The sequence below is a fragment of the Brachyspira innocens ATCC 29796 genome, from assembly GCF_000384655.1.
Lineage (GTDB): Bacteria > Spirochaetota > Brachyspiria > Brachyspirales > Brachyspiraceae > Brachyspira > Brachyspira innocens.
The window spans coordinates 1-47,137 of record NZ_ARQI01000108.1; the positions used below are offsets into that span (position 1 = coordinate 1).

Below are 47,137 nucleotides of genomic sequence, written 5' to 3' on the forward strand. Positions count from 1 at the left end.
ATGCGTGATATAAGCGAAACAGCAATAGAGCAGCAGTCTGGAGTAGATCAGGTAAATATAGCAGTATCTCAAATGGATACAGTAACACAGCAGAATGCCGCTTTAGTAGAAGAGTCATCTGCAGCAGCTGAATCATTATTAAATGAAGCTAGAGAGCTTGAAGATGCTATGAGTTTCTTTAAATTAAAATAAAAGATTTAATTAATATAATTACATAAAAATAAAACGTCTGATAATAAAAGTTACCAGACGTTTTATTTTTTTAAACACTAAAAAATACTAAAGGGTAATATCATCAATAATTCTTATCTCTTCATCAGTCAAATTCATTTTATTAATTATTTTTAAATTTTCTATTATTTGGATAGGTTTTGATGCTCCTATCAGCACACTTGTAATTTCTTCATCTTTCAAAACCCATCTTAAAGCCATTTGTGCTAATGATTCACCTCTTTTTAATGCCAAATCATTAAGAGATTTTATTTGTTCTAATTTTTTTCTTGTTATAGCATCACGTTTTAAATATCTTCCGTCTGCTGCTATTCTGCTGTCATTAGGTATGCCGTTTAAATATTTATCGGTTAATAAACCTTGTGCCAATGGGCTGTATGCTATTATGCCTTTGCCTAATTTTTTGGATTTTAATTTAAGACCATTATTTTCTATAGTTCGGTCAAATATAGAGTATCTGTTTTGATTGATAATAAAAGGCACATTTGCTAAATATAATAATTTTGAAGCCTTTTCCAAATTAGCTCCGTCATAATTAGAAAGCCCAGCATACAATGCTTTTCCGCTTTTTACTATTCTTGTTAATGCCTCTATAGTTTCTTCCAGAGGAGTTTCTGGGTCCATTCTATGATGATAAAATATATCAACATATTCTAAATTGAGCCTTTTTAAACTTTGATTAATGCTTGCTATGAGATATTTTTTACTTCCCCAGTTGCCGTAAGGACCTTCCCACATGTCATATCCTGCTTTTGTGCTTATGATAAGTTCATCTCTGTATTTAGATAATCCGTCATTTAATATTTTACCCATACTAATTTCCGCAGAACCATAAGGAGGTCCGTAATTATTTGCCAAATCAAAATGAGTAATACCGTTATCAAATGCTGTTTTAATCATTTCTTTCATATTGCTGTAATCACATTCTGCACCGAAATTGTGCCAGAGACCTAATGATATTATAGGAAGTTTTAATCCGCTTTTTCCGCATCTGTTGTATATCATATTATCATATCTGCTTTCAGAAATTTGCATTTTGAATCCTTTATAAAAAACATTTTATGATTTTTAATAATATTTGTTTATACATATTAAGTATAGATTTATTATGATATTATTCAAGTATAAAATGTAAAAATTATTTTAATTTTAATAAAATAATTTCCGATACTTAATACGAGTTCATAATTTTATAATAAAAAGCAGTATGCGGAGGCGTCATGTTTAAGAGAGTTTTAATTGCTATTGGTTTGATGATTATAATTATCGGATGTGAAACTATTAAGCCAAAAGATGATAATAATAATACAGTAAAGGAAGATGATAAAAAAGAAGAGCCAGTTACTAGAGAAGAAACTCCAAAAATGAAAGTTACAGTTTATGGAGCAGACAGAGAAATACAGGCTGTAGAGCTTAATGATAAAGTTTATTATGTTTTAGGCGGAAAAGATGTTGAAAACATGACAGAGCAGGAGATAAAAAGTTCATCTATATCGGCACCTTTAAAAGTAACAGAAGAAACTGTAAACGGTACTAAAGGTATAATTGTAACATATTATGACGTTAAAGTATTTTTAGGAAAAAGAACAGGAACAGGCACCACAGTAGGAATATTTGAGCCGCAAAAAAATGCTTGGACCACAGGTGATGATATAGACAGAAGTCAGGCTATACAGATAAAATTATCAAGAGGCATAGCAGGTCCTATAGATATAAAAAGAGGAAGCATATCTTTAGCATTTAATTAATTTTTAAGAATAATATTTGAAATTTCAACACTGCTTTTATTTTTTATAAAAAGCAGTGTTTTTTTATATTATTTATAATAATAAAATTATTTATTTGTGTATAATTCGTATAATTTGCTTGCTACTAAATCTATTTGGTATGGAGTACTGTTTATTTCAAATGCATATAAGTCCCATCTGTAAGGATCTATTATTTGAAATTGTATTATATACTCGTTTGTATTGTATCTTCCTATAATATCTATATAACGCATATAATCATCTTCAGCTATGAAGTCATGCCATTCTACAGTATTAAACGGAGATATAAGTTCTTCTATTTTTATGTTAGGATATGATGTAAATGAGCTGGATTTTATTAAATCAATAGCATTAAATTCTCTGCTTTTAATATCTATTATATTATTTGCATCTTCTTTAATATTTAATCTATACTGTCTGCTCTCTTTTTTTGTATTGCAGGAAAGAACAAATAATAAGGTTATTATTGATATAATATAAACTTTATTCATTTTAAAAATCCGATACTTATAATTGAATATATTATCGGACTTAATAATATTTTTTTTATACATTATAAAAGTCATTTAATTGTAAGCTATCATTATACTTTTGCAGATTTATAAAACTTTTTATACTATATATAATCAATTTATTTAATATTTCCCTCAAAATCTATAGTGATTTTTTTTCTATTTTTAAATTGTATCTTATAGTCTTTGCTTCTTTTTTGAATTTGTATAACTTTTTCATTAGGGAATTGCTTTTTTACTGTATTTTTAACTTTATCTTCAACATATTCTATAGATATTTCATCGCCTCCCCCGCTTATAGTTTTCCATTCTCCGCTTCCATTAACATATATTTTTAAGCCGCCTTTAAATATAAGTGTATAGCTTCCTCCGGTTTCAGTAGCTCTAAATAAGTAATAATCAGCAAAATAAGTATCAGCAAATGTTATAGCAGCTCTAGGAACTTCACTCATAGCAACTGATGCTACAAAAATATATGATGATATTATAAGCAATATTAATACAGTATATACAGTTCTTTTCATTTTTATATCCCCCTTAATATAAAAAATTATTTTCAGTATATTATACACTATAAAAAATATAGTTACAAGTTTTTATAATTTTGCACTTCCTGCTATATAATATCTTCCGTCAGTAGAGCCTTGGAAACCAAGATTAAATTCAGCAGGACCTGCTTTGAACTTACCGAATACAGCATATTCTAAATAAACCTTAGCTTCTCTGTCTTTTATATGCACCATTTCTCTCAAAGCAATGTTTAACATATACCATTCAAAACCCTGTTCCAAACGTATATAATGAGCATCATTTTCTCTCCAAGTGTATTCAGCAATAGCATTAAGCCAAATAGTTTCATTCATAAGCGGAAATCTGAATGTAGCAGAAGCCTGAACAAGAGAATCAAATAAAGATATATGATAATTTTCAGGTTCTCTTCTGTTTTCATGTTCATAAAGAAATCTGAACTCAATATTCGGTATATTAAATCTAAATAAAAATGCTTTAGGAATACTATGTCTGAAATCTCCCTGAGAATATGCAAGTTCATAATGATTGCCGATAAATCCAACTCTTATACCGGGTCCGTTTAATACTTGAGGTATATAATAGTCTGGAGTATCAATATTAGCAGGATTTAAAGTGGGGTCATAATAGTGAGGCATTAACATAAAAGTAGTAGTATTTATATCAAAAGCAGCTCTTCCTCTAGCAGAAACTAATATTCTATCAACAAATATAGCCTGTACTCCACCGTCATAAAGCCCTGCATTTCCTTTTATATATCCGTATTTTGTGTCTGGGTTATGAGTATCAAAATATCCGAATGCTGTTATAAAACCAGTAAATTGTATATAATCATTATGGAATGTTTGACCAATAGTAGCAAATGTATCTCTCATATTAAAAGTATTTGTAAGTATGGCATATGAAAAAGTTGTAGTTAAATGAAATTCTAATGGGTATTTTTGAAAGAAACTTAAATTAGTATCATTAGGATTTGGCAAAGTTCTTTTATAATCATCTCTAAAATAATCCGGCTTTATATATTGCGGAAGTTCATTGTTACCTTCTCTTCCTATAAACATATCAAATGCATTTGGAAGCGGCGGCATTATAGCATTTGTATATTTTGATTGAGCATTTAAGATGTACGAAGATAATAAAAATATTATAGCTGCTGTTATTATTTTGATATTGTTTTTCATAAATAATCCTAAAAATAAAGATTTTTTGAAAGATAAATATAAAAATTATTAATATGTATAAAAAGTTGTTTTTTATATAATATTTACAATTTTTATTAGCAATAATAATTTAAAACGTGCAAAAAGTAAAGATTTTATTAACTATAAAATGACTATAGTCAATAAAATCTTTTACATAAAATATTAAAAAATGATTATTTAGTCCATTTTAAAGAAAGTCATAATCTGTTTTAGATTTTGAGCCTGTTCTAATAGTTCTTTAGCAGATGTACTTGTTTCATCAACTAAAGAAGCATTCTGCTGAGTTATACCGTCTATCTTTGATACAGCTATATTTACCTGATCTACTCCAGTCTGCTGTTCTACTGCTGTAGTGCTTATTTCCTGCATTATTTTTGCGGTGCTTTCTATTTTTGACTGTATATCATCAAATATTTTTTGTGATTCTCTGGCTGTTTCTGCAGATTTGTTAATCTTGTCATATATATTTTCTATAAGCAAAGTTATATCTTTAGCAGAAGCCTGAGAGTTTTGAGCCAAGTTTCTTACCTCAGAAGCTACTACAGCAAAACCTCTTCCCTGATCTCCAGCACGTGCTGCCTCTACTGAAGCATTAAGTGCAAGTATATTAGTCTGAAATGCAATGTCTTCTATAGTTTTTGTAATATTTTTTATTTTCTCGCTTGCTTCATAAACTTCTTCTATATTCTTTGTAGTTTCGGCAATTACATTAGCACCATTTTCAACTGCATCTCTAGAAGCCATCATCATATCATTTCCTTCAACAGAATGCGAAGCAGATGATTTTATAGTAGAAGCCATTTCTTCTATTGCAGATGAAGTTTCTTCAAGACTAGCAGCCTGAGCTTCTGTTCTTGCGGATAAGTCATCACTTCCATTAGTAAGATTTGAAGCTGCATTATTTATTTTTTCTGAAGTATCATTCACTTCATTAATTATTTTTGATAAAGCATCTCTCATATGTTTGAATGAGTATGCTATATCACCTATTTCATTTCTCTTAAATTTAAATTTTCTAAGTATAAACTGACCTTTAGACATCTCTTCAGCTTCTTCAACAAGTATCTTCAAAGGACTCATTAAGCTGCTTATATATAAGAATCCTATTATAGAGCTTAATATAAGTCCTATAACTCCTATTAAAATACCTACTTTTAATATTCTTGAGCTTTCCTGTTCTATAAAGCTAAGAGGCATAGAGAAAGCTACATGCCAAGGCTGATTTTTAATACTTGTATATAAACAAACTTTAGTCATACCGTCATTTTGGAATTCCAATTTTCCTTCTGTATTATTAACAATTGTTTTTACTTCAACAGGAGCAAGTTTTCCAACTTCGCTAGGTACATTATGCATTACAAGCAAAGTATCTTTATTAAATACCCATAATCTTATCCAATGAGTAAGTACCTCACCAGCAGTTGAAGATACTTCATCTATAACCTTCTGCCAGTCTAATACTACTAATAATGCCCCCAAATATGTATTATCATTTCTTGAATTTATTGGTGCAATAATAGCAGTAATCCATTTTCCATCTGGAGATTTGTATATAGAATCAGATAGAGTAGGTTTTTTTACAGCATCATATTTTCTCCAAAGGTCTGGATATAGCTGGCCTGCATTTTTTCCAACATCGGTATTATCTCCGTTTGAATTATTCAGTATAGTACCGTCTTTTTCTACCAATGCTAAACTTTTTACATACGGATTTTTAGCAGACATTAATCTTAATACAGTAAGCATATTAGCTTCGCCTTCGACATCTCTATTTTGCATATAGTTTATAACAAATGTAAAAGATGAATATGTGTCTGATAATATTAATTGATTTTCAACTAAGGAATCAAAAAATGTTGCATATCCCTTTATTGTAGTTGCAAATCCATTGTATGAAGCATCGTCTATTGCCTTGCTTGACATTTTTAATAATGTGAAAATGGATACAAAAAGAAGAAATGCTATAAAAATATTAACTACAATAGGAATTTGTATAGATAAACTATTAAATTTCTTTTTCATAAGATAATCCTTATTTCATATACGGACTTGTTACTTTGAATAGTATACCTATTAGTATATTATTTTAAATATGTAAAGTCAAATTATTTTCATATTTTTATACGTATATGTAGTATTTTTTGTTTTCAATAATATTTTTTTTGGAAAAATATACATTATATAGTAAAATAACTATAATGAATTTGACTTTTATCTTTTTTATAGTACAATATATAAACATTGACAGTATATTAATTTGAAAAATCAGTATACTCTTAATGTTTATTCCCAAAATCTCATTTTAATTTAAATAAAGGAGAAAAAATCGTGAAACTCCCAAAAGTCAATGATTTAGGATTTTTCGAGATACGTCTCGAAAGTATCGGTGGAATGGGTGCTAATAGTGCAGGTAAAATGCTTGCAGAAGTAGGCGTTTTATCACAAGGCTACTATGGTGCAGCATTCTCTAGTTATGGTTCAGAAAAAAAAGGTTCGCCTGTTAAATCTTTTGTAAGATTCTCAGAAGATGAAGTTAGAGTGAACTCTACTGTAGAAGAACCGCATGTTGTGGCAGTATTCCACATGAATCTTCTTAAAAACCCTATGACATTAGCTGGTGTTAAAGAAGACGCTATTGTTATCTTCAATACTAATAAAACTCCTGATGAGGCAAGAGACTTTGCTAAATTACATGGCGGTAAAGTAGTTTGTGTTGATGCTATCAAAATCGCTAATGATTTAAAACTTCCTTCTCAGGCAGCTAATACTATCATAATGGGTGCTATGGTTAATCAGCTTGATTTTATAGATTCTGCTAAATTTGAAGAACAAATCAGAAAACAATTCGGCGGAAGAAAAGCTGAATTAGTAGAGCCAAATATTGAAGCTTTCAGAAGAGGCGGAAGTGATTCTGTTGTGAAAGAATTCAAAGCTGACGGAAAATATCCTTATATACCTTATAAAAAACCAGAACCTGTTTATGGTAAAAACAACCAATTAACAGGCGGTTATATCAATGCTGCTGGTAACTCTACTCTAAAAGATTTACAAGTAACTCGTACAGGTCATATTCCAGTATTCAATCCTAAAAACTGTATTGACTGTGCTAACTGCGAAGTTGTTTGTCCAGATCTTTGTATAGTTTGGGAAAAAGGACCAGACAGAAAAGATGCTAGCAAAACAGCTATGAATATGATGGGTATTGATTATCAATATTGTAAAGGCTGTTTAAAATGTGTAAGAGCCTGCCCTAAAGGACCTTATGCTGCTAAACAATATCCTAAAGAAGAACAAGCTTTAAGAATTGAAATAGAAGCAGAATGTAATGTTCCAGAACTTACATACAGTCGTTATAAAAAATAATAAGGAGCGAATAAATGGCTAACAAATATAATCTTGCAGAACAAGAAAACATACTTGAAAGTGGTAATGAATTAGCAGCCATTGCAGCCGCTCAAATCAATTATCACGTTATGGGTTACTACCCAATTACGCCTTCTACTCAGATTGCTGAGTACTTAGACGAAATGAAAGCTAATGGAAGACATACAGTATGCATGATACCTGGTGACGGTGAACATGGTGCTGCTGGTATATGTTACGGTGCTACTACTGCAGGCGGCAGAGTATTTAATGCTACTTCTGCTAACGGTCTTCTTTTTGCTATGGAACAATTACCTGTTCAAGCTGGAACTAGATTCCCTATGGTATTAAATGTTGTAAACAGAACAGTTTCTGGTCCGCTAGACATTAAATGTGACCAATCTGACATAATGATGGCTCTTAACACTGGTTGGATTATCATTATGGCTCATACTACTCAAATGGTTTATGACTTCAATATCTTTGCTTTGAAAATCGCTGAAAGAGCTAAATTACCTATTATAGTTTCTTCTGACGGTTTCTTTACTTCTCACCAAAAGAAAAAAATTCACCTATTCAAAAATGATAAAGATGTTCAGGATTTCTTAGGTAAATATACTCCAGAAGTTACTTCTGTTGAACCAGGAAAAAATCCTGTTACAATCGGACCTTACATGAATGAAGATGAATTAACTGGAAGTAAATTACAGCTTTCTCAAGCTTTAGAAGATGCACGTGCTATAATTTTAGATGTATTTGAAGAATTTGCTTCTCTTTCTGGAAGAAAATATCATCCTATAGAAACTTACAAAATGGAAGATGCTGAAGTAGCTTTAATGCTTTGCGGTTCTGCTTATGAAACTGGTACTTTGGCTGTTGATGAAATGAGAAAAGCTAATCCTAACCTTAAAATTGGTGCTTTCGCTATTACTCAAATTCGTCCTTTCCCAGAAAAAGAATTACAAAAATTACTTGCTAATGTTAAAGTAGTTGTTGTAGGTGACAGACAAGATTCATACTCTGGTATGGGCGGTAATATGTCTACTGAAATCAGAGCTGCTCTTAAAAATGATCCTACTAACAAATCTTCTATCGTTAGCAGAGTTTATGGTCTTGGCGGTACTGAGTTTACTTTGGAAAAAGCTAAAGAATTATTTGATTTAGGTTTAAAAGAATTAGCTAATCCTGGTTCTGTAGAAAAACATTCTTACTTAGAACAATATATGGGTGATCCTAATGTTAAAATGAAACCTATACATGAACCTCTTACTTTGGAAAGCCAAAAATCAGGTATTACTGTTACTATGAATGAACAAACTCATAAACTTGAAGTTAAAACTCCTCCTCTTAGAGAATTAACTGGTAAAGCTTATCGTTATGCTCAAGGTCATGGTGCTTGTAATGGTTGTGGTATCTTCTCTGGTATCAATACTTTCATGAAAGGTATAGAAGGTGAAGTTGTTCTTTTAGTACATACTGGCTGTTCTATGGTTGTTACTACAGGTTATCCTTACAGCTCTTACAGAACTACTTATGTTCACAACTTGTTCCAAAATGGTGCTGCTACTCTTTCTGGTATAGTAGAAATGTATCATGAAAGAAAAAGAAGAGGTGAAATCGAAGGACCAGAAGATCCTACTTTCATAATGGTTACTGGAGACGGCGGTCATGATATAGGTATGGGACCTTCTATTGGTGCTGCTATCAGAAATCACAAAATGATTATATTAGAATATGATAATGAAGGATACATGAACACTGGTAACCAATTATCATTCTCTACTCCATTAGGACACAGAACTTCTACTTCTAACGTTGGTAAAGCTGAAGTTGGTAAACAATTCAACCACAAAGATGTAGCTCAAATATTTGCTGGATGTCATATCCCTTATGTTGCTACTGGCTGTGAAGCTTATCCATTAGATTTAGTTAAAAAAGCTGCTAAAGCTCAATGGTATGCTAATCATCATGGTACTGCTTTTGTTAAACTTCTTATCGCTTGTCCTTTAAACTGGAAATCTCCAGATGACATGGGTAAAGATGTTATCAAAGCTGCTGTTGACTGCTGTTTCTTCCCATTGTATGAAATAGAACATGGTATCACTACTATCACTAACATGGTAGCTGATGATAAAAAACAGCCTGTTACTGAATGGCTAAAAATGATGGGTAAAACTAAACACCTTCTTAAACATCAGGATATACTTGATGCCTTCCAAAAAGAAGTTGATAGAAGATGGTATCGCTTAAAAGCTATGCATGAAAGTCCTCTTCTATAATTAGTTAAAGCTAATAATTAGAATAAAAAGCGGCTGTTTACTTTTAGGGTAGGCAGCCGTTATTTTTTATAAACCATTTTGTTTAGACAAAAATAAGCGGAGACTTTTTAATAATCCCCGCTTAAATTAATAAAATAACAATGAAAAAATAAATTATTTAGTTATGAACTCTTTTATTTTCTTAGCAGCTTCTTTTAATAAAGGTATATCCTGAGTTAAAGCTATTCTAAAATAATTTTCACTTCCAAAAGCAATACCAGGTACTACAGCAACTCCTGTATTATCCAATAATCTCATAGAAAAATCGAGTGAAGGCTCATTTGAAAATTTAGAATAACCTACAAATAAATAAAATGCTCCTCTTGGCTCTATTACATCAAATCCTAAATCGTTTAATTCCTTAGCCAAGAAGAATGCTCGTTCTTTATAAATATCTCTGAAACTATCTATTACTGGATAATTTTCTAAAGCATATTCGGCTATAGCACATGAAAGAGAAACCATACTTCCTACATTGTTAAAGCTTGCATTAACTAAATATTTTCTCACTTCTTCAGGTGCTATACTGTATCCTATTCTCCAGCCAGTCATAGAATGCGATTTTGAAAAACCGTTTAATACTATAACTTTGTCTTTTATGGAAGGATAAGAAGCAAATGATGTAAAAGGATAAAATGATATAGCAGAATATATTTCATCAGCTATAACAAAAATATCTTTTTTCTCAAAGTATTTTACAAGCTCATCCATCTCTTCTTTTTTGAGCATATATCCAGAAGGATTGCCGGGATTGCTAAATAGTATAGCTTTAGTTTTATTAGTAATAACTTTTTCTATATTTTCTGGTTTTAATACCAAATGATCATCTCTAGTATCCAAAAATACTGGCTTACCATAAGAAAGTTTTACAGCCTGCTCATAAGGTGAGAAAAACGGAGTAGGTATTATAACTTCATCATCTATATTAAGTATAGTTCTAAATACTGATGATATACCTTCCATAGATCCTATATGCATAGTAACATTATTAGCATTAATATCAGAGCCGTAATATTTATTATAGTGTTTTGCTACTAAACTTCTTAAATGTTCGCTTCCGCCAGACTGAGTATAAGGCAAGGCATGAGTTTGAGCATACTGACAGCCGTAATCAATAAGTTCTTTAGGAGGCTGCAAGTCTGGTTCGCCTATTGTAAGCATTATAGCATTTTCTTTTTTCTGAGCTTTTTCTGTAAGTTCCCTTATAAGAGAGTAGGGTACTTGAAGTATATTTTTATTTAATTCCATGATAATCTCCATTATTGTATAGGGTATTATTATATATAATAATGTGTAATTTGTCAATTTTATCAATTTATATTTTAAAAAGTTTTAAATAAATATTAATTTGAGAATTACTTAATTTGAATATATTGTAAAGCCTCTATATAAGAGATAGAGGCTTTAATTATAAAAATAAATTATTTTCTTAAATCATCTACCAATTTAGTTTTATCAGCAGTTTTTTCATCTTTAGTCTTTATAACTTTAGCAGGGTTTCCAGCAACCACCTGATTTTCTTCAACATCTTCTATAACAACAGCCCCAGCACCAATAACCGCATTTTTACCTACATGTACGCCTTCAATAATAACCGCATTAGCTCCTATTACAACATTATCTTCTATAATAACAGGTTTAGCAGAAGGAGGTTCAATAACACCTGCAAGTACAGCTCCTGCACCAACATGGCAGTTTTTACCTACAATAGCACGTCCGCCTAAAACAGCTCCCATATCTATCATAGTACCTTCGCCAATTTCAGCACCTATATTGATAATAGCCCCCATCATTATAACAGCATTATCTCCGATTTTTACTTTATCTCTGATTACAGCACCGGGCTCAATTCTGGCATTAACAGTAGAATAATCTAAAGTAGGTACACCTGAATTTCTTCTGTCATTTTCCAAATAGCAGTCTTCTATAAATTTTTTATATTCTGTTAGTATATTCTGTATCTCTTCGTATTCTCCAACCATAAAGTGGAAATTACCAGATGAAAAGATTTTTACGCTTGTATTTGTTACTATATTATTAGGTAAATTTCCTCTTATATACACTTTTACTGGTGTTTTTTTCTTAGAATTTTTAATATATGCAATAATATCTTCTGACTTTTCTAACATATCCATTTCTCTATTCTCCTCAAATAAATTTTCTGCTTAGTAACGGTATTATTGAATTATTATTAGTTATTTTATGATAAAACTTCTTTCATTCTATAAAGACCTGGTTTTTTACCTACAAGGAATTTAGCAGCTTTTACAGCACCATTAGCAAATATTCTTCTTGAAGTAGAAGTATGTTTTATTTCTATAATTTCATCATCACCATAGAAAATAACCTTATGCTCTCCTACAACAGAGCCGCCTCTTACAGAATGTATTCCTATTTCTTTTTTATCTCTTACATGCAAACCATTTCTTCCAGTAACCAATGACATTTGATTATCCAAAGCATCATTAATAACATTATAAAGACTTTTAGCAGTACCGCTTGGAGAATCTACTTTTCTATTATGGTGAGTTTCTATGATTTCAATGTCAAAATCAGTTAATAGAGGGGCAATTTTTGCAACAATCTCATTCATCAAATTCATACCTATACAAGTATTAGAAGATAATACTATAGGTACATGAGAAGAAGCTTCAACTATTTTAGCAAGTACAGTTTCATCATAACCAGTAGTACAGATAACCATAGGTATATTATTTTTTACACCATAGTCTATCATAGCTGGAAGTCTTGAAAAATGAGAGAAGTCTATTATCATATCGCCTTTTTCATTAGTAAAGTCATCAACAAAAGCAGATATTTCTAATTCGCCCTCTTTTTCAATAACTTCTTTTAACATAGAGCTCATAACTCCTGTTCCATGTATCATTATTTTCATAATTTTTTACTCCGTTTTTTATATTTTTTTATTAATTATTTTATTAATCCGTATTTATTAAGTGTTTGTCTTACATGCTCTCTGTTTTTCTCACTTAAAGGACCCAATGGAGAGCGGCATTCTCCTACATCAAAACCCATCATATTCATAGCTTCTTTTATAGGTACTGGATTAACCTCTATAAACATAGCTCTTATCAAATCTATATATTTAATCTGTGCTTCTACAGCTTCTTTAATATTTCCGTTAATATAATTCATAACCATATCATGATTTTCTTTAGGTATAATGTTGCTTGTTACAGATATTACACCTTTAGCACCTAAAGCCATCATAGGAGTTACCATATCATCATTTCCAGAGTAAATATCCAATTTAGGGGCAATATTAGCAATATCAGCCACATAACTAATATCTCCGCTAGCCTCTTTTATGCCTTGAATATTAGAAACTTCGGATAAAGTTTTAATAACATTGAGTGATAATTTAACTCCAGTCCTTGAAGGCACATTATACATTATAACAGGGCATTTTACACTGTTTGCTATTTGTGTAAAATAATCAATAAGTCCGCTTTCATTACCTTTATTATAGTACGGAGTTACTGCCATCACTATATCAGCACCATATTCATAAGATTGTTTGCTAAACTCTACTGCAACGGAAGTGCTATTAGTTCCAGTTCCTGCTATTACTAAAGTTCTTTTTTTAGTACGTTCTATGCAGAATTTGATAACGTCCATTCTCTCTTCAAAGTTTAAAGCGGCACTTTCTGCTGTGGTACCTGCTGCAACAATAGCATCTGTTTTATTTGCTATCTGAAACTCAATAAGCTCTTCTAATTTCTCATAATTAATTTTGTTATCTTTTGTAAATGGTGTTATTAAAGCTACACCTGCTCCTTCAAATAATGACATATTAATCTCCTTTAATTATATATTGCATTTTATTTTTTTACCATAGTAAAATATTAAAAAATAATTATGTTAAGATATAAAAAAATTTTTATTTTTATATGTATTATAAACATTAAGTATTTGTATTTTTACCCCTATATTAATCGCATCTTCATCTATATCAAAAAGCCCGTTATGAATTGGAACATTTATTTTATCATTAGACACTCCCAAGCTAAAAAATGCTCCTTTTACTCTTTGAAGATAATAACTAAAATCTTCAGTTGTCATGTTGGCATTTTCTTCGAGGCAGTTTTCATTACCTAAAATACTTGAAGAAGATTCTCTAACAATATTAACCGCCTCATCATGATTAATCAAAGCTGGATAAGACGGTATATTAATAAACTCTCCCAAAGCCCCAAAACTTTCTGATGTATTTATAACAATATTTTCTATCATTTTCAATCTTTTATTTCTAGTTTCATCATCGCATAGCATTCTTATAATACCTTTCATTTTTACATTATCAGCTACTATATTGCCTGCAGTTCCTCCGTTTATGCTTCCTACATGAAGTCTTATAGTATGATCTGTAAAAGCAGAAATAAAACTATGAAGCTGAGTTATAATATGAGAAGATACGATGATAGGATCAACACCATTATATGATTTAGCTCCATGTGCTGATTTACCTTTTATATTTATTTCAAACATATTAGAACTGGCATACATTGCTCCATATGTAGTGCTAACTTGTCCTACTCTTATCTCTGGGCGTACATGAAGTCCGTAAATAGCATTAACATTTTCTAAAGCTCCTTCATTAATCATTGGTAAAGCTCCGCCTGTAGTCTCTTCTGCAGGCTGATATATTAATCTAATATTGCATGGAGGTTTTATTTCTGAAAAATATTTAGCCACCCCTGTTAATACTGTCATATGCACATCATGTCCGCAGGAATGACATACCCCTTTATTTTTTGAGGAGTAGGAACAGTTTTGTTTACTATCTTTCATAGGCAAAGCATCCATATCTGCTCTTAATGCTATAGTAAAGTTTTTATCCTCGCCTTCAATATCTGCTATTATACCTGTTTTTGCAGCTTTTGTTTTATGACTAATATTTAATGATTTTAATATAGAAGAGATTTTTTCTGATGTTCTAAACTCTTCAAAGCCTAGTTCAGGGTGAGAATGCAAATCTCTCCTTAAATCTATTAAAAAGTCTTTCATAGACAAAAGAATATTTTCTGATATTATAGGATTATTCATTATTATATACGCCTTAATATTTTTTAAATAATTATATCATATTGATACAAAATATTACTTAAAAAATTAAAAAATATATTAAAATTAGTTGTTTAGAATTATTAAAAAAGAATTACTTCTTAGATTTTGATAGATTACGTTTGAAAGATTTATAGAATTTAGAAAGCTGATAATAGATATTTGCATTATTAATGGTGTTTGAGGCGGTTAAAATACTGCACTGGGCTGTATTGGTTATGAACGAAGTATACATTCCAAACTCCTTATAAGTTATTTATTGATAGTATTATTATATGTAATAATATCGTAAAAGTCAAGAATAAGAATATTATTTTTTAAAAGAATTATTATTGAGTTTATAATGTTGTACAAAAAATAAATGATTAAAAAATAAGATGCTTATATATTTATTTGTGATTATTATTAATTAAAATCATGTTATATATACAAATACTTAATAATATTAAATAACTTTACTCTATTTTATAAATATTTATATCTTTATTATTATCAGTAAAAATATTCTCTCCCAAAGGATAAACAGTAAAAGAACATGATTTTTCGCCTTTATTAATAAATATTTCTAAAACAGATACATCAGCTATTATTCTAATATCAGATGATAAATCTATTTTTATTTCTATTTTTTGAGCTCCAGACATTCCATCAAATTTTACATCTTTTCTGTCTATGGTTAATATAGCATTATTCTTATCATAATTTAAATAAAGCCCTTTTTTACTTATGTCAGCAAATAATGTCATATTAAAATTATCTTTTATTTTAAACTCAATATCATAAAGATTTTTAGTATTTTTTAAATCTTTTAGTCTGCCTTTCCTTTTGTTATTAAATTCTTCTATAGGGTAAGTTTTAAATATTTCATTTTCTATAAGGCATTCTCTAGGTATAGTCATCATTCCGCAGAAATTGTTATTACTATCAAAAGGCTTTGACATTCTTATCCAGCCTATCATAATTCTTCTCTCTCTTTGTTTTTTATCATCATAATAATTAAAAGTCTGCGGAGCATACATTTCAAAAGATTCGTCTAGTAATCCTTTGCTTTCTATATTAAAGTTAAAATTAGTAAAATCCATTTTGCCTTTTAAATACATTGCAATATTAGGATATTCTTCACTTCCAGCACCCATAGGAGAGAATATTAAAACATCATCATTATTTAAGTCAAAAAAATCAGGACATTCCCAACCTAATCCGAATTTATCGCTAGTCCATTTACCTTCAAACTCCCATTTATTAAGATCATCGCTTTTATAAAATACAAGACTTCCTTTTTTATAATCTTCCGTATCGCCTAGTACAATTCTATAAAAACCTTCTTTAGTTTTGAATACTTTAGGATCTCTCATTAGAGTATTATCTGTAGGCATTATTGAAGGAGGAAGTATTTTTTTTAATGAATATCCTCCGTCTTCTGAAACAGCATGTATCTGCGAAGGAGTAAATCCGTTAGGGTCTTCCTGAATAGGTATATTATATTCATTGTATTTTATTTTATGGTATTTAACTCCTGTATAAAATATATGAAGTTTGCCGTCTTTCTCAATTGCACTTCCAGAAAAACATCCGTCCTTATCATATTCATTATCATATTTTAAGGCTATATTCTCATACTTCCAATTTAGCATATCCTTGCTTGTTGCATGTCCCCAATGCATACAGCCCCAGCAAGGAGCAAAAGGATTATACTGATAATATAAATGAAATGAGCTATCATAATAGCATAGTCCGTTAGGGTCATTAAGCCAGTTTGACTCTGGTGTGAAATGGTATTTTGGTCTTAAGCTTGCATCAAAATTTTTATTATTGAGTGTTTTATTATTATAAATTAAGATACCGATTACAGTTATTATAAAGACTATAAAGATAGCTGATATTATTTTTTTATTAATTAATTTCATGTTTTATCCTATTTATTTTTCAAGGCTTATTAATAATTTGTTATATATAAAATTAATTCTTAATATTATATTAAAAAGCATTTAGGGAATTATTAAAAAGAATTATTTTTTATTTTGATAGGTTATATTTAAGCTGAATGTAATATAAACTCCTAGAGAATCTTTTATAGTATTATTGTATATAATAATATAGTAAATGTCAAGAAGAAGTATTTTTTATTTAATAAAAAGAATGATATTTGAGTTTATAAGTTTTATAAAAAATATTTATACAAAAAATAAAGGAGGCAGAATGATTATGCCTCCTATTATATTATTATTAATTAAAATCTTAACCCTACTTCAGCTCCTAAATCAAAAGAAGAGAATTTTGTATGGAATGAAGGATTTGTAGTTTCTGCCAAAGGTATATCATAAGAAGCATATACCCCAAGAACTATATTGAGAGGCAATAGAAAATCTACAGAAGCCTTAACATAAGGTATATATGGATTTTTAAAATTTTCTCTTATCTTTTTTAAATCATATCCCTGAGAAGTATATCCTCCGTCGCTTTCTCTAAAATAGCTGCTTCCTCCCAAAGGTATTTTTATTCCAGCTCCTACTCCTATAGACACAAACCAAACATCTATTCTTGGAAGTATACCTATCATTAAGCTGTCAAAAACAAGACCTCCTCTTGAGTTTTCATCTATTGCTGATTTAAATGCAAATACATCTCTGTTATAGCCTAGATCCAAACCTAAACCGAATGATAAATATTCAAAACCAAAATAATAAGCAGGCTGAACATGAATATCAAATTCAAAACCAGCATCAGTTTTCAAACTCGATGAATCATTACCATTAAAACTGCTGAAACTTGCTCCAAGAGGAACAATCAAACCCAAACTAAATCCTGTTTTAGCCATTAATCCACTGCTAATACTCATAATTAATATACTTGTTATTATTATTAATTTTTTCATTTTTAATATCCTTTATTTATTATTCTATATACAAAAAAATGTAAGGTTATTCTAACTTTTTTGCAAGTAGTTTTTTGTATTTTTAAACTTTCGACTGAATTGTTAAAACATACAAAAGTTGTAAAATAAGATTGCAATAAATAATAAATAGTATATGTTTTATAAAGGCATTAAAATCTAATAGTTAGACAAAAAATCTAATAAGGACTTAAAAAATATGCAAGAAAAAATTAATGAACTTAGAAAAAGAAAAGAGAAAATAGAAAAGGCTGGCGGAGAAGACAAAATAGAAGAACGCCATAAAAAAGGAAAATTAACTGCAAGAGAACGTATTTTACAGTTATTAGATGAAAATACTTTCTGTGAGATAGATGCTTTTATAGAGCATAGATGCAGTGATTTTGGTATGGAAAAAAACAAAGTAGCTGGAGAAGGTGTAGTTACAGGATACGGTAAAATTAACGGAAGACAAGTATGTATATATGCTCAGGACTTTACTGTAATAGGCGGTTCATTAGGACAAATGCATGCTGCCAAAATTTGTAAAGTACAGGATATGGCAATAAAGTTGGGCTGTCCTTGCATAGGTATTAATGATTCTGGTGGGGCTAGAATACAGGAAGGTATTGACTCATTAAGAGGATATGGTGATATTTTCTATAGAAATGTTCAGGCTTCTGGAGTTATACCGCAAATATGTGTTATAATGGGACCTTGTGCGGGGGGAGCTGTTTATTCACCTGCTTTGATGGATTTTATATTTATGACTGATAAAAGCTCAAACATGTTTATTACTGGTCCTCAAGTAGTAAAAGCTGTAACAGGAGAACAGGTTTCTGCTGAAGAGCTTGGAGGAGCTTATGTTCACAGTAAAACTTCAGGTGTAGCTTCTTTGATGTTCCCAGATGAAGTTTCTACTTTGGAAGGAGTAAAAACATTACTTTCTTATATACCTCAAAATAACTTGGAAGATGTACCTTTAGAAAATACAGGTGATGACCCTAATAGAAACGACGAAGAATTATCTAATATACTTCCAGACAGTCCTAATAAACCATATGATATTAAAGAAGTTATAAAAAGAGTGGTTGATAATGGAGAGTTCTTTGAGCTTCAGCCTTTATTTGCCACTAATATAGTTATATGTTTTGCACGTCTTGACGGAAAATCAGTTGGTATAATAGCCAATCAGCCTAATTCTATGGCGGGCGTACTCGATATTAATGCAGCGGACAAAGCAGCGAGATTTATACGTTTCTGCGATAGTTTTAATATTCCTTTAATCACATTAGTTGATACTGCAGGATATTTGCCAGGTGTAGGTCAGGAGCATAATGGAGTTATAAGACATGGTGCTAAACTTTTATATGCTTATTCAGAGGCTACTGCTCCTAAAATTACTCTCATTATAAGAAAATCATACGGCGGAGCTTATATAGCTATGTGTTCTAAACATTTAGGGGCTGATATGGTTTATGCTTGGCCTTCTGCTGAGATTGCTGTTATGGGACCAGATGGAGCTGCCAATATAATATTTAAAAAAGAAATAGATAAAGCTGATGACCCTAAAAAAGTAAGAGCTGAAAAAATAGAAGAGTATAAAAAAGAGTTTGCTAATCCTTACAGAGCTGCTGTAAGAGGCTATGTTGATGATGTAATTGAGCCTGAATATACTAGAAGCTATCTTATTAATGCTTTGCAGCTTTTAAAAAGCAAAAGAGAAACAAGACTTCCTAGAAAACATGGTAATATACCTCTATAATATAAATTATATATCATTTTAAGGAGTGTTAAATGGATCATAATTTAGCTATTACAATATTTGGTATACTATCTGTTTTTATAGTCGCTTTAGTTTTTTATATATTATCTGTGGTTTTGGGTATTATATTCAAAAGCAGAAATATTAAAAAAGAAGAAGAAATTATCAAAGTTGTAGAAGAGAGTAAAACCAAAGAAGAAGACTTGCTTGATGATACTGAGCTTGTCGCTGTTATTACTGCGGCAATTTCAGCTTATACAGGTATGTCTAATAATAAATTTATAATTACTTCTATAGAGGAATCTAAAACTCCTATATGGGGTATGGCTGACAGAGTAAATATAAAATAAATAGTAAATAGAAAATAATTATTTTTAATAAGGTTTTAAACAATTATAAATAAATTAAGTTTTTATAAAAATAAATGTTAATAAATATTTTGGAGAAGATATCATTATGACTAAACAATACAAAATCACTGTTAATGGAAAAACTTATGATGTATCAGTAGAAGAAGTTAAACAAGAGAAAGTAAGAGTTTCTGCACCTGTTGTTCAGCAGGCACAGACTCAAGCACCTAAACCAGTACAGCAAGCAAAACCAGCGGTTCAGGCAGCTTCTCCTTCTGCTGCTATAGATGAAAATGCTGTATCAGTAAAAGCAACTATGCCTGGTACTATAGTATCATTTAGTGTTGCTGTTGGAGATAAAGTTACCGAAGGTCAGGTTGTAGCTATATTAGAGGCTATGAAAATGGAAAATGAACTTACTGCTCCTGCTTCTGGTGAGGTAAAATCTATACATGTTGAAAAAGGTTCATCTGTAGTTGAAGGTCAAGTTATATTGCAGATTAAGTAATATTTAAGGGGTAGATATGAATAATGCTTTAGGTTTGGATTTTAACAATTTACTTACTGGTTTTTATCCGCCGACTGTTGCCCAAATTATAATGATACTTTTAGGAGCTTATCTTATATATATGTCTATATATTATAAGAGGAAACCTTTGCTTCTCCTTCCTATGGGGGTTGCAATACTAGCTTCTAATATGCCTCTTCCTAAACTTACAGAAGATGTTGTAAGCCGATTTTTAGGTCTTCTTCATCAGGGAGCTGACAGCGGTATTTATCCAGTATTGGTATTTTTTGCAGTAGGTACTATGATAGATTTAGGGCTTGTACTTGCTGACCCTAAAAACTTTTTTATAGGTGCTAGTTCGCAGATAGGTATACTTGTAGTATTTTATATTATGAGTTCTCTAAATATATCAGAAGGCTTATCGGCTGCTACCGCTATTATTGGTGCTGCTGACGGAGCTTTGGCTATGTATATGTCTTCGCTTATTACAGAGCCTAGATATTTTGCTGCTATTGTTATGGCTGCTTATCTTTATATGGAGCTTCTTCCAGTATTACAGTCTGGGCTTACAAAAGTTTTAACTACTTCTAAAGAAAGAAAAATTCCTATGAATTATTTAAGACAGGTTTCAAGAGGGGAGAAAATTATATTTGCTGTTATTGCTATGGGGCTTTGCGGTATATTTTTAGCTAATTCTTTTCCTCTTATAGCGGCTCTTTTATTTGGAAGCATTTTAAGAGAATCTGACATTATTAAAAATTTCTCTGTTACTTTACAGAAATCCTTAACTGGTATACTTACTATGCTTATAGGAATGGCAATAGGCTCTTCTGCAACAGCTGATTATTTTATGACATTAGATACTGTTTTAATATTTGTATTTGGAATAGTGTCTTTAGTATTAAGTACAGCAATCGGTATACTTGCAGCAAAACTTATTAATGTATTATCAGGCGGAAAAGTTAATCCTATAATAGGTTCAGCAGGTTTAAGTGCTTTTCCAGTTCCTGCTTGGGGAGCACATGTTTATGGTCAGGAGAATAGTTCATCAAACTGTTTGCTTCTTCATGCTATGGCTGTTAATATATCTGGTATTATATCAGGTGCTGTTGTTATGGGTATACTTCTTACATTTTTTCATTGATATATAATAATATTTTTGAATAAATTAATTGTTTTTTGCTCTGCTGTTTTTTATAAAAATAGCAGAGTTTTTTATTTATTAGACTTGTTTCAAAACTATTTTTATTCAACTTTTGGCAAAGCCCGCTGCTCTGTGTACATCTGGTAATGTGCAGCCTAAATTCTAGATGAATAAAGCTTAAGTAATTGAGTTTTTAGAAAAGCGTATCCAAGTTTATTGAGAATATGAAAATTATTTTTTTATAATTCATCTTCAGATATTTCAGTTAATTTTAATAACTTTTTCAAAAGACCTATTTTTAAATCATCATTTTTATGTACTGGAATAGATATTCTTAAATCACTTCCAGATTTTATGTATATAAAATGACTCCCATTAATTCTAGCAAGTATCCAGCCATGCTCTTCTAGTAATTTGCAGAATTTTTTACCGCTTATTGTTTTCATAAAACTACATCAATAGTTTTTATCATATTTTCTTTAGAGTATTCTTCAATATCAACAGAAAGACAGCCTTCAATAGCCTCTTTAATGTTTAATTCTAGTTCTTCCATAGTATCAGCCTGAGTAAAGCAGCCTTTTATGGAAGGAACTTCAGCCCATAAACCGTCTTCATCTTCATGAACAATGACTTTAAAAACCATAAAAACACCTCAAAATTAATTATATTTTATATTAAATAAAAAACAATATATACATAAAAAAATATGGTTTGTCAAAAATATATTTTTAAATTTTAGTTATTTGTGGGGACTAGCCTCACATGTCATACTTCTTTTGTGATACTGTCCGCCTTCGGTGTGACACATACGAAGTACGCCTCACTCTGTGTGCCGTAGGCAGGCGAGAACCAAAAAGACTGCATTTTTAGCCTAAATTTCTAATATTACCATACATTTAATACATATCTTTAAAATATAAAGTTTTAGTAATTGCGTTTTTCGCTCTGCGTGCCTTTGGCAAAAACTTTTTTGTGCGTCAAAAAAGTTGATAATTCTATATAAAGTGCATCCGTTGACAAAATAAAATCGTTCCAGTATAAATTACCATCGATGCTGTATTTATCTCAATCCATATTGATTTTGAATATTTTTTATATTTTCTCTAGCTTCATCGTTGTTAGGGTCTAATTCCAAAGCCTTTTTATAGTCTTTTAAGGCATCTTTATACTGTCCTAAATCGCTTTTAGCATTTCCTCTGTTATTATAAGTTTCACCATAATATGGATAAAGATCTATAGCTATATCAAAATCTTTAATTGCTTCTTCATATAGTCCTAATTTCTTTTTAGCTAATGCTCTATTATTAAAGCTAGGCATATCATTAGGATTTAATTCTATAGCTTTATTATAATCTTTTATAGCTTCCTCATACTCTCCTAAAGCACTTTTAGCATTTCCTCTGTTGTTATAAGCAGCTAGATAATTAGGATTTAACTCTATAGCTATATTATAATCTTTTACTGCTTTTTCATACTGTTTTAAATTATATTTAGATACCCCTCTATTATTATAAATATAGTAGCTATTAGGATCTAGTTCTATAGCTATGCTAAAATCTTTTATTGCCTCCTCATATTGTTTTAAAATATTTTTAACATTGCCTCTATTATAGTAAGAATCAGGATCATCAGGATTTAACTCTATAGCCTTATTAAAATCTTTAATTGCTTCTTCATATTTTCCTAAAACCTTTTTAGTATATCCTCTTTCTAAATAAACATTGCTTTCATTATTGTTTAACTCTATAGATACATCATAGTCTTTGATGGATTCTTCATATAATTCTAAATTGCCTTTAGCCAAACCTCTATTATAATAATAATCGCTATGATTAGGGTTTAGCTCTATAGCCTTGTCAAAATCTTTAACTGCTTCTTCATATATCTCTAAACTATTTTTTAATATACCTCTAGCATTGTAATATTTTGATTGGCTATTATCAAATTTTATTGCTTTATCAAAATATTCTAAAGCTTCTTCGTATTTTCCATCTTTATAATAATTAATACCTTCTTCATAATATTTTTCTGATGATAACATATTAGCACTCACAATATTTTTTATTATAAAAATAATATATTTTATTTTTTAGTATTTTCAAGTTGTTATTATTTTAAAATACACTTTTTATTTTAATTTGCAATTATAATTTTTTATTAAAAAATAATTTATAAAATCATACCCAAGTTTTATTTGAATTTTAGTGTATTTACCGCACGCAGAGTAAAGCTAAAATTATGAATTTATTTTTAATTTATATTTTTGTTATATTAATTGGGCTATAAATATAATTAATACTAAAATTCAAAATAAAGCTGTGAATTTTAAAGGTCTAGTTTTTAAATTAAAGTTTAAAAGTTATTTTTTATCAACTTTTCCCGCAGCAAAAGTTGCAAAAGTGCTAATTTTTTATAATATGATTTTAGCAATCATTATTAAATAAATTCTTAAATTTACTCAATACTTGTATAAATACTATAATTTCTAATTAAGTTATAAAGATAATGAATATAAAAAATAAAAATGAAGCAGTAAATTTTAAAGGGAGGGGTATATAAATAAATTTTAAAACTTATTTTTCACTCCCCACCCTCTAGGATTATGACTTTAATTTGTAATTATTGTTTTTCATTTCTTTTTTATTTTACATGTTATTTTTGCTGCCCACCCAAGATTTTTTTAAATTTATAGCGTATTCTCACCGCACGCAGAATAAGACTAAAAATATAGATTTCTTTGTAATTCAAATTTTATTATATTATTAATTTGGTTTACCGTGCGTTAAATAATTTTTAAATCTAATCAACATTTTGGTGTATACTGAAATTTATAATTATGAGTTTTAAAGTGATAAAAGCTGATAACTGATGAAGGAAGTTTAGAGTGATTTCTTAGCGAGTTTATCACTAGCAACAATAATAAATTAAATATATTTGCTTGCTTCTTTTATGCTGAGATTAGCCATATTCTCTTTATGCCTTTCTATAAAATCTCTTACCCAATCAGGATTAGTTTTGCTGTAATCTCTTAATGCCCAGCCTATTGCTTTGTTTATAAAAAACTCTTTATTGTTTAAATTGTTTATTATAATTTTCTCTAATAATTCTGTATTTGTTTTATCTTTTCTTGAAAGCTGATGATCTATAGCTATTCTTCTAAGCCAAATATTATCAGATAAAGACCATTCTAAAAGTATGTCATTAACTGTTTCATCTTTTAAAGCAATATCTCCGATAATTCTATCCAAAAAATCTATAGTATCCCACCATGATTTTGTGAGGGCATATGTTTTTAATTTTTCTATATGAGTTTTATTTAAATATTTATTTTTTAAAATAAGATAATCTATTGCGGCATACTGAAATTCTCTGTATTTGTTTTTATAGCATTTATCTGTAAAGTTAAAATCGATATATTCTTTTTCATCTTTTGGAATTGTCTTAAATACTTTTTTCTGAGCTTCTTTTCTCTCTTTTGAATGAATACCCAAAAACTCAAAATTATTTTTCATATATTTACCCATTGAAGCCGCTTCTTTATTGTTTTGTAATATTTCAAATTCTTTTGAGAGATTATTATATAAATCATTCATTTGATAAAGCCTTAAAATTATTTGTCAAAAATATATTTATAAACATGCTCTGATAAAGGTATTCCTTCTTTTAGATAATTCTTTGAACAAGCCTCTTTTCTTTCGCCCGGTATTGATATAGTTTCACCCTCTTTTAAGGCTGGCTCTTTTCTTATATCATCGATGAATGACTGAACAGTGTTTAAATATGTGTCTAAATCATTATAAACAGCAGGATCAACGACAAGCATAAATGTAGAAAGATTTCTTTTTTTATCCATGTCTCCGTACATTTTTACAAGGTTATTGCAGTATGCCTGACCTATTAAAAGTCCAGTAAAAGCTTCAACCATAGTCATTATTAAATACCCTTTAACTCCTCCAAAAGGTACAACATATTTTATTTCATTAGGGTTGGAACTAGGATTGCCATTTTCATCAACGCCCCAATGCATGGGTACTGTTTCATTATTTTCTCTTGCTGTAAATATGCGTCCGAGTGATACCTCGCTTGTTGCCATGTCTCCTAGTATAAAATCTTTTTTAGCTGGAAATCCATAGCTTATAGGATTAGTACCAAAGAAAGATCTTTTTCCTCCAAAAGGTATAACGCAAGGATCCGTATTAACCATTATTAGAGAGACTTTATTTTGATCTATTGCCATTTTATTATAATACCCTAAAGCTCCTGCATGACTATTATTTTTTATTCCTATTAAAGCTATTCCCTGTTTTTCAACAGTTTCCAAAGCCCATTCCATAGCATACTGACTTGCCACATGTCCGAATCCTCCGTCAGCGTCCATCAATGCAAATGCTGGTTTTTTTAATTCTATATTAAATTTTGAATCTAAATTTATACCGCCTTGTTTTATTCTATTTATATAATGTTCTACTCTTAATACTCCATGAGAATGTATGCCTCTAATATCCGCATAAATAAGTACATCTGTTACAATGCCTGCCTGCTCATTTGATACTCCTGCAGATTTGAATTTATTATATACTGCATCCATTAATTCTTCTGCCTTGACTTTTATCATAATTGCAAAACCTTTTATTTTATATTTTTAGTAAACATAACAAAGTTTACATAATTATAAATATAATGTCAATAACTATTATTTTGTTTTTTATAATTATTATTAGTTTTTAGTGCATACTTAAACAATTATAATATATCAAAAATAAAATCATATTTTGTTTTTAATATCTGGGGCTTTGCTGCGAAGCATACAGTCATGCCAAACCCCACTTCTTTTGACGAAGCCAGCCACTCTGCGTGCCGTAGACAAGTGAAGGGGGAAAAGAACAATAAAAAATTGACAAACTTAAAAATTTTTAGTATATCTTTATTTATTTTAATATTATATTAATTCTTGCTAGGTATACCGAAAGGCATTCTTAATTTTACTATGGTACCTGCACCTTCTGAACTGTCTATATTAATAGTACCCTGCATAGTATCAAGCAAATCTTTTACAACGGAGAGTCCTATTCCCATTCCGCCGTATTCTCTTTCAAATCTTGAATCAGCCTGATAAAAAGGTATAAATATCTTTTTTAATTTACTAGGTTTAATTCCCTTTCCAGTATCTTTAACAGTTATTTCTATTTCATTAGGTATAATATTTTTCATAGTGTGATAATTAAATAAGTCTGGAGAAAAATCAAGCTCTTTTTTTTCTATAGTGTCTAATGTTCTTATATTTATAGATATAGTTCCAGATTTTGTGAATTTGAAAGCATTTGATATAATTCCTTCCATAATAAGCCTGAATCTTTCATGGTATCCTATTAATATACGGCAGTTTTTTTCTATATTCATCTCTATTTTTATATCTTTAGGATAAATAAATTTGTATCCGTCTATTATGATATTAAGTTCTTCTTCTACATCAAACTCAGATACATATTTAGAAGCCTCATCATCTTTTAAAGCTATTTGTATAAGGTTATTATTAGTATCATAAAGTTTTTTAATGCTTCTTGAAACTATATTAAAAAACTCTTCTCTTTTTTCTTCAGGCATATTATTTTTTTTAAGTAAATTAATATATCCCATAATTTCAGTAAAAGGGTGTCTTAATTCATGCGAAACAGTAGCTTTAAACTCTCTTATGAGCCTGTTGTAGTGTTCAGCACTTTTTTTAAGCGAACTAATTTCATTTAGAAGTGTATGAAGCCTTTTCTGAAGTATTAGATTATGATTTTTCTGATGTTCATACATTATTGAAAAATAAAGTCTGTGAAGTCCTATTTCAGTACCAGCATTTTTTATAATACCTTCCTTACACCATCTCATAGCTTTATCAAAAGGAACAAAAAAAGTTTCTATACTCTCTTCCATAACAGAGCCGTCAGTTTTTATTTCTTTTTTGGGAGTAATTCCAGTAATATCGCAGGTAGCAATATTTATTCTTTCTGTGATAATACCAGATGAGCTGTAATATCTATGCCCTAATACATTTATACTTTTTAACGGCACAGAATATCCAGTTTCTTCTTCAAGTTCTCTTTGTGCACATTTTTTTATTCCATTATTTGGATTTTTATCATTCATTTCATCTTCTTCAAGCATTCCAGCAGGAAACTCCAAAAAGTTCATTATATGTTCATCTATATCTTCTGGGTTTTTACCAGTCATCACTTTTTCTCTATAGTAAACAACAGGTCTGAAAGTACTTATCATAAGTACCTGTACTTGATTATCTATATAGCAATATGGTACTATAATAACAGCATCTCTTCCTTTCCTATTTATTATATCGCAGTTATATTCTTTGGAAAAAGAACCGTCATCATATTCATTGACAGCAATGAATCTCTCTAAATTAACAAATCCAGTATCTAATTGAATTGGCGGAGATTTTTTAAAGAATTTTGTATCTTTCACTTTTTTAACTTTTTTGTTATTATTATTCATAAGCAGAAACTCTTTTTTATTAAAATTATTTTTTATTGTTCTTTTTGAATAAATTTTATTAGAGTGATGGAATTGCCCTTTTTATTGAATTTTACTTCATCAAAATATGATTTAATCATCATCATTCCTCTTCCGCTTTCACGAGCAAATCCGTCATTATTGATTTTTTTTGCTTCTTGTTTAGGCTTAAATCCAAGTCCCTGATCTTTTACATTGATATTAATATTATCATCTTCTATTTTTAATAGTATTTCAACATGTGTATTTTTTGCTTTATCAGTTTTCAAAAGTTCTTTTAACTTTTTATTATAAATATTTTTTTTAAGCCATTCTTTTTTAGTTTCATAAAGTACATTTAAATTCCCATGTTCTATAGCATTCATAATTACTTCATATAATGCTGAGGCAAAGAGATCTAATTCATTATTTCCTATATATTTTTTTACCTCTAAGCATATTTCTTCTATTAACGGAGTAATATCTTCTAACTTGTTTTCGAGAATATACTTTTTCATTCTATTATTATATCACCATAACAATATTATATCAAATTTTAATTGCTATATAAAATTATGATTTTGTTATTTTTTTGATTATATATTATGTACTTGACAAAATATTTTTTATATAGTAGAATACTTCAGTACATTTGTATAATTTTTTTTGATAAAAATCTAATTTAAGAAATATAATCTTTTTTAAGGAGAAAATAAATGAAACGAACTTATCAGCCAAGTAAGCTGCGCCGTGCTAGAAAATTTGGCTTTTTTAAACGTATGGCAACAAAACATGGACGCGATGTTTTAAAACGCAGAAGAAGAAAAGGCAGATACCGCTTAACTGCAGCAGATGAATAATGCTATTAAGCAATTATTAAAAACAGTACTTATGGAAAACTGTGATAGGGAATATTAGTTGAAATTATATAGTAAAGAGCGGTTAAAACTTAGAAATGATATATCAGCTTTCTTTAATAAGAATAATAATATAAAAAGAATAAGCAATTCCAGTTATACTCTTCTTATTCTAAAGAATAATCGCTGGTATAGCAGGTTTGCTGTGGCTATCAAAAAAAATAAAACTAATTCTGTTGGCAGAAACAGGGTAAAAAGAATAGTAAGAGAAATATTTAGAAGCGAGAAAGCTAAAATCCCTAGAGGCTATGATTATTTTATTATTATTAATAAATTTGATAGTTATTATTCCCCTTCTTTTAATGATTGTAAAAGAGATTTGATAAAGTTATTTCAGAAGGTTCTATAAATTATGAAACATATTCTTTTACTTTTAATTTTTTTCTATCAAAAGGCTGTCTCCCCTTATCTGAGGCCTTCATGCAGATATATACCTTCATGCTCAGAGTATGCTAAACAAGCTGTTATTAAATATGGGGCTATAAAAGGCAGTTTCCTTGCAATTGCCAGAGTACTGAGATGTAATCCTCTAGCAAAAAAAATATATGATCCTGTACCATAATCTTTTTTGCAAAGACCATCTTCCTTTTTAATTGCTTAAATAAATCTTGTTTGTTGTAATAATTGATTTAAGGAGCTTTGATATTTTATGAGCAATAATAAAAGAATGGTTATAGCATTCGCCCTTACAGCTATAATATTATTCGTATATATGTTCTATCAGTCTAAAGTAATGAAGCCTGTATATAGTTCAAATACTAACACTAACTCAGCAGCGGCTTCAAATAATATAGAAAATAATAATAATAATACTGCAAATTATTTACTAGATACTGCTCAAATGCAAAATTTTGCAAAAATAGAAGATACTAATGCATTACCTTTAAATAATGAAAAAATATTGGAAAATGAGTATGTTATAGCCTCTTTTAAAAATGGTTCTTTATTTTCTTATAAGCTGAAAAATTATTATCCTCAAGATTTGGGCAGAGATGCTACTAATGAAATTATTGATATGGTAGAGCAGGTTTATGAAGGCATTTATCCTTTTACTGTGACTTTTCAGAATCTTTCTAACTCCATTGCAATGCCTGAAAATTTAAACTATCAGTTAATTTCAAATGAAAATAATGATTTGGTAAGCTATAGTGCATTAGCTCTTATAGATAATGTTCCAGTAAGAATTACAAAGACTTTCAGTTTCGGAGAAGATCCTTATCAGTTAAAAAACTCTGTAACTATAGAAAATATAGGAGAAAAAGATTTGTCTCTATTCTATTCTTATTTCTTGGCTACTGGAATAGGGCCTTACAGGACAGATAAAAATTCTGTGAGAGAAGATGCTACAAGAGCTCAGTACCTAATAAAGGGAAACGGTAAATCAAAAATATTATTAACAGGCGATATAGTAAAAGATAATATATTTTCAAGATTATTCGGTTCTTCTTCAAGAGGAATAAAAACTAATCAGATGAGATATAGTGTATATGAAGGTCAGGATAAATGGGCAGCTTTAAATAACAGATATTTTGCTATAATTTCTTCATCAGCTCAGCCTGATAATACGGTTTTTGAAACTATGACTTTCTCAAAACCTTCAACTAATGAATACAGAAATGATTTTCATTTAGCAAATTTGGTTTCTAAACACAGTATTAAAAGCGGTTCTTCTATAACTGATACTTATTCAGTATTTATGGGACCTAAAGTTAGAAGATTATTTTCTAAATATTATGTGGAAGAATCTTATGAATCAATATTTCAGGAATCTTTCTTGGGTATTAATTTAAGACCTTTGACATATATATTAGATATTATGCTTAACGGATTATATAATATAACCAAAAACTATGCTTGGGCTATACTTTTATTTACATTGTTATTTAAAATAGTTACTTTCCCATTAAATAATGCTTCTTATAAATCTATGAAGAGGATGCAGTTAGTAAATCCTAAAATAGAACGTATAAGAGAGCAGTATAAAGATAACCCAGATAAATTAAATGCTGAAATAATGGCAATATACAAAAAAGAGAAGATTAATCCTTTAGGAGGCTGTTTTCCTATGCTTCTTCCATTCCCTCTTTTGATAGCATTCTTCTATCTTATGCAGTCTATGGTAGAGCTTAGAAATACACCTTTTTTATGGATAACAGACCTTTCATCGCCAGACAGATTATTTGTGTTTCCAGCAGGTTTGCCTATATTAGGAGGATTTAACTTTAATTTATTCCCTATACTAATGGCAATAACCAGTTATTTAAGTATGAAACTGCAGCCTTCTTCTTCAGCAGGCGGCTCTTCTTCTGCAGCAGCTCAAATGAAGATGATGACTACTATTTTCCCGCTTATGATGCTTCTTATGTTCTATAACTTTGCAAGCGGACTTGCTTTATATTGGACAGCACAAAACGTATTCGGTGTAGCTCAGCAGTTTATAACTTCAAAATTAGATAAATCATCAAATAATATTATAGAAGAAGAGGAAACAAAAATAACTACAAAAAAGAAAAAAAGGAAAAAGAAGTAATAATTATTTATCAAATTAGGAGTAATAACAAAATATTACTTATCATATAGAAAGGAGGAGATACTATGTTAGTAAAAGAGTTTAGTGGTAAATCAGAAAAGGAAGCCGTTAGCAAGGCACTAGAAGAACTTAATCTTACAGAAGATCAGGTGAGAATAGAGGTAGTAGATAAAGGCAAACGTTCTTTATTAGGTTTTGGAGAGGAATCACCAACTATTATACGTGTTTATTATGAAGAAATTTCTACTAATTTAGGCGAGTTTCAATCTATAGTATCTAATATATTAAAGTATATGGGAGTTGAAGCTGAAGTTACCGCTAAAGAAGAAAGCGAAAAAAGAATTTATATTAACATTTCAACAGAGGATTCAGGAGTTTTAATAGGTAAAAAAGGTGCTACTTTAGAGGCTTTGCAGTTTGTTATTTCATTAATAGCTTCCAAAAAATTTAATGATGATACCGAAAGACATATTATATTAGATGTTGACGGCTATAGAGAAAGAAGAGAAGAAACACTAAAACATATAGCACGTCAGGCTGCTCAGCAGGCTAAAAAAACAAGAAGAGTAGTTGCTTTGGATCCTATGTCGCCTTATGAAAGAAGAATTATACATTTGGAACTTCAGAATGATAATGATGTTGAAACAAAAAGTGACGGAGAGCCGCCATACAGAAGTGTAAAAGTTTATTCAAAAAGAAAAGGCGGATACAACAATAATAAAAGATATAATGACAGAGGCGGATATAATAAATCATATTATAGAAACAGATAATAAAAAAGGTTTATTATAATTTTAAGGGAGGCTTTATAGCTTCCCTTTTTTGTTATTTTATTAAAAGTATTTGTCAATTTTTTTATTCAACTTTAGGCCAATCCCCCCAGTCTGTGTGCCGTAGACAAGCGAGTGCGGAAAAAAGTTGATAATTCTATATAAAGTGTATTATTTGACAAAATAAAATTGTTACAGTATATAATAATATAACTATATACAAATTTTCAACATGTATAATAAATAAAATCCTAATTGCATTTGGCTTTTTATCGATAATGAAAACGATACATATTATACTATGGAGTAATCAAGTGCCAAGATACGAGCAGCTTAAAGCTAAATCTAAAGGTATATCATATACAAGACAAATACGTAATGAAAGCAAAGAGATAAATTTAAAAAAGCCTTTGATTATATCAGTTCTTTTTATTGTTATTGCTGCTGTCATTTTTACCACTTTCAAAAAATATTCTCCTATGGTAGATATAGCAATAAAAGATTTTTTTTCTATCAATCATAGAGAGGCTTTGGCTTTAGAAAGTGATGGTGTGTCAGAAGATACTGATAAAATGAGCTTTTTAAACAATATACCCTTATTTAATTTCTTCATTAAGGCAAATACTAATGAAACTCTATCTGTAATGACCTATGAAACTAATTCAAAAATAGAGGCTGCTTTAGATACATTAACAAATGATCATAATTTTACAAACTCCAATATAATAACTAGAGAATCTCTTCTTCCTTTCTTTAATAACAGCGGAGCAAGTAATTCTATTATTTATGACAGCGGATATGTGGACTATGGTAATAATCATGCTTCCGTACTGTTTAGAGATGAAAATAATAATTCAAATAATAATATAATAGATGACAATACAGAAGAATATATCAATAGCGAAAATAATACAGGAACTGATAATAATAACTATAATTATTTAGAGCAGATGATTTTAGAAAATAGAAATAATAATAATTCATCATCAAAAAGAAATAATATCATAAGTAATAATAATATAAATAATAATTCAGCAAATGAAAATAGGGCTGTAAAAAATAATTCTTCTTTAAACAATTATTCTAGAGAAAACAAAAAAAATGAAACAAATACTAATACACCTAAAAGTATATTTGATGATATTCTAAAGCCTAAAGAAAATACAAAAAGAGAAACTACAACTATGAAGCCTGCATCTTCTACTACATTTTCAAGCAGACCGCCTCGCAGTTATAATAATACTCATCAATATAAAAATACAGATGAACACTTGAAAAATAATAATATTGTAGATAATGCAAATAAATCTATAGAACAAAATAATGAAACAGTTAATAATACAACATCATCAGGGAGAACAGTAAAAAGAGAAGAAAACAGAATAATAAAAGAAAATATTAAAGAAGAAAATAATTCTTCTTCTATGCCAGCACAGGATAGAGATGATAGAAAGGATATTATTCGTTCTTCTATTTATACAATGACTAATTCTTTGGATAAGGCTAATATTGATTATAACAGAGTGATAAATGATATGGTTAATCCGAATAATAATGTTATTAAAAGAGAAGATAATACTAAAAAAGAAGAGAATATAAAAAAAGAAAATATTATTAAAGATGAAAATATTATAAAAGATAGCATTAATAAAGAAAATAATAGTGTAAGCAGTATTAAAGAAAATATAATGAAAAAAGCTCAAAATGATATTAATAATTATAATATTAGAAAGGCAAATAATACTGTAGAGAGGGCTTCTTTAGAGAGAGCTTTAAAAGATAGTAATGATGAAGGTATATATTTGGTAGAATACAGCGAAAGTACTGGAGCTATAACATTAATATTTAGAAGCAGAAAATTTAATAATAATTCTTCTATAAAAGAGGCAATAGATGAACTTCTTATTGGTGCTACAGATGAAGAAAACAACAGAAACATTATAAGCTGTATACCTAAAGGCACAGAATTACTTGATATATTTGTAGAGGGAGATACTGTTTATTTAAACTTTAATGAAAACTTTGAGTTTAATCCTTTGGGCAGTGAAGGAACTATGGTACAGATTTATCAGTTTGTATATACAGCTACTCAGTTTGAAGGTATAGATAATGTTATATTCCTTATAAACGGAGAGCTTCATGAAACTATAGGTTCTGAGGGTGCTATAGAGAATATGCCTTTTAAAAGATTTGAATAAAAAATATATAATTAATATTTATTATACACTATAAAGCTAAATTCTTTTCTTATAGGAAGTATTAATTTGGAATGTGTTTTATTATTTTCATCGTATATTTGTAAATGATTATGCGGTTCTAAGTTTTGATTAAAAAGTCTTAAATCGCATAAAGCAAGACCAAATCCTGCACTTTCGCTATTGTCTAACTGCTCAGTAAAAAATTTTTCTATTAGATTTTTATTGTAGTATTCTTTGAAAGTTAATCTTTTAGAGTCTATTCTTGTTCTGCTTATCATAGTAAGCGGTGCATCATTTACTATTTCAAAATATATATCATTTTTATTTATTCTTGAAAGCAGTTTAATAGTCAGTTTATTTTTTATATCCTGATTGCATAAAATTAATTTTGAGTATTTCACTTCATCTATTGGTATATTATTATCAATATCTTTTATAAGTTTATTTTCTAATCTTATATATTCTTTAAATTCATTTTTAGTATCATCATCTTTTAATATATTAGAATATTCACTCATTATATCATAATCATCAAAATACTCTCTGCTTTCTATTTTTTTTGTAAATTGAGGAAATTTTTCTTCCAGTATCTTTATTGTTATGATATGGAGATATCTTGCTTTGATGGCATTAGATATAAGCTCCATTATAATATACACTGCATCATTAGCATATTTTTCTATTTTATATTTTCTTAATATTTCTTCTATTATAAATATTATTTTTTGTTTGGTGATATTATCAAGCCAAGTAATATAAAATTTAATAGGTTCTTTTTTATGATTTTTTATATATTCTTGTATTTCTTCTATACTAGTTGAAGCGTCTATCATGATTTTATAATCTCTTTTGCTATGCGTTCTAGCACATTTTTTTCGCCTAAAGTTTCTCTAACTCTAAGCAGATTGCTGCTTACTTTTTTATAGTATTCTTTATCAGTTAGATATTTTATAATATGACTTGTAATGGCATTAGGATTACAGTCGTTTTGAAGCAATTCTGGAGCAGCCTCTTCATTAAGCAGAACATTAGGCATTCCTACATACTTTATATTTGTAAGTAATTTTCCGAGAAAGAAAGTAATATATGATATTTTATAGCATATTACCATAGGCTTACCATAACATGCAGCCAAAAGACTTGCAGTACCGCTTGACATTATTAATGCATCCGAATATGAATACACATAATCTTTATCTTCGCCTGATAATAGTGAGTAGCTTACACCTTTTAATAAATCTTTATAATTATCAATAATCTTTTTTATAGGTTCTGTGTATTCTGGATATGCTATAGGTATTATAAATCTTATATTAGACGAAAGCATATCATTAAGCATTTTCATAGATTTAATAAATACTGGAGCAAGCTGTTTTATTTCCTGATGTCTGCTTCCAAAAAGCACACCCACTGTATATTCTTTTTTAGGCATATTGAGTTCTGGTATTTTTTTATCATAATCCAAATCAGCAAACGGATGTCCGCTGTACATTACATTACAGCCGTATTTTTTATATACTTCATAATCAAATAAAAAAGGTGTTATTATTTTTTTAGCAGAAAGAAGTTTCTTTGCATTCCAAGCACCCCATATACCTACATGAGGCGGAAAATAATATATATAGTCTATATTATTTGCCTTGCAGTATTTAGCTAAAAGTAAATTAACTCCCTGATTATCAACTAAAAGCATAATATCTACTTTATTTTTTTTAAGATAGTCCTGAAGTATATTGAAAGCCCCAAGTTTTTTAAAAGCATATACTGGATTAGCACCCTCAAATATTCCCATAGTGGATAAAGTAGACATATCGGATAATATATTAACATTTGCTTTTTGCATTTCAACACCGCCGAATCCGTCTAAAATTATACTAGGGTCTAATTCCTTTATCTTTTTTGCTAATAAAGCTCCCTGAATGTCGCCAGATACTTCTCCTGTAGCTATAAATATTCTCATATTGTTTGTAGTTTTATTTTGAACAAATTATACAGTTTTTTTAGGAGTAATTCCTCTTCTTGCTTTAGAAATAAACTCTACAATACTTCTAGCTATATCATTTAATGAATTGTCATTTAAATATGTATCTAAAAACTCTTGTTTTGTTTTATTCCAATTATACCACATATCATAAGCCGCTTCAGCCTGAGATATCTGCTCAGATGTAAAACCAGCTCTTCTCATACCAACCAAATTTAATTTATAAACAATAGCCTCTCCTGCATGAGCTGTCAAAGCAAAAGGAAGTATATCTCTTCCAACTGCAGACATACCGCTAATCATAGCATACTGACCTATAGCACAGAATTGATGTATTACACAGTTTCCAGATATGAAAGCACCTTTCTCTACTCTTACATGTCCAGCCACTAATGCTCCATTACATATGATAACATTATCCTGTACTTCGCAGTCATGAGCAACATGACCTGTAGCCATTATGTAACAGTTATTCCCTATTGTTGTTTTAGCATTTTCTTTAGAAGCTCTGTGTAAATTAGCAAACTCTCTAATTTCGTTTCCATCTCCTATTTCTAGGAAAGTTACTGTTTTTCTGTCGAAGTGTATATCCTGAGGTAAATTTCCTAAAACGGTATGATCATGAATTATATTATTTTTTCCTATAGTGGTGTATTCTTTTATAACTGAATGAGCACCAATAACAGTATTTTCACCAATATTTACTTCGCCTTCTATAATAGCATAAGGACCAATTACGGCACTATCAGCTATTTTGGCAGATTCTGATATAATTGCAGTTTTATGTATATTATTTGACATTTTTAATTTCCTATTATTTTTCTATTTTCATAGCCTCTTTATCTACTAAAAATAAGCCCAAATCTCCAGAGCATGCAAGTTTATCATTTACTTTAACTTCGCCATGAGTTTTGAGCAGATTGTTGCTGAATGCTTCAACGGTAACAAACATGTCCATAACATCGCCTGGTATTACAGGGTTTTTAAACTTTACATTATCTATTTTAGCAAAGAACATAAACTTTTTGCCGTATTCTTCAGGCTTTAAAATCTTTGTGTAGCAGTATATTCCAGAAGTCTGTGCCAATGCTTCGACCATTAAAACCCCCGGCATAATAGGGCTTTCAGGAAAATGTCCTGTGAACTGAGGTTCATTAAAAGTAACATTTTTTACTGCATGTATTTTTCCTTCTTCAATACTTTCTACTTTATCTACAAGCAGAAAAGGGTATCTATGAGGTAATAATTCCATTATTTTGTTTATATTAATTTTTTCCATTTGTCATATTTCCTTTAAAACAAATAAATATAAAAAAATTATAATAATATAAGTAAAATTATATCATATAACGCTAAACCTTACAAGTAAAAAATATATATGATTTGAAGATAGCTTCACATATTGCATTTAAATATACATTTTGTTTTTAATCTTACAAATAATTTCAGCTATTTTTTTCTGATTTGCATTATATTTTTGCTTAGACATTAATTTTTGTTTATTGTAATAAATTTAAAAAAATATGCAATACCTATGGATATTAAACAATTTTTTGTTTATATATTATTGACTTTTCAATTTTAGATTCTATACTATTTAGTATGAATATTGATAAATTAGAATATAAAGAGTTTTTATTAAAGTCTATTTTTTATGATATAGACAGCATTATTTCATTTTTGAGTGAAAATAGTGAAATTTGTCAGAAGTTTTTTTGTCATTTAAAAAATAAATTTGATAAATTAAGTGTTGATTATGATGAAGTATTAAACACTGTTTCTAAAGAACTGGAATCTATTATTTAAAAAAATGATAATATATCTGATAATAATAAAGCATTAAAATCTATATTTACTGTTTTTAAAGAAATTAACAATAAAAATTTATATTATCCGCTAAATATGATAGGAGATAATATAGTATATCCTGATGATTTTAATAAAATAAATAATTCCTATTTTTTAAATGATGAAAATAGAAAGTATATTGAAAGCTTAAATTTTGAAAAAATATTAAATGATGCTAATATTATATTAAATGTTCTTTCAAATATTCTTTCTTATGTACCTTATTATAAAAGCGAAAAAGAATATGGCATAGGCGATATATCTTTTTATGATAAATTAAAAATTAACACGGCATTATCTTCTTGTTTATATCTATTAAAAAATAATTCAGAAGAAAAAGAAAAACCTTTTGCTTTACTTGCAGCAGATATTTCAGGTATACAAAGCTTTATATATACTATTTCTTCTAAAGGGGCATTAAAATCATTAAGGGCAAGATCTTTTTATCTTGAAATAATGCTTGAGCATATCGCTGATGAAATATTGGAATATTTTAATCTAAAAAGATGCAATTTGCTTTACACAGGCGGCGGTCATTTTTATATTTTAATTCCTAATTTTAAAGATTTAAAAGAGAACATACTTTCTATTAAAAATAAAATAAATGATTGGTTTATAAAAGAGTTTTCTGTAGATTTGTATATAGCGATGGATTATGAAGAGTTTTCTTTTAATGACTTGAAAAATACAAAAAATATATTTAGAGGTCTTTCAAAAAAACTGTCTGTTAATAAGCAAAATAGATACAATAAAGAACAGTTAAATATCTTATTGTTTCCTAGAGAAAATGAAGCTGATTTTGAATGCAGTATATGTAATACTTCTTCTAAAAGCACAAAAGAAAGAAATGAAAATTTAGGTTATGTATGTGATACCTGCTATAATCTATATAAAGCAGGCAAATATATAATAAATGAAAATAATAGTATCACTATTACAAATACAAAAAATAATTTAGATAAAGAAAAAATTATTAATCTTCCTTCTATTTCTGAAAATAGATATTTATATTTTGGAAGTATAAATTCTGAAGATAGTTCTGTGATAAGAATATATTCTAAAAATAACAGTAATGATAAACATATTAATTTGTATTTAGGTGATTATAATTATAAAAAAGATGATAATGTAGATTTAAGCAGTTTTGAAGATCTTTTAGAAGGAACTTATGGTATAAGGAGAATAGGTGTATTAAGATGCGATGTAGATAATTTGGGTCAGGCTTTTATTAATGGATTTAAAGACCATTCTGATATTTTTAGAACTTCTGTTTTATCAAGACATTTAAGCTTATTTTTTAAGTATTATATCAATTCAATATGTAAGGGTGATGTTCAGTTTCCTAATAATAAATTGTTTGGTGATAAATATTATCATAAAGAAAAACATGTTGTTATAGTTTATTCAGGCGGAGATGATGTATTTTTGGTTGGGTATTGGCTTGATGTTATAGATTTTGCTTTTGATTTGAGAAAGGCTTTTAAAAGATATACTAATGATAAATTGACTTTCTCAGCAGGTATAGGCTTTTTTCATTCATCATATCCTATATCTAAAATGGCTTCTCAAACTGGAGAGCTTGAAGAGCTTGCTAAAAATCATATTTATAATAACAAAGAAAAAGATTCTATAGCTTTATTTGGAATACCTTTTAATAAAAAAGAATCTAATTTTGAATATTGTTTTAATTGGCAGGAGTTTGATAAAGTTCGTGAAAAAATAAACATTATATTTTCTACTTGCTATCTTGATGAGAAATATTTTTGTGAAGATAAAGTATTTTTCTCTGCTTCATCTATTTATAGATTAAAGCAATTAATAGAACTTGAAAGTTTGAAAGGGGATAAAATTAATATTGCAAGGCTTGCTTATTCTCTTGCAAGAATAAAATCTGCTGGAAGCGATGATTATATTAAGAATTATGAAAGTTTTAAAAATAATATTTATAATTGGTTTTTGGATAACGCAGATAGAAGATATTTAAATACTGCTTTAGATTTAATATTATATTTGAAAAGAGACGATTCTAATAAATAAAAATTAGTAATTTTTAGGAGGTATTATGCTTAATATCAGTGATGCAGAAAAATTTGTAAAAGATGAAAAGATTAATTATATTACAACATCTCAAATAAGAAAATTTCTTGCTGCTGTAAATAAAATTTCAAATATGGTAAAGTTATCTGATATATCTGAAGATAAATTAGATAATAATATTATTGAAGAAATAAAATATATGCAAATTCAGTTCGCTTATTTAGTTGGTAAAAGCAAAGGTACAAAAACAGAAAGGCAAATGAAAAGTTTATATGATTTACTTAAAGATGAAATGTCTAATTTGCATACAAAAAAAGATTTTATTAATTTTGCTAGATATATAGAGGCTATAGTAGCTTACCATAAATTTCATGGAGGAAGAGAACAATGAGCAGCAAAAATGTTTTTTATACAATTAAAGATAAATTAATAATAAGATCTAATATAAAACTATTAACTGGTATGCATATAGGAGCTTCTAATGACTTTTCTCCTATAGGTGCTGTTGATAGTATTGTCGTTAAAGATCCATTGACCAACAGACCTATTATACCTGGTTCTTCTATTAAAGGTAAATTAAGAACTATGATGGCTAAACTTATGTCTGATAATATGTTTTTGCCTAGTCATGAAAATGATAAAGAAGAGGTAAAAAGATTATTCGGTTCTTCTGTGAAAGATAATATAGTAGAAGCAAGACTTCAGTTTTATGATTTGTTTTTAAAGAATGCTGAAGAATTAGAAAAAAAGAATTTAGATTTAGGATATACAGAAATAAAGTTTGAAAATAGAATAGATAGAATAATAGCAAAAGCTACACCTAGACAATTAGAAAGGGTACCTGCAGGAGCCATATTTGGATTCAAACTTATATATAATGCTGATAATAGCGGAAATGAAAATATTATTAAAGATTTTAAGTTAATATCTAATGCAATAAAGGCTTTGCAGTTGGATTATATAGGAGGAAGCGGAACTAGAGGTTATGGTAAAATTAGCTTTGAAAATTTTACTATAGAAAAGGCTAATCTTAAATCTAATGATATAGATTTAGCTTCTTTGTTAAAATATTTACAAGAAAGTGAAGATTTTGTTAATAAATTAATAAAAAATAAATAGTTGTTATTATGGAATATAAATTATATAAATTAAAGTTTGATACTCCTGTCCATTTTGGAAGTGATAAATTGGCTGTGAGTTTGGAAGAGTCAGATTTTATATGTCATAGTGATACATTATTTTCTGCTTTATGTTTGGAATATATTAAATTAAATAGTGCTGAAAACTTATCTAAATTTGTGGAGCTGTTTAATAATGGAGAACTTTTAATATCTTCTTTGCTTCCATATAAAGATGAAGATTTGTACATTCCAAAACCTTCTATAGTAGTAGAAAGAGATAATAAAAAAGATGATAAAACAGATTCTTCTTCAGATAGAAAAAAAATGAAGAAACTTGGATTTATTAAAGTTTCAGACTTGGATAATTATTTAAAAAGTATTAAAGGCGAGCATGACTTTAATTTTAACAGTATGGAATACAACAAATTTTCTAATGAATATTTATTTCAAAAAGTATCTTTGTCAAGAACAGAAGAAAATAATTTGTATAGTATGGGTGTACATTATTTTTATGATAAATGCGGACTATATTTTATATTAGCTTATAATAATAAAACCAATTTAGATATATTTGAACAAATTTTCAAAAGTTTGTCATACTCTGGAATAGGCGGCAAAAGAACTTTAGGTTACGGCAGTTTTACATTAATAAATGATAGCAGCAGTATTTCTGATATTAATAAGTATTTATTTAAAGATTCTAAATATAAAATGATTTTATCTTTGTATTCTCCTTGTGAAAATGAGATTGAAAATATTGATTTTAACTCCTCATACTATTCTATTATAAAGAGAAACGGTTTTATATATTCTCAAACATACAGTAGTACTCTTTTAAAAAGAAAATCTTTGTGTATGTTTAAAGAAGGTTCATGCTTTATTGGTGATATTAAGGGTGATATAAAAGATGTATCTCATGCTTCAGGAAGTCATGAAGTTTATAGATATGGCAAGGCTTTATATATTGGTATTAATATTTGATGGTGATAATATGAATAATAATTTTAAAATAAATAATAGAAAAGTTTATAGAATGAGTCTCACTACATTATCTCCAATATTTATAAATAGCGGAGATATTTTTAGAAAAACGGATTATATATATAAAAATAGAATAGTTAGCGTTATAAATAAAAAAAAATTAATATCTGTTTTAGAAGAAAATAATAAATTAGATACATTTTTGGGAGAATGTGTTTCAGGAAATTTTAAACTTACTGCTTTTTTAGAAAAAAATATAAATAATTATTCATCTTTAGATATTTTTGACTATAGTATTAAAACATATAGTGATATGCAGGCAGAGAGTGCAGAAAATATAGAAATAGAATCTGATAACAAAGAATTAAATGATATACAGCCTTTTATAAAATCTTCAAATAGGTTGCCATATATTCCCGGTTCTAGTATTAAAGGAGCTATTAGAACAGCAATTATTTATGGTGAAGTAATGAATAATAAAGAGAAATATGTTTATTTATTTAGAGATATTCTTAAAACTGAAAAAAAATATAATTTTAGAGATATAGAAAGTGATATATTAAAAAAGAAACTTAACCTATTCAAGAATATGTCTATATCAGATACAAATGAGGCTGAACTTGATAATTTATATATTTCTCAAAGATATGATGTAGTAACATCTGAAAATACATATCATCCCTTGCCAATATTTCTGGAAGTATTAAAGCCTGGTGTCAAATTATACTTTACCCTTAGTATAGATAAACCATATAGTATATATTCTTTATTAAAGTATTTTAGCGGTATTTATAATAATAAAGAAGATAATACATTTTATAGTGATTATTTAACTTTGTCTGCTCTTATTCAGGAAAATATTCTAGATAAATATCCTTTATTTGATGATTCATTAAATATGACTCCTAATATTTTTATAGGAGGAGTAAATGGGTTTTTAACTAAAAGTATAATATATTCTATTAGAAAAACATCAAATTATTCTTCTCCGATAAAAATTAAAGAATTAGTAAATTATATAAAGAAATACCTCGATTATCAATTTTATGATAAAGAAAATAAGATGCCTAAAGGCAGGCATGTAATATTAGATGATAAAATATCGCCTAGAAGTTTGAGACTTGTAAAAAAAGATGAAGATAATCTTATTGCACTTGGAATGTGCAATATTAAAGTTGAAGAGGAATTATGCTAGCAACTTTAATCATTAAGATGAAACCTAGAGATAATTTGGTAATAAAAAAAGATTACGGCAGTTTGTTTCATGGTTATTTGATGTCAAAATTAGATGCTGATTATGCTGAAACCCTTCATAATCTGTCACTTAATCCTTATAGTCAGTATTCTTATTTTGACAGTAAAAATAATATCTATATATGGAAAATATCAACATTAAGTAAAGAAGCTAAAGAAAAAATAATAGATAAGTTATTTGATGAGAATATAAGTTCTTTTAGTTTAACATACAATGATTTGAAAGTTGATATTATCTCTAAAGAAATAGTTAATGTGCAAAGTTATAAAGATATTGCAGATAAATATTTTTTATCTAATGATATTATACGAAGTGTTAATATAAAGTTTTTAACTCCTACCACTTATAAAATACATAGACGTTATACTATATTTCCTTATTTGGATAATATGTTTATAAGTCTTTATGATAAATGGAATTATTACAGTGAAAATATTTCTTTAGAAGATAGTAAATTGATTTCTGATATGGAAAAATATGTGAAAATAGTAAAATATAATTTGAGAAGCACAAAGTTTAGTATGGAAGGCGTTGGTATTGATTCTTTTATAGGAGAAATAAAACTTTACTGCCATGGTCCTAGTATGTTTGTAAATATTTATAATATGCTTTTGGATTTTGCATCTTATTCTGGTATAGGGGCAAAAACTTCTCTTTCTATGGGAGGAGTTTTGATATCAAGACCTTATATTGAAAAGATGAAAAACAATATTTATTAAATAAAAATATTTTGGAGTTTATTTATGAATGATAATCAGAAAAAAAAATATATATTATTTTCGCCAGTTGGTACTCATGACCCTATAGGTATTTCAAAAGATAAAACAAAAGTATCAGAAGGTTCTATGCTTCATATAATTAGGCATTATAAACCTGAAATAGTTTATTTATATGTTACCAAAGAATTAAATAAAAATGATAATAGATATAAAATAGCTATAGAAAAATTTCATCCTGAATGCAAAAAAGTAGAAGAGATATACGGTAAAGTTGATGATGTTAATAGCTATGATGCTTTTATAGATGAGTTCAAAAATTGCATAAAAAATATTAATGATACTGATAATAAAAACGGAGAGTATGAGATTCTTTTAAATATATCTTCAGGAACTCCTCAGATGAAATCAGATTTGGTTCTTGAGGTTATAACAAATAATATTTATTTAACTCCGATACAAGTATCCACTCCAGAAAAATCATCAAATTTTCCAGATAATTTTAGTTTTGATTTATTAGATAAAATAGATATAAATAAAGAGGAAAATGATATAAGATGTACTGTTCCAGAAGTTTTAAGTTTTAGAAGGGTGAAAATTCAATCACAGATAGAATCTTTGGCAGAAAGGTATGAGTATTCATCAGCTTTAACTTTGATTAATAATGATGAAAGGTCAAAAAAATTATTTAGTGATGATTTAATTAAATATTTAGAGCATGGGGCTTTAAGAATGAATTTGCAGTATGATAAGGCAAATGAAATAATAAAGCTGGATGAAAAAAATTATAATAATGAATGCATTGAGTTTATTGAATATTATTATGTTATGAAGATTAAACAAAGTAAATCAGAACTTTCGGATTTTATTTTGAGAATGAGTCCTTTCCTTACTTTTATATTATTCTATTTTTTAAGAAAAAATGTAGCTGCTTTAAATAGAGTTTTGGAAAATATAAACGGAGATAAAAAAATTAGAGTAAATGCAAGTCCAGACCAGAACTTTATTGATTATATGAATAAAAGAGTTAAAAATCTTCAGGATGGGGATTTTATTACTTTTTATATTTTAATTTCTATGTATGATTTTTATGTTAAAAAGAATCAGAAACTTAATACTATTATAGGTAAAAAATTACTTGATGAGCTTAGAGCTATAGAAAGAGAAATAAGAAATGATGTTGCTCATAAAATGATTAACATTGATGAGGATTTTATTAAATATAAGGTAAAAATGTCTTCCAAAGATATATTATTAAAATGCGAAAAAATATTAAAATCAGTTTTTCCTGAATTTGATACTAATTATTTCGTTTATGATGATATTAATAAGAGTATAAGAGAGGTATTACAGAAATAAATATTATGAGAAGGAATTTATTAACTTTTATAGGTTTGACAGATATAAAAACACATGAAAATAAAGAGTATAACGGAGCAGTAGAGCAGATACTGAGTAAATATGATTTTGAAAATGTTTATGTTTTTATAACATTAGGTTTGGAAAATAAAATTAATGAACTTAATATGATTGAAAGATATAAAGAAAGTTCTAAAAGTAATGTTATATCTGTTTATACAAAAATAGATGATCCTACTAATCCGAGATTAATTTATAATAAACTTAAAGAACATATTGAAGAGATTAATATTAGCACCAAAAATATAGAAGGCGAACTTTATGTAAATATGGTATCATCAACACCGCAGATAATATCGATTTTGTCGCTTTTTGTAGGTGGTAAGGCATTGTATAATTCTATAGGTGTTTATCCAAGTAATCCTTTATATGGCGAGAGAATAAGACTTGATGATTTGGATTTTTTTAGAGAGATAATTTAATATTTTTTAATTTATAGAAATGAAAAGAGGCTTATAAGGCCTCTTTTTTTGTTTAAATAAAATTTAATCAATGAAAACTCTTGATTATTAATCTGTCCCCCACGTAGTGCCTATGGCACGAAGTGTGGGAATTGATTTTAAAAACGGATTCAAACAATATTAATAACACTACAGTAGAAAAGTTTTCGTCCCCCTACGAGCCGTTAGGCGAAGTGCCTACTTGGGGTGTGGGAATTAATTTTAAAAACTAGGAAGTGCATGTTTTGATGTAGATTATCTAATAAGTTTTCGTCCCCGGTGGGGGAATTGATTTTAAAAACTGATATATTCAGTGGAAAAGAAAATAAAAAACTATTGTTTTCGTCCCCTACGAGCGTAGCGAAGTACCTACTTGGTTACGAGCGTAGCGCAGTGTGGGGAATTGATTTTAAAAACTCGCTTATATCGTCTAACTAAATTTTCATTAAAAATGTTTTCGTCCCCGGTGGGGGAATTGATTTTAAAAACTTGTTCTATTCGCTTGTATGGGCTTACAGTTTTAGCGTTTTCGTCCCCGGTGGGGGAATTGATTTTAAAAACAAGGGGGTAGTCCATGAAAAACAACAACACTATAGAGTTTTCGTCCCCGGTGGGGGAATTGATTTTAAAAACTTATATCACTCGCTTTAGTTTTTCTAAAGTAAGATGTTTTCGTCCCCGGTGGGGGAATTGATTTTAAAAACTTTGATGGCACAGATAAAGAATCGGTTTTATTTAAGTTTTCGTCCCCGGTGGGGGAATTGATTTTAAAAACCTTATGG

The 47,137-nt window shown here is 28.6% G+C and carries 46 protein-coding genes, 1 pseudogene and 1 CRISPR repeat array; of the genes and pseudogenes, 23 read left to right on the forward strand and 24 right to left on the reverse strand.

What is annotated here, in order from left to right; translation table 11 throughout:
• Positions 1 to 192: pseudogene (locus F811_RS15640) on the forward strand (methyl-accepting chemotaxis protein); the annotation flags it as partial.
• A gap of 87 nt (positions 193 to 279) precedes the next feature.
• Here the strand turns inward: F811_RS15640 and F811_RS0106995 are convergent.
• Entirely contained in the window at positions 280 to 1,266 is a 987-nt protein-coding gene (locus F811_RS0106995) for an aldo/keto reductase (protein ID WP_020004556.1), read from the reverse strand.
• 185 nt (positions 1,267 to 1,451) lie between these two features.
• Here F811_RS0106995 and F811_RS0107000 point away from each other — a divergent pair, with 185 nt between their 5' ends.
• Positions 1,452 to 1,979 (forward strand): hypothetical protein, encoded by a 528-nt coding sequence (locus tag F811_RS0107000; RefSeq protein ID WP_020004557.1) that lies wholly within the window; start codon positions 1,452 to 1,454, stop codon positions 1,977 to 1,979.
• A gap of 86 nt (positions 1,980 to 2,065) precedes the next feature.
• On the opposite strand, the gene F811_RS0107005 is transcribed toward F811_RS0107000, so the two are convergent.
• From F811_RS0107005 to F811_RS0107020, 4 genes are all read right to left on the reverse strand, one after another.
• Positions 2,066 to 2,491 (reverse strand): hypothetical protein, encoded by a 426-nt coding sequence (locus tag F811_RS0107005; RefSeq protein ID WP_013114240.1) that lies wholly within the window; start codon positions 2,489 to 2,491, stop codon positions 2,066 to 2,068.
• Positions 2,492 to 2,631: 140 nt separating this feature from the next.
• The gene (locus F811_RS0107010) at positions 2,632 to 3,036 is read right to left on the reverse strand and encodes a PepSY-like domain-containing protein (protein ID WP_020004558.1); all 405 of its coding nucleotides are present in this window, start codon (positions 3,034 to 3,036) and stop codon (positions 2,632 to 2,634) included.
• A 72-nt stretch (positions 3,037 to 3,108) separates the two neighbouring features.
• On the reverse strand, positions 3,109 to 4,221 hold the full coding sequence (locus tag F811_RS0107015) for a hypothetical protein (protein WP_020004559.1): 1,113 nt from the start codon (positions 4,219 to 4,221) through the stop codon (positions 3,109 to 3,111).
• Positions 4,222 to 4,419: 198 nt separating this feature from the next.
• Positions 4,420 to 6,264: a methyl-accepting chemotaxis protein gene (locus tag F811_RS0107020; protein WP_020004560.1), complete on the reverse strand. Its 1,845-nt coding sequence runs from the start codon at positions 6,262 to 6,264 to the stop codon at positions 4,420 to 4,422.
• 306 nt (positions 6,265 to 6,570) lie between these two features.
• On the opposite strand from F811_RS0107020, the gene F811_RS0107025 reads away from it, so the two are divergent.
• The gene (locus tag F811_RS0107025) at positions 6,571 to 7,605 is read left to right on the forward strand and encodes a 2-oxoacid:ferredoxin oxidoreductase subunit gamma family protein (RefSeq protein WP_020004561.1); all 1,035 of its coding nucleotides are present in this window, start codon (positions 6,571 to 6,573) and stop codon (positions 7,603 to 7,605) included.
• A 14-nt stretch (positions 7,606 to 7,619) separates the two neighbouring features.
• Entirely contained in the window at positions 7,620 to 9,884 is a 2,265-nt protein-coding gene (locus tag F811_RS0107030; RefSeq protein WP_020004562.1) for a thiamine pyrophosphate-dependent enzyme, read from the forward strand.
• Between the two features lie 153 nt (positions 9,885 to 10,037).
• Here the strand turns inward: F811_RS0107030 and F811_RS0107035 are convergent, their stop codons facing one another.
• The 8 genes from F811_RS0107035 to F811_RS0107065 all read right to left on the reverse strand — a co-directional run bounded on the left by F811_RS0107035 (position 10,038) and on the right by F811_RS0107065 (position 17,883).
• On the reverse strand, positions 10,038 to 11,171 hold the full coding sequence (locus F811_RS0107035; protein WP_020004563.1) for a pyridoxal phosphate-dependent aminotransferase: 1,134 nt from the start codon (positions 11,169 to 11,171) through the stop codon (positions 10,038 to 10,040).
• A 173-nt stretch (positions 11,172 to 11,344) separates the two neighbouring features.
• Positions 11,345 to 12,058, reverse strand: a complete 714-nt coding sequence (dapD, locus tag F811_RS0107040) for a 2,3,4,5-tetrahydropyridine-2,6-dicarboxylate N-acetyltransferase (protein ID WP_020004564.1) — start codon at positions 12,056 to 12,058, stop codon at positions 11,345 to 11,347.
• 65 nt (positions 12,059 to 12,123) lie between these two features.
• Positions 12,124 to 12,819: a 4-hydroxy-tetrahydrodipicolinate reductase gene (gene dapB, locus F811_RS0107045; RefSeq protein ID WP_020004565.1), complete on the reverse strand. Its 696-nt coding sequence runs from the start codon at positions 12,817 to 12,819 to the stop codon at positions 12,124 to 12,126.
• Positions 12,820 to 12,854: 35 nt separating this feature from the next.
• Positions 12,855 to 13,736 (reverse strand): 4-hydroxy-tetrahydrodipicolinate synthase, encoded by an 882-nt coding sequence (dapA, locus tag F811_RS0107050; protein ID WP_020004566.1) that lies wholly within the window; start codon positions 13,734 to 13,736, stop codon positions 12,855 to 12,857.
• 69 nt (positions 13,737 to 13,805) lie between these two features.
• Positions 13,806 to 14,990, reverse strand: a complete 1,185-nt coding sequence (locus F811_RS0107055) for a M20 metallopeptidase family protein (protein ID WP_020004567.1) — start codon at positions 14,988 to 14,990, stop codon at positions 13,806 to 13,808.
• Positions 14,991 to 15,102: 112 nt separating this feature from the next.
• Positions 15,103 to 15,243 carry a hypothetical protein gene (locus F811_RS16750; protein WP_169337209.1) on the reverse strand — a complete coding sequence of 47 codons (141 nt, stop codon included), beginning with the start codon at positions 15,241 to 15,243 and terminating at the stop codon, positions 15,103 to 15,105.
• A gap of 220 nt (positions 15,244 to 15,463) precedes the next feature.
• The gene (locus F811_RS0107060; protein WP_020004568.1) at positions 15,464 to 16,915 is read right to left on the reverse strand and encodes a glycoside hydrolase family 32 protein; all 1,452 of its coding nucleotides are present in this window, start codon (positions 16,913 to 16,915) and stop codon (positions 15,464 to 15,466) included.
• Positions 16,916 to 17,238: 323 nt separating this feature from the next.
• A complete protein-coding gene (locus F811_RS0107065) occupies positions 17,239 to 17,883 on the reverse strand; it encodes a hypothetical protein (protein ID WP_020004569.1) in 645 nt (214 codons plus the stop codon).
• 217 nt (positions 17,884 to 18,100) lie between these two features.
• Here F811_RS0107065 and F811_RS0107070 point away from each other — a divergent pair, with 217 nt between their 5' ends.
• The 4 genes from F811_RS0107070 (at position 18,101) to F811_RS0107085 (ending at position 21,647) form a co-directional block, all read left to right on the forward strand.
• Positions 18,101 to 19,645 (forward strand): acyl-CoA carboxylase subunit beta, encoded by a 1,545-nt coding sequence (locus tag F811_RS0107070; RefSeq protein ID WP_013114227.1) that lies wholly within the window; start codon positions 18,101 to 18,103, stop codon positions 19,643 to 19,645.
• 32 nt (positions 19,646 to 19,677) lie between these two features.
• Entirely contained in the window at positions 19,678 to 19,995 is a 318-nt protein-coding gene (locus F811_RS0107075; RefSeq protein WP_020004570.1) for an OadG family protein, read from the forward strand.
• 106 nt (positions 19,996 to 20,101) lie between these two features.
• A complete protein-coding gene (locus F811_RS0107080; protein WP_020004571.1) occupies positions 20,102 to 20,503 on the forward strand; it encodes a biotin/lipoyl-containing protein in 402 nt (133 codons plus the stop codon).
• A 16-nt stretch (positions 20,504 to 20,519) separates the two neighbouring features.
• The gene (locus F811_RS0107085; RefSeq protein ID WP_020004572.1) at positions 20,520 to 21,647 is read left to right on the forward strand and encodes a sodium ion-translocating decarboxylase subunit beta; all 1,128 of its coding nucleotides are present in this window, start codon (positions 20,520 to 20,522) and stop codon (positions 21,645 to 21,647) included.
• A 239-nt stretch (positions 21,648 to 21,886) separates the two neighbouring features.
• On the opposite strand, the gene F811_RS0107090 is transcribed toward F811_RS0107085, so the two are convergent.
• The 7 genes from F811_RS0107090 to F811_RS0107120 all read right to left on the reverse strand — a co-directional run bounded on the left by F811_RS0107090 (position 21,887) and on the right by F811_RS0107120 (position 28,660).
• Positions 21,887 to 22,093 (reverse strand): type II toxin-antitoxin system HicA family toxin, encoded by a 207-nt coding sequence (locus tag F811_RS0107090; RefSeq protein WP_020004573.1) that lies wholly within the window; start codon positions 22,091 to 22,093, stop codon positions 21,887 to 21,889.
• Positions 22,090 to 22,290 (reverse strand): type II toxin-antitoxin system HicB family antitoxin, encoded by a 201-nt coding sequence (locus tag F811_RS0107095; protein WP_020004574.1) that lies wholly within the window; start codon positions 22,288 to 22,290, stop codon positions 22,090 to 22,092. The genes F811_RS0107090 and F811_RS0107095 overlap by 4 nt, the downstream gene beginning before the upstream one ends.
• Positions 22,291 to 22,707: 417 nt before the next feature.
• Positions 22,708 to 23,688 carry a tetratricopeptide repeat protein gene (locus tag F811_RS15645; protein WP_020004575.1) on the reverse strand — a complete coding sequence of 327 codons (981 nt, stop codon included), beginning with the start codon at positions 23,686 to 23,688 and terminating at the stop codon, positions 22,708 to 22,710.
• 883 nt (positions 23,689 to 24,571) lie between these two features.
• Positions 24,572 to 25,240, reverse strand: coding sequence for a DNA alkylation repair protein (locus F811_RS0107105; RefSeq protein WP_020004576.1), 669 nt, complete (start codon positions 25,238 to 25,240; stop codon positions 24,572 to 24,574).
• Positions 25,241 to 25,257: 17 nt separating this feature from the next.
• On the reverse strand, positions 25,258 to 26,262 hold the full coding sequence (locus F811_RS0107110; protein WP_020004577.1) for an Ldh family oxidoreductase: 1,005 nt from the start codon (positions 26,260 to 26,262) through the stop codon (positions 25,258 to 25,260).
• A gap of 329 nt (positions 26,263 to 26,591) precedes the next feature.
• Complete coding sequence (locus F811_RS0107115) at positions 26,592 to 28,145, reverse strand: ATP-binding protein (RefSeq protein WP_020004578.1); 1,554 nt, start codon at positions 28,143 to 28,145, stop codon at positions 26,592 to 26,594.
• Between the two features lie 32 nt (positions 28,146 to 28,177).
• Positions 28,178 to 28,660, reverse strand: a complete 483-nt coding sequence (locus F811_RS0107120; protein WP_020004579.1) for an ATP-binding protein — start codon at positions 28,658 to 28,660, stop codon at positions 28,178 to 28,180.
• Between the two features lie 198 nt (positions 28,661 to 28,858).
• Between F811_RS0107120 and rpmH the strand changes: the two genes are divergently transcribed.
• The 6 genes from rpmH to F811_RS0107150 all read left to right on the forward strand — a co-directional run bounded on the left by rpmH (position 28,859) and on the right by F811_RS0107150 (position 34,557).
• Positions 28,859 to 29,002, forward strand: coding sequence for a 50S ribosomal protein L34 (gene rpmH / locus F811_RS0107125; RefSeq protein WP_008723263.1), 144 nt, complete (start codon positions 28,859 to 28,861; stop codon positions 29,000 to 29,002).
• 58 nt (positions 29,003 to 29,060) lie between these two features.
• Positions 29,061 to 29,408, forward strand: coding sequence for a ribonuclease P protein component (gene rnpA / locus F811_RS0107130; protein WP_020004580.1), 348 nt, complete (start codon positions 29,061 to 29,063; stop codon positions 29,406 to 29,408).
• Between the two features lie 3 nt (positions 29,409 to 29,411).
• Complete coding sequence (yidD, locus tag F811_RS0107135) at positions 29,412 to 29,621, forward strand: membrane protein insertion efficiency factor YidD (protein ID WP_020004581.1); 210 nt, start codon at positions 29,412 to 29,414, stop codon at positions 29,619 to 29,621.
• Between the two features lie 87 nt (positions 29,622 to 29,708).
• On the forward strand, positions 29,709 to 31,589 hold the full coding sequence (locus tag F811_RS0107140) for a YidC/Oxa1 family insertase periplasmic-domain containing protein (RefSeq protein ID WP_020004582.1): 1,881 nt from the start codon (positions 29,709 to 29,711) through the stop codon (positions 31,587 to 31,589).
• Positions 31,590 to 31,654: 65 nt separating this feature from the next.
• Entirely contained in the window at positions 31,655 to 32,362 is a 708-nt protein-coding gene (jag, locus tag F811_RS0107145) for an RNA-binding cell elongation regulator Jag/EloR (RefSeq protein ID WP_020004583.1), read from the forward strand.
• Between the two features lie 311 nt (positions 32,363 to 32,673).
• On the forward strand, positions 32,674 to 34,557 hold the full coding sequence (locus F811_RS0107150) for a GerMN domain-containing protein (protein WP_020004584.1): 1,884 nt from the start codon (positions 32,674 to 32,676) through the stop codon (positions 34,555 to 34,557).
• A gap of 11 nt (positions 34,558 to 34,568) precedes the next feature.
• Here the strand turns inward: F811_RS0107150 and F811_RS0107155 are convergent, their stop codons facing one another.
• Genes F811_RS0107155 through fabZ form a run of 4 tightly spaced genes read right to left on the reverse strand, consistent with a single transcriptional unit; the run spans position 34,569 to position 37,817 of the window.
• Positions 34,569 to 35,390 (reverse strand): hypothetical protein, encoded by an 822-nt coding sequence (locus tag F811_RS0107155; protein WP_020004585.1) that lies wholly within the window; start codon positions 35,388 to 35,390, stop codon positions 34,569 to 34,571.
• Positions 35,387 to 36,517 carry a lipid-A-disaccharide synthase gene (gene lpxB / locus F811_RS0107160; RefSeq protein WP_020004586.1) on the reverse strand — a complete coding sequence of 377 codons (1,131 nt, stop codon included), beginning with the start codon at positions 36,515 to 36,517 and terminating at the stop codon, positions 35,387 to 35,389. Before lpxB ends, F811_RS0107155 begins: the two co-directional genes overlap by 4 nt.
• A gap of 27 nt (positions 36,518 to 36,544) precedes the next feature.
• Positions 36,545 to 37,339, reverse strand: coding sequence for an acyl-ACP--UDP-N-acetylglucosamine O-acyltransferase (gene lpxA / locus F811_RS0107165; RefSeq protein WP_020004587.1), 795 nt, complete (start codon positions 37,337 to 37,339; stop codon positions 36,545 to 36,547).
• Between the two features lie 13 nt (positions 37,340 to 37,352).
• A complete protein-coding gene (fabZ, locus tag F811_RS0107170) occupies positions 37,353 to 37,817 on the reverse strand; it encodes a 3-hydroxyacyl-ACP dehydratase FabZ (RefSeq protein ID WP_020004588.1) in 465 nt (154 codons plus the stop codon).
• Positions 37,818 to 38,140: 323 nt separating this feature from the next.
• Between fabZ and F811_RS0107175 the strand changes: the two genes are divergently transcribed.
• Genes F811_RS0107175 through F811_RS0107215 form a run of 9 tightly spaced genes read left to right on the forward strand, consistent with a single transcriptional unit; the run spans position 38,141 to position 46,337 of the window.
• Entirely contained in the window at positions 38,141 to 38,344 is a 204-nt protein-coding gene (locus tag F811_RS0107175) for a hypothetical protein (RefSeq protein ID WP_020004589.1), read from the forward strand.
• Positions 38,345 to 38,356: 12 nt separating this feature from the next.
• Positions 38,357 to 40,423 (forward strand): type III-A CRISPR-associated protein Cas10/Csm1, encoded by a 2,067-nt coding sequence (gene cas10, locus F811_RS0107180; protein WP_425386789.1) that lies wholly within the window; start codon positions 38,357 to 38,359, stop codon positions 40,421 to 40,423.
• A 25-nt stretch (positions 40,424 to 40,448) separates the two neighbouring features.
• Positions 40,449 to 40,814, forward strand: coding sequence for a type III-A CRISPR-associated protein Csm2 (gene csm2 / locus F811_RS0107185; RefSeq protein WP_020004591.1), 366 nt, complete (start codon positions 40,449 to 40,451; stop codon positions 40,812 to 40,814).
• Positions 40,811 to 41,542, forward strand: coding sequence for a type III-A CRISPR-associated RAMP protein Csm3 (gene csm3, locus F811_RS0107190; protein ID WP_020004592.1), 732 nt, complete (start codon positions 40,811 to 40,813; stop codon positions 41,540 to 41,542). The genes csm2 and csm3 overlap by 4 nt, the downstream gene beginning before the upstream one ends.
• A gap of 8 nt (positions 41,543 to 41,550) precedes the next feature.
• Positions 41,551 to 42,525, forward strand: a complete 975-nt coding sequence (gene csm4 / locus F811_RS0107195) for a type III-A CRISPR-associated RAMP protein Csm4 (RefSeq protein ID WP_020004593.1) — start codon at positions 41,551 to 41,553, stop codon at positions 42,523 to 42,525.
• Complete coding sequence (gene csm5 / locus F811_RS0107200) at positions 42,476 to 43,720, forward strand: type III-A CRISPR-associated RAMP protein Csm5 (RefSeq protein ID WP_020004594.1); 1,245 nt, start codon at positions 42,476 to 42,478, stop codon at positions 43,718 to 43,720. Before csm4 ends, csm5 begins: the two co-directional genes overlap by 50 nt.
• A complete protein-coding gene (cas6, locus tag F811_RS0107205) occupies positions 43,714 to 44,499 on the forward strand; it encodes a CRISPR system precrRNA processing endoribonuclease RAMP protein Cas6 (RefSeq protein ID WP_083921313.1) in 786 nt (261 codons plus the stop codon). The genes csm5 and cas6 overlap by 7 nt, the downstream gene beginning before the upstream one ends.
• A 24-nt stretch (positions 44,500 to 44,523) precedes the next feature.
• On the forward strand, positions 44,524 to 45,855 hold the full coding sequence (csm6, locus tag F811_RS0107210; RefSeq protein WP_020004596.1) for a type III-A CRISPR-associated CARF protein Csm6: 1,332 nt from the start codon (positions 44,524 to 44,526) through the stop codon (positions 45,853 to 45,855).
• Between the two features lie 5 nt (positions 45,856 to 45,860).
• Complete coding sequence (locus F811_RS0107215) at positions 45,861 to 46,337, forward strand: hypothetical protein (RefSeq protein ID WP_020004597.1); 477 nt, start codon at positions 45,861 to 45,863, stop codon at positions 46,335 to 46,337.
• A 471-nt stretch (positions 46,338 to 46,808) separates the two neighbouring features.
• Positions 46,809 to 47,130: direct repeats of the CRISPR family, unit length 36 nt; unit sequence GTTTTCGTCCCCGGTGGGGGAATTGATTTTAAAAAC.
• Positions 47,131 to 47,137 lie beyond the last annotated feature (7 nt).

Coding starts and splice junctions, on each gene's coding strand:
- dapD (WP_020004564.1), bottom strand. CDS start 12,058: ATGGATATGTTAGAAAAGTCAGAAGATATTATTGCATATATTAAAAAT.
- rpmH (WP_008723263.1), top strand. CDS start 28,859: ATGAAACGAACTTATCAGCCAAGTAAGCTGCGCCGTGCTAGAAAATTT.
- csm3 (WP_020004592.1), top strand. CDS start 40,811: ATGAGCAGCAAAAATGTTTTTTATACAATTAAAGATAAATTAATAATA.
- F811_RS0107005 (WP_013114240.1), bottom strand. CDS start 2,491: ATGAATAAAGTTTATATTATATCAATAATAACCTTATTATTTGTTCTT.
- dapB (WP_020004565.1), bottom strand. CDS start 12,819: ATGAAAATAATGATACATGGAACAGGAGTTATGAGCTCTATGTTAAAA.
- F811_RS0107115 (WP_020004578.1), bottom strand. CDS start 28,145: ATGAATAATAATAACAAAAAAGTTAAAAAAGTGAAAGATACAAAATTC.
- F811_RS0107095 (WP_020004574.1), bottom strand. CDS start 22,290: ATGGTTTTTAAAGTCATTGTTCATGAAGATGAAGACGGTTTATGGGCT.
- F811_RS16750 (WP_169337209.1), bottom strand. CDS start 15,243: ATGTATACTTCGTTCATAACCAATACAGCCCAGTGCAGTATTTTAACC.
- F811_RS0107015 (WP_020004559.1), bottom strand. CDS start 4,221: ATGAAAAACAATATCAAAATAATAACAGCAGCTATAATATTTTTATTA.
- F811_RS0107110 (WP_020004577.1), bottom strand. CDS start 26,262: ATGATAAAAGTCAAGGCAGAAGAATTAATGGATGCAGTATATAATAAA.
- F811_RS0107215 (WP_020004597.1), top strand. CDS start 45,861: ATGAGAAGGAATTTATTAACTTTTATAGGTTTGACAGATATAAAAACA.
- F811_RS0107035 (WP_020004563.1), bottom strand. CDS start 11,171: ATGGAATTAAATAAAAATATACTTCAAGTACCCTACTCTCTTATAAGG.
- F811_RS0107030 (WP_020004562.1), top strand. CDS start 7,620: ATGGCTAACAAATATAATCTTGCAGAACAAGAAAACATACTTGAAAGT.
- F811_RS0107065 (WP_020004569.1), bottom strand. CDS start 17,883: ATGAAAAAATTAATAATAATAACAAGTATATTAATTATGAGTATTAGC.
- csm2 (WP_020004591.1), top strand. CDS start 40,449: ATGCTTAATATCAGTGATGCAGAAAAATTTGTAAAAGATGAAAAGATT.
- F811_RS0107020 (WP_020004560.1), bottom strand. CDS start 6,264: ATGAAAAAGAAATTTAATAGTTTATCTATACAAATTCCTATTGTAGTT.
- F811_RS0107140 (WP_020004582.1), top strand. CDS start 29,709: ATGAGCAATAATAAAAGAATGGTTATAGCATTCGCCCTTACAGCTATA.
- F811_RS0107060 (WP_020004568.1), bottom strand. CDS start 16,915: ATGAAATTAATTAATAAAAAAATAATATCAGCTATCTTTATAGTCTTT.
- F811_RS0107075 (WP_020004570.1), top strand. CDS start 19,678: ATGGATCATAATTTAGCTATTACAATATTTGGTATACTATCTGTTTTT.
- F811_RS0107175 (WP_020004589.1), top strand. CDS start 38,141: ATGAATATTGATAAATTAGAATATAAAGAGTTTTTATTAAAGTCTATT.
- dapA (WP_020004566.1), bottom strand. CDS start 13,736: ATGTCATTATTTGAAGGAGCAGGTGTAGCTTTAATAACACCATTTACA.
- F811_RS0107080 (WP_020004571.1), top strand. CDS start 20,102: ATGACTAAACAATACAAAATCACTGTTAATGGAAAAACTTATGATGTA.
- csm4 (WP_020004593.1), top strand. CDS start 41,551: ATGGAATATAAATTATATAAATTAAAGTTTGATACTCCTGTCCATTTT.
- F811_RS0107070 (WP_013114227.1), top strand. CDS start 18,101: ATGCAAGAAAAAATTAATGAACTTAGAAAAAGAAAAGAGAAAATAGAA.
- F811_RS0106995 (WP_020004556.1), bottom strand. CDS start 1,266: ATGCAAATTTCTGAAAGCAGATATGATAATATGATATACAACAGATGC.
- lpxA (WP_020004587.1), bottom strand. CDS start 37,339: ATGTCAAATAATATACATAAAACTGCAATTATATCAGAATCTGCCAAA.
- csm5 (WP_020004594.1), top strand. CDS start 42,476: ATGAAGTTTATAGATATGGCAAGGCTTTATATATTGGTATTAATATTT.
- F811_RS0107090 (WP_020004573.1), bottom strand. CDS start 22,093: ATGAAAACAATAAGCGGTAAAAAATTCTGCAAATTACTAGAAGAGCAT.
- F811_RS15645 (WP_020004575.1), bottom strand. CDS start 23,688: ATGTTATCATCAGAAAAATATTATGAAGAAGGTATTAATTATTATAAA.
- csm6 (WP_020004596.1), top strand. CDS start 44,524: ATGAATGATAATCAGAAAAAAAAATATATATTATTTTCGCCAGTTGGT.
- F811_RS0107055 (WP_020004567.1), bottom strand. CDS start 14,990: ATGAATAATCCTATAATATCAGAAAATATTCTTTTGTCTATGAAAGAC.
- jag (WP_020004583.1), top strand. CDS start 31,655: ATGTTAGTAAAAGAGTTTAGTGGTAAATCAGAAAAGGAAGCCGTTAGC.
- F811_RS0107155 (WP_020004585.1), bottom strand. CDS start 35,390: ATGATAGACGCTTCAACTAGTATAGAAGAAATACAAGAATATATAAAA.
- lpxB (WP_020004586.1), bottom strand. CDS start 36,517: ATGAGAATATTTATAGCTACAGGAGAAGTATCTGGCGACATTCAGGGA.
- yidD (WP_020004581.1), top strand. CDS start 29,412: ATGAAACATATTCTTTTACTTTTAATTTTTTTCTATCAAAAGGCTGTC.
- F811_RS0107000 (WP_020004557.1), top strand. CDS start 1,452: ATGTTTAAGAGAGTTTTAATTGCTATTGGTTTGATGATTATAATTATC.
- F811_RS0107105 (WP_020004576.1), bottom strand. CDS start 25,240: ATGAATGATTTATATAATAATCTCTCAAAAGAATTTGAAATATTACAA.
- F811_RS0107120 (WP_020004579.1), bottom strand. CDS start 28,660: ATGAAAAAGTATATTCTCGAAAACAAGTTAGAAGATATTACTCCGTTA.
- cas6 (WP_083921313.1), top strand. CDS start 43,714: ATGCTAGCAACTTTAATCATTAAGATGAAACCTAGAGATAATTTGGTA.
- F811_RS0107085 (WP_020004572.1), top strand. CDS start 20,520: ATGAATAATGCTTTAGGTTTGGATTTTAACAATTTACTTACTGGTTTT.
- fabZ (WP_020004588.1), bottom strand. CDS start 37,817: ATGGAAAAAATTAATATAAACAAAATAATGGAATTATTACCTCATAGA.
- F811_RS0107010 (WP_020004558.1), bottom strand. CDS start 3,036: ATGAAAAGAACTGTATATACTGTATTAATATTGCTTATAATATCATCA.